Consider the following 56,634-nt stretch of genomic DNA (forward strand, 5'->3'; position numbering starts at 1 on the left):
GGCAACATCACGCTCTACGAGGCGGTCGGCTCCAGCGTGTACGGCGAGGTGTTCGCCCAGCGGGCCGAGGAACACGCGAGGTGGTGGCACGACTTGCCCGACGACGAACGCGAGCGGCTGTACGCCGAGGGCCGGGAGGCCATCGCGAGGGAGCGGGAGGAGGGGAGCCGATGACCTTCAAGGTGAAGACCGCCGACCTGCGCGGGTACGTCGGCCTGCTCAACCGCAACGCCGAGCACAACGACAAGATCCTTGCCTACCTGCGCCAGTGGTGCGGTCAGGAGATGCAGGCGGTCTCCTCCGAGGGGCTGCTGGCCAAGGCGCTGAACTTCCACGACCGGATTTACGACGACGCGGTGAACCTGGTCACCCAGCTCGGCCAGGCCCTGCGCGCCTCCGCCGCCGAGTTGGACAAGGCCGCCAAGCTCTACGACGGCAGCGACAAGGCGGCCAAGGAGCGCTTCGAGTCGTCCCAGTACGTCGTCAACGGCCACTCGCAGCGAGAGGGCTGGGAGGCGAGCCATTCCGGCTTCGCCGACTACATGAACCCGCTCGACGTGCTCACCGGCACGCCGAGCTACACGGAGTTCAGTGACCCCACCAAGGTCCTCGACAAGATCGCCGAAGTCAGCATGACCGGGATGGTCATGAACTTCATCGAGGAGCTGACCGGCACCAATCCACTTCAGAAGATCGCCGAATTCGTCGCTGGCGACTGGAAGGCCTACAGCCGGACCGCCGGGGCGTGGCGGGCCATCGGTGAGGCGCTGGAGCGGATCGGCAAGAACATCGACCGGGGTCTCGCCTCGCTGGACCGTGCCTGGGAGGGCGGCGCCAGCGAGGTGGCGTACAAGTCGTTCCAGGCGCTCGCCGACCTGTTCAAGAACATGTTGTCCCGGTTCACGGAGGTCCACAAGGCGTACGAGCAATTCGCGCAGTTCGCCATGCACACCGCCTCGGTGCTGGTCGACACTCTCAAACTGGCCATCGATACCGCGATCATCTTCCTCACCAAGAAGAAGGGGGTGTTCGGCGATGCGATGGCGGGCTTCTACACATTCAAAATCGTCAAGTACGTCGGGTACATCGGCTGGACGATGCTCACCGCCCGGGGCACCATCGCCACGATCTTCGGGGCGCTGGCGGGGGGCGGGAGTTCACCGCTGCGCGGAGTGAAGGCGATGGGTTATGACGCTTCTGGGATCTGACGGCGTGATCCGGGCCGGCGGGGAGGTCGCCGCGTACGGCTTCGACGACGAGCAGGACGATCCGTTACGCGACGTCCGGCACATGCTCGACCGGCTGTACACCGCCGAGGACGGATCGGAGAGCGATTACGTCGAGCTGATCAGGCAGATCCTGTACGCCGGGATCGAACGGGACTCATCCGGTAACGGGTGGCCGTGACGCGTTACGAGTCCGCCGACGGCGGCGGGGCCGGGCCGCCGCGGCAACGGCTGGCCGCCCGGCGCCGCTCCAGCAGCCGGTGGTACGCGGCCAGCCCGTCCGGCACCCACGCCCACTCGGTCAGCCGCCCCGCCAACTCCTCGTCGGTGAGGAACGCGTGCCAGGCCACCTCCTCGACCTGCGGGTCGACCGGCGTCGCACAGCACACCTCGTAGACGGCGGACCACCAGGTGTGCTCGGGAGTCTCGTAGAGGAACTTGAACAGCGGGGTCGGCGCGGGCAGGCCGGTGACACCCAACTCCTCCTCGGCCTCGCGCCGGGCCGCCTCGTCGTACGTCTCGCCGGCGCCGACGACCCCGCCGACGAACATGTCGTAGCGGGACGGGAAGACGAGCTTCTGCGCGGTACGCCGGTGCACGAAGATCCGCCCCGACGGGTCGCGGGCCAGCACGAAGACGGCCCGGTGCCGCAGCCGCCGGGCGTACGCCTCGCCGCGCGGGGCCTGCCCGACCACTCGGTCCCGCTCGTCGACGATGTCCAGGATCTCGTCCGCCGACCGCGCCACGGGACTACTCCACCTCCACCGCCTCGTACGTCAGCACCAGCTTCTCGGTCAGCACACTGGTGCCACCAGCTAACCAGGTCCACCCGCTCCCGGTCAGCCCGGCCACTGCCACTGGGCGACCATCGGGTGGTCCTCGCCGTACCGGCGGGTGTGGTCGCGGCACTCCTGCCGGGCGTCGACCATCGCCTGCCGCAGGTGGGCGGCCCGGGTGCCCAGCCCGGGGACCCGGTCGATCACGTCCATGACCAGGTGGAACCGGTCGAGGTCGTTCAGCATCACCATGTCGAACGGCGTCGTGGTGGTGCCCTCCTCCTGATAGCCCCGGACGTGCAGGTTGGCGTGGTTGGTCCGGCGGTAGCTGAGCCGGTGGATCAGCCAGGGATAGCCGTGGTAGGCGAAGATCACCGGCCGGTTCCGGGTGAAGAGGGTGTCGAACTGCGGGTCGGCCAGCCCGTGCGGGTGCAGGCTCGGGGGTTGCAGCCGCATCAGGTCGACGACGTTGACCACCCGGACCTTCAACTCGGGCAGGTGTCGGCGGAGCAGGTCGGCGGCGGCCAGCGTCTCCAGCGTCGGTACGTCGCCGGCACACCCGAGCACCACGTCCGGCTCAGCCCCGGCGTCGGTGCTGGCCCAGTCCCAGATCCCCAGTCCGCGCCGGCAGTGCAGCTCCGCCTGCTCCATCGGCAGCCAGTTCGGGGCGGCCTGCTTGCCGGAGATCACCACGTTGATGTAGTGCCGGCTGCGCAGGCAGTGGTCCATCGTGCAGAGCAGCGTGTTGCCGTCCGGCGGCAGGTAGACCCGGACGATCTCGGCCCTCTTGTTGGTGACGTGGTCGATGAAACCCGGGTCCTGGTGGGAGAAGCCGTTGTGGTCCTGCCGCCAGACGTGGCTGGAGAGCAGGTAGTTGAGCGAGGCGACCGGGCGGCGCCAGGGGATGCCGCGAGTGACCTTGAGCCACTTGGCGTGCTGGTTGAGCATCGAGTCGACGATGTGGACGAACGCCTCGTAGCTGGTGAAGACGCCGTGCCGGCCGGTCAGCAGATAGCCCTCCAGCCAGCCCTGGCAGAGGTGTTCGGAGAGCACCTCCAGCACCCGGCCGCCCGGGGAGAGATGCTCGTCGCCGGGCTCGGTCGGGCCCATGAAGGCCCGGTCGGTGACCTCGAAGACCGGGGCCAGGCCGTTCGACTCCACCTCGTCCGCGCCGAAGAGCCGGAACCGGTCCGGGTTGGCCGCGATGACGTCCCGGAGCCAGCCGCCGAGGACTCCGGTCGCCCCGCTGACCGGACGGCCGGGCCGGTCCACCTCGACGGCGTGGGCCCGGAAGTCGGGCAGCACCAGGTCGCGGAGTACGACGCCGCCGTTGGTGTGCGGGTTCGCGCTCATCCGCCGGTCGCCGCGCGGAGCCAGGTCGGCCAGCGCCGGCAGCGGCGCGCCGGTCGCGTCGAAGAGCTCCTCCGGCCGGTACGACCGCAGCCAGCGCTCCAACTGGGCCAGGTGACCCGGGTTGTCGCGTACCCCCTCCAGCGGGACCTGGTGGGACCGCCACGTCCCGGCGACCTGCTCGCCGTCCACCTCGCCCGGCCCGGTCCAGCCCTTCGGGGTCCGCAGCACCAGCATCGGCCAGCGCGGCCGCTGCACCGGCCCACCCCGGCGGGCACGGCGCTGGATCTCGGTGATCTCGTCCAGCGCCCGGTCCAGGCAGGCCGCCAGCTCCCGGTGCACACGGGCCGGCTCGCCCCCGTCCACCACGTACGGCCGGTAGCCGTAGCCGCGCAGCATGCCGAGCAGGTCCTCCTGGGGCATCCGGGCCAACACCGTCGGGTTGGCGATCTTGTATCCGTTCAGGTGCAGGATCGGCAGCACCGCGCCGTCCCGGGCCGGATCGAGGAACATGGTGGAGAGCCAGCTCCCGGCGAGCGGGCCGGTCTCCGCCTCGCCGTCCCCGACCACGCAGGCGACCAGCAGGTCGGGATTGTCGAACGCGGCTCCGTAGGCGTGCGCGAGCGAGTAGCCCAGCTCGCCGCCCTCGTGGATCGACCCCGGCACCTCCGCCGCGACGTGGCTCGGCAGCCCACCCGGGAAGGAGAACTGCCGGAACAGCCGGGCCATCCCGGCCTCGTCCCGGCCCACCGACGGGTACAGCTCGGTGAAGGTCCCCTCCAGCCAGGTGTTCGCGATGATGGCCGGAGCGCCGTGCCCGGGTCCGGTCACCAGCATCGCGAACAGGTCGCGGGCCACGATCACCCGGTTCAGGTGTGCGTAGACCAGGTTCAGCCCCGGGTCCGTACCCCAGTGGCCCAGCAGGCGCGGCTTGACGTGCTCCGGCCGCAGCGGCTCGCGCAGCAGCGGGTTCGCCAGCAGATAGATCTGCCCGGCGCTGAGATAGTTGGCGGCCCGCCAGTACGCGTCGATCCGGCCCAGTTCCTCGTCGGTCAGCCGAGGCTGCGGGTCCAGCGCGGTCTCCATCACCCGAGCCTGCCCCGAGCCGGGCCGACCCGCGACCGGAACGCCCATCTCGGCACGCTCACTCCTGGATGTACACGCCGTGCGCGCTGCGTACCACGACCACCGGCGAGGCCGAGTGGTAGAGCATCGCCTGGCTGACCGAGCCGAGCATGCCGCGCCAGGGCTCGTCGCCGCGCGCACTGACCACCACGAGTTCGGCCCGGAGCGTCTCCTGGGCCAGCGCCGACTCCGGGTCGCCGGTCCGGACCTGCTGTTCCACCCGGACCGAGGGGTACTTCCGCTGCCACGGCGCGACCGCCTCGGCGAGTTGCTCGACGACCTCGGGCGGCGGGGCGCCGTCCGTACCGTCCGGGTCGCAGACCTGCACCACGACCAGGTCGGTCAAGTGCCGCGCGGCGGTGTCGAAGGCGAAGTCGAGGGCGCTCAGCGAGCTGGCCGAGCCGTCCACCCCGACCAGCACCGGTCCGGCCGACGGGACCTGTTCCCGGGCCACCAGCACGCTGCATCCGGCCCGGGCCGCGAGCTGCACGGCGGTGGCGTCGGAGTCGGCCGGCACGTCGGGATCCGCGCCGAGCCCGCCGTCGCCGATCACCAGCAGCGCGGCGGAACCCGACTCGCGGAGCAGGGTGGTGATCACCGGCCCCTCGATCAGCGCGCAGGAGACCTCCACTCCCGGCTGGGCCTCGGCCGCGGTGGCGGTCGCCCGGCGCAGCAGCTCCTCGGCGGGACGGCGGGGCTCCTCCGGCATCGGCTCCGACGGGTCCGCGACCCAGTTGAACGCGTGCACGACACGCAGCGGGCGGGAGTGCAGGACCGCCTCGCGGGCCGCCAGCCGGACCGCCGTCATGCTCAGCCGGGAGTCGTCGACCCCGACCACGACCAGCGCCTCCTGCGGAGCGTTCACCGTCGCCCCGCGATCACTCGGCCACCGGCCCGCCACCAGCTACGTGGCGTGTCCTCTGCACCAGCCGAGAGTATCCGGGCGGTGTGGCGGGCGGCGGCGGATTCGGCCAGTACGGCCGCACAGTGGATGGTTCGGTCAGGGCTCGACCCGCAGTACGGCGATGGTCGCGTTGTCCCGACCGCCCGCGACAAGCGTGTCGGCGAGTACGCCGCGGACGGTGTCGGCGGGGCTGCTGGTCGCGCCGAGCCGGCTGGCCAGCCGCTGGTAGTCGAGCTGTTCGGCGACGCCGTCCGTGCAGAGGCAGTAGACGTCGCCGGGTCGCAACGCGACGTTGAGCAGGTCCGGCTCGGGCATGGCCGGGTGGCCCACGTAGCGGGTGAGCTGGTAGCGGGCGGCGGCCGCCGCCGGGGAGTCCGCCGGATACCAGCCGTAGACGGCGCCGAGCCAGGCGGCCGTGTGGTCGACGGTGAGCAGTTCGAGTAGCCCGTCCCGGAGCCGGTACGCGCGGGAGTCGCCGATCTGCACGATCCAGCCGGAAAGCTCGGTCACTCCGGCCGGGTTCGGTGCCGTACCGCCCAGGGCCGATCGGGCGATCGGCGCGGTACGCCGCGGCCCGACTCCCTGGCCGGCGACGCCCGGTTCGGCCGGGAACGGTGCTTCGGTGACCCCGCCAGCGGGCGGGTGAGTCGAGCCGGCGGCACCCGGTCCGGTGGTCGGCGGCATGACGACCAGGCCGGTGAAGGTGCAGCCGGTCAGCTCGTCCAGTTCGGCGCCGGCCGCCCGGACCCGGGACTGCGCCTGGGCCATCGCGGCGCGGAGCTGGCCGGGGCCGATGTCGGGAGCTGCCGCGCGAACTCCGGCGACCATGGTTTCCATGGTGGTACCGCCGGCGATGGTGCTGCCGCGGCCATCGCCCATCCCGTCGGCGACCGCCAGGAACGGCAGCACCGGATCGACGTGCAGTACGTCGAAGTTCGCCGAGTAGCGCTGACCCACCCGGGTGCCTCCGGCGACGCTGAGCCGGTGGCCGGCGAGCGGGTAGCTGCGGCTCACGTCGCCCTCGGCGGGCATCCGGTCCGGACCCGTCACAGGGCTACGGTGCATGGCGGGGAGGTTAGCAGGATTTGCCAACCAGTCCGGGCGGTATATGCGAATCGTCGCAAATCCCCGCCGCCGTTGGTTCTGTGCGGACTCGGCCCGGTCCCGTTGTGCCGCGCGGGGGCGGGCTCGACTGCGAGGATGGAGCGGTGAACCTGCCCGACGTGCTGCGCCGGCACCGGCTGCTCGCCGTCGTGCGGGGCGACGACCCCGATGCGGCGCTGGCCAGCGTACTGGCGCTGGCGGAGGCCGGGATCGCACTCGTCGAGGTGTCGCTGACCTCCCGGGACGAGGCCGGGGTGCTGGTCCGGGCCCGGGCGGCGTTGGGCCCGGAGGCGCCGCTGGGTGCCGGTACGGTGCTCACCGAGGCCGACGTGGTGCAGGCGGAGCAGGCCGGAGCGTCGTTCGTGGTGACCCCGGGACTGGTGCCGGCGGTCGCCGAGGCGGTCCGGCTCGGGCTGCCCGTCCTGGTCGGCGCGCTGACCCCGACCGAGGTCGTCGCGGCCAGCCTGGCCGGGGCGGCGGCGGTGAAGCTCTTTCCCGCGTCGCTCGGTGGCCCGGCCTACCTTCGCGCGCTCCGGGAGCCGTTTCCGGACGTCCCGTTCGTGCCGTTCGGCGGGGTGGACGTCGAGTCGGCTCCGGAATACCTCTCGGCGGGAGCCGTCGCGGTCGGCGCCTCCGAGTCCCTGCTCGGCACGGCGCCCCAGGGTGGCGACCTGGCCGCACTGCGGCTGCGGGCCACGGCGTTCCGCGCCGCCGTCTCCTGATCGGCTCGATCATCCGGTGTGCCGGCAGGACTCCGGGCCGACTGTGTCAACTGGGGTTGACACACGTGGCCCCGTCAACCTAAGTTGACAGTATGAGTCAGGCAACGGATCTGGCGGCGGCGGCCGGCAGCACCGACCCACGGGTCGGGCTGCGTGCGGTGGTTGCCCTGCGCCGGTTGTTGGAACGCCTGGAGGTCGTCCAGGTCGACAACGCCCGGCGCCAGGGCTGGTCCTGGCAGGAGATCGCCGACGCACTCGAAGTCAGCAGGCAGGGAGTACACAAGAAGCACGCCGGCCGGGCGTCGGCGCGTACCCAGGGAGGGGCATGATGTTCGAGCGGTTCACGGTGCAGGCCCGGGACGTGGTCCGGGGGGCCGTGGCGGCGCGCGAGCGGCTGGGGCACCGCAACGTCGGCACCGAGCACCTGTTGCTCGCGCTGCTCGACGGGGAGAAGAGCTCCGTCGCCGGGCTGCTCAACCAGTCCGGCGTGGACGCCGCGCGGGTGACCGAGGCGATCGAGCGGAAGATCGGCCGCGGCACCGAGGAGTTCGGCGACCGCGACGCGGAGGCGCTCCGCTCGATCGGCATCGACCTGGCGGCGGTGCGCTCCACGATCGAGGAGTCGTTCGGCGAGGGCGCTCTGGAGTCGCCGCCGGCCCGGTCGTCGCGGCGGGGCCTCTTCGGCGGCTGGGACTTCGGCAGCCGGTTCTCCGCCCGGTCGAAGAAGGTGCTGGAGTTGGCCCTGCGCGAGGCGGTCCAGCTCCGGCACCGGGAGATCGGCGCCGAGCACATCCTGCTCGGGCTGCTCCGCGAGGGACACGGGCTGGCGGCGCTGGTGCTGACCGAGGCCGGGGTGGACCTGGCCGAGCTGCGCCGCCGTACCCTCGACTCCCTCCGCGAGGCCGCCTGACCAGCACCGGCCGGATGCGGTCGGAGCCGCCGGGAGCCGGTCGAGGTCGGCGCCGGACCCATCGAGTCCGGCCGAGCCGGCCGGGGCGGTCGCGGGCTCAGGCCGGCGGGCGGCCGGCGTCGAGCTGTTCGCGGAGGATGTCGGCGTGCCCGGCGTGCCGGGCGGTCTCCTCGATCATGTGGGCGTAGATCCAGCGCAACGAGACCCGGCCCAGCCGGGCGTGCGGCGCGGTGTCGTCGAGGGCGAACCGGGCGGCGACCCGACGCGACTCCGCGCACGCCTCGGCGTACTCGGCGAGCAGGCTCTCGACGGTGTCGTCGGGGCCGAGCGTCCAGCTCGGGTCGCCGCCGTCCACCCAACCGGCGATCTCGACCGGCTCCCGTTGGGCCAGCCGGCGCTGGAACCAGCTCCGTTCCACCGCCGACAGGTGCTTGAGCAGCCCGCCGAGCGTGGTCAGCGAGGGTACGAGCCGACGCCGGGCATCCTCGTCCGACACCCCGGTGATCTTCTCCGCGAGCTCCCGCCGCTGGCAGTCGAGGAACGCCTCCCAGACCGCCCGCTCACCGGCGGTGCCGACCTGTTCCTCGGGGGCGAGTGGTGGATCGACCATGTGGGCACTGTAGCGGCCGGCGGCGCTGACCCGACGAAACCCGCCCGGCATGCGCGATTGGTCACGTCCGCCCGGCTCGCTGCCGGCGGCAAGCTGCTGCACACTGGCGGCCGTGAAGGCGCACGAGGAGAGCACGGCCGGCGTGCCGGCGGATTCCCGGGCCGGCGCTGCCGGCGGTCTCCGGTCGGCGGTGGTGGTCAACCCGGTGAAGCAGACCGACCTCGACGGGCTGCGCCGGACCGTCACCGAGACGCTGGCCGCCGCCGGCTGGCCGGAACCGGCCTGGTACACCACCACAGTGGACGACCCGGGCCGGGGCCAGGCCCGGCAGGCTATCGAGAACGGCGCCGAGGTGGTCTTCGTCTGCGGCGGCGACGGCACCGTGATGTCCTGCGTCGGGGCCCTGGTCGGCACCGACGTGGCGATGGCCATCCTGCCGTCGGGCACCGGCAACCTGCTCGCCGCCAACCTCGGGCTCTCCAATGACCTGGCCGCCGGGCTGGAGGTGGCGCTCGAACAGGGCCGGCGGCGGATCGACGTCGGCACCTGCGGCGACCGGTACTTCACCGTGATGGCCGGGATGGGCTTCGACGCCCAGATGCTCGCGGCCACCTCCGAGACCACCAAGGCCCGGGTCGGCTGGCCGGCGTACGTGGTCGGGGCGCTGCGGCACCTGCGGGACCGGCCGATGCGGGTGTCGATCCGGATCGACAACCAGCCTCCCCGACGGCGCCGGGCCCGTACCGTCCTGGTGGCCAACGTCGGGCGGTTGCAGGGCGGGGTACGGCTGCTCGCCGACGCCGAGCCGGACGACGGCTACCTGGACGTGGCCGTGCTCACGCCCCGGACGCTCAACCACTGGGTCTCGCTCGGCTGGGCGGTGCTGCGGCGGCGCCGCCGGGTGCCCCGGATGGAGGTGCTGCGCGGCCGGCGGGTCACCATCACCAGCAACCGGGCCCAACCGCGCGAGCTGGACGGGGACGTCATCCCCGCCGGCCGCGCGCTGAAGGTGTCGGTCCGCCCCCAGGCGCTCTGGCTCTGCGTACCGAGGCCGGAGACCGAGCCGGACCTGGCGGTGGACGCCGACGCGGTCGCCGAGCGCGGGGAGCGGCGGGTGGAGGAGGTGCGGTGAGCAGTACCCGGCTGGTCCCCGAGACCCGGTGCATGGCAGACGAGGAACTCTCCGCCGACGACGCCTGGCACACCCTGCGCCGGTACGGTGGCTGGCACCTGATCCGGGACGCCTTCATCCGGTTCCGGTACGGCGACGCGTTCAGCCACTCCCGGGCCCTCGCCCTGCAACTCTGCCTCGCCGTGGTGCCGTTCCTGATCGCGCTGGCCGGTCTGATCAGCGAGCTCGGAGCGGACGAGGGTGGTCTGGTGGTCGCCGACACGGTGATCGCGCTGACGCCGGGCGCCAGCGACGGGGTGGTCAAGGAGCTGCTGGTCGACTCGGAGCAGGCCGAGGACGCCGGCGAACTTGCCCTGGCCCTCGGCCTGCTCACCGGGCTGGTCGCGTTGACCACCACGATGGCGCAGGTGGAGCGCGGGGCGAACCGGATCTACGGGGTGGAGCGGGACCGGCCGGCGCTGTGGAAGTACCTCCGGGCCGCCGTCCTGGCCCTCACCGCCGGAGCACCCGCGCTGGCCGGCTTCTTCATCCTGGTCGGCGGCGGCGAGCTGGGCCGCTCGATGGGGCGGCACTACGACTGGTGGGGCCCGTCGGTCGGCCTCGCCTGGGACATGCTGCGCTGGCCGCTGAGTCTCGGGCTGACCGTCTTCGCCGTCGCGGTGCTCTTCCGGTACGCGCCGCGCCGCCGGCAGCCGGGACTGTCCTGGCTGCTCTTCGGCGCCGGATTCAGCATCGCGCTGTGGTGGCTGGTCAGTGTCCTGCTCGCCGGCTACGTGTCGTACAGCGACGCGTTCGGCGCCACCTACGGCGCGCTGACCGGGATGATGGCGCTGCTGCTCTGGGCCAACCTGACCGGGATCGCGCTCTTCGGCGGGCTGGCCTTCGCCGCCCAGTTGGAGGCGCTGCGGATCGGCGAGCAGGAGCCGGCCGAGCCGGACCGCTGGGATCCCGACCGGACCGACCCGGGGCACGCCGACATGATGGAGATCGATCCGGCGGAGACGCTCGGCCGGGGCGTACCCGGGCCACGGGCCACCGAGGAGCGGGCGGCCGGCTCGGTCGGCCCCGGCGCGGAGCCGCGCGACGGCTGACGGGTGTACGCCGCCCGCAGCGCGGGTACCGGGCAGGCCAGAGACGAGAAGGGAGCTCTGGCGTGGCCACGGTCAGCGAGGTGTTGCGGCGACCGCTCGGGCATTTCGCCGAACGTAGCCTGCTCGGCTTCGCCCTGGTCGCCGGCACCGGCGTCGGGTTCGGCGTGCTGTTGCTGCTGGTCCGGTTCCACTGGGACCCGCTGCACCGGGCCGACCACGAGACGGCGGCCTGGTTCAACGGGGTGGTCTCGGCCAACGAGGGCCTGGTCACCGTGCTCCGGGCGGTCACCTCGCTGGGCGGCCGGCCGATCATGCTCTGGCTGGTCACCATCGCGGTGGTGGGCCTGCTGATCCGCCGGCAGGGCCGGCTCGCCGTCTATCTGATCGTCACCGGTCTCGGCGCGCTGATGCTCGACCCGTCGCTGAAGGAGCTGGTGGGCCGGCTCCGCCCGGTGGTCGACATCCCGGTGGCCTCGGCGCCGGGCAACAGCTTCCCGAGCGGGCATGCCCTCGGGTCGATGGTCGCCTACGGCGCCCTGCTGCTGGTCTTCTTGCCGGCGATGCGGCCCGGGTGGCGCCGGCTGGCGACCGGGGTCGTGATCGCGGTGGTGGCGGCGGTCGGGGTGACCCGGGTCGCGCTCGGCGTGCACTACGTCTCCGACGTCCTCGCCGGCTGGCTGCTCGGCCTCGCCTGGCTGGGCGTCACCGCGTATGCCTTCCGGTTGTGGCGCCGCGAGCGGGGCCGCCCGGTCCGGCCGCTGGCCGAGGGGCTGGAGCCGGAGGCGGGCCGGGAGATCACGCCGGCACCGGCCGAGGAGCACCTGCTGCCGCATCCCCGGGCGGCCGTCGCCGAGGTGCTCACCGGCTGGGTACTGGTCTTCGGCCTGCTGTACGCCTTCGGCATGCTGGTCAGCTACTACGTCGAGGGCACCTTCGTCGAGAAGCTCGACCGCGAGGTGCCGCAGTGGTTCGCCGCGCACCGGACCGACACGCTCAACGACCTCAGCTATCTGGCGAGCAAGGCCGGCGACACCCACGCCATCCTGCTGGTCTCGCTGGTCTTCTGCCCGCTGGCGCTGGCCTTCTGGCGGCGCTGGCGGCCGGTGCTCTTCCTCGCGCTGACCATGTTCGGCGAGCTGACCCTCTTTCTCGCGTCGGCCCGCGCGGTGAGCCGGCCCCGCCCGCAGGTCGAGCACCTGGACGGGCACCTGCCGACCGCGTCCTTCCCGTCCGGGCACATCGCGGCGACGATGTGCCTGTGGGTGGCGATCGCCCTGCTGGTGATGCCGCGCACCGACCGGTGGTGGCGCTGGCTGACCGTGCTGGCCGCGGTCGTGATGCCGTTGCTGGTGGCCGGCTCCCGGATGTACCGGGGGATGCACCATCCGAGCGACTTCGTCGGGGCCATGCTGCTCACCACGCTCTGGATCGGCCTGCTCTGGCTGGTGGTACGCCCCAACGAGGAACTCTCCGGGGGCGGCCGGCGGGTCGGCGGCGGTGCCGACGCGGAGCCGCCGTACTCGGCACGGCCGACGGAGACCGCGCGAAGCGCCCCGGCCGAACTGTCGAGTCTCGACGACGAACTGGCCCGGGCGGCCCGGCCGGACTGAGGTTGCGGACGTCCGGCAGGCTGGCTGGCCTGAGGTCGCAGACGTCTGACGGGCGGGGACGGGGGTGGATGCCGGGTGCGGGCGATGACGTACAACATCAAGAACGGCGGGCGCGACGGTGCCGACCCGAGCCGGCTGGACCGGGTGCTCCAGGTCGTCACCGAGCAGCGGCCGGACGTGCTGGCGCTGCAGGAGCTCCGGGGCCTGCGCCGGGACCGCGACCGGCTCGACACGATGGCCCGGCGGCTCGGAATGCGGGCGTACCTGGTCGGGGGATGGTTCGGGCAACCGGTGGCGGTACTCGTCCGGCGACCGGTCGAGGCGGTGCTGGTGGCGCCGGTCCGCCGGCCGTTCCACCACGGGGCGCAGCGGGTCGTGCTGGACACCGACCGGGGCCCGCTGACCGTGCTCAGCACGCACCTGCATCCGTACTCCGGGCGGCGCCGGCTGCGTGAGGCCGGCTGGCTGGTCGGCGCGGCCGGCCGGGGCGGGTCGGACCGGAGGCCGTTACCGGACCGGCTGGTGCTGCTGATGGGTGACCTGAACACGCTCGATCCGGGCGGCCGGCACGAGGAGCGGATCGGCAGGCTGCCGCCGGAGTACCGGGGGCGGCACCTGATGCCGGATGGGGTGACCGTGGACACCCGGGCGGTCGCCGCGCTGTACCGGTCGGGTTTCGTGGACCTGTTCCAGCCGGAGGGGGCCGACCCGTCGGCGGACCGGGCGGAGCCGCCGCACACCGTACCGACCAGCGCCGGTGGTGGGGTGGAGTTCACCGAGATGCGACTCGACTATCTGCTCGGCACGCCGCCGCTGGCCCGGTGGGCCCAGCCGCCCCGGGTGGTCACCGGTGGGGCGGCGGAGTCCGCGTCGGACCACTATCCGCTGGTCGTCGACGTCGACCTGCGGCTCCGCTGAGCACCGGGACGACACCAAGGCACCGGGACGGCTCCGGCACCGGACCCGATGCACCGGGACGACGACGCAGAGTCAGGCACCGAGCCCGACGTCGCGGGCGAGCAGGGCCGCCTGCACCCGGTCCGCGACACCCAGCTTCGCGAAGATCGCGGAGAGCTGGTTGCGTACGGTCTTCTCGCTGAGCCCGAAGTGCCGCGCGATCTTGGCGTTGGTGTCGCCGAAGGCGAGCCGGCCGAGGATGTCCCGCTCCCTGGCGGTGAGCTGGTTGAACGGGGCGGGCAGCTCGACCGGCCCCCGGTTGAGCGTGGTGAGCACGGACGGCCCGATTCCCGGGCCGAGCACGACACCGCCCTGGGCGACCGTACGCAGTGCGTCGATGACGGCGTCCGGATCGGTGTCCTTGAGCACGTACCCCCGGGCACCGGCCCGCAGCGCCCGGGCCACGATCTCCTCGTCGTTGGCCATGGTCAGCATCAGCACCTTGGTCTCCGGGCGGGACTGGATGATCCGCGCGGTGGCGTCGACGCCGTCACCGTCCGGCAGCGTCACGTCCATCGCGATCACCTCCACCCGCTCGGTGACCGCAGTGCTGATCGCCTCGGCGGTGGTCGCCGCCTCGAATACCTCGCTCACCCACGACTCGCCCTCGAGCATGGTGCGCAGCCCTCGGCGCACCACCGGGTGGTCGTCGACGATGAGGATCCGTCCACCGTGCACCATGCTCGTCGCCGCCTCTGCCCGCACATCGCGTCCTGTGCGCTGCCACCGGCCGGCAGAAAGGCACCGCGGCGCCGGGCTGCGCATCGCGGGTTCAGCGTAGCGGGCTAGCCGATCCGGCCCGCGTCGCTGTCCGGACTCTGGCTACCGGCGGCCGGCGGGGCTGTGGCGGCGGGCTGTGCCGCACCGCTCCGTGGCTGTGGCACCTCCGACTCCGGGCCGACGTCAACGGATCGGTGGGCGGCCCCCCAGCGGCCGTCCGGGTCGCCGGAGCCCGGATCGGTTCCGGTGTCGCCGCCCGTACGGCCGGCGACGGAGGAGGCATCTCCGGCCGGTGCGCCGGTGGCCGCTCGGCCGAGAGTGGCTGGGCCGTCCTGCGTGGCCGTACCGGTCGCCTGGTCGGGTACGGCAGGCTGGAACGGCAGACGCACCCGGATGGACGTACCGTGTGGACTCGCCGGGGTGATGTCGAAGTCGCCGCCGAGTTCGGTGGCCCGTTCCCGCATCGAGTCGAGGCCGACCCCGCCGGGTCGGCGTGGCCCGAGGCCCACCCCGTCGTCCACGATCTCCACCGTCAGCGCCCGGTCCCGGTGCACGTTCACCCAGCAGGTGCTGGCCTGGGAGTGCCGGGTCACGTTGTTCAGCGCCTCCGCGACGATCCGGTACGCGGCCACCTCGATCGCCGCCGGCAGCCCCTGGAGGTTTCCCTCGACCTGCAACCGGACCGAGAGAGCCGGGCTGTCGAACCGGGCGCACTCGTTGCGCAACGCGGCGGCGAGCCCCCGGTCCAGCGCCGGCGGCCGGAGCTGGTCGACGAGTTGACGTACCTCGGCGGTGCAGGTCTGCAGATCTGCCGTGAGCGCGTCGAGGATCCGACCGGTGCGGGGCTGCCCGGCCACGAGCTTGTGCGCCGCCCGGACCTGCATGGCCATCCCGGCCAGGGTCGGGCCGAGCCCGTCGTGCAGGTCGCGGCGGAGTCGACGGCGCTCCTCCTCACGAGCGGTGATCAGCCGTTCCCGGGACTCCTGGAGGTCGTGGATGAGCCGGACGGCCTCGGCCGCCACCGCCGCGTGCACCGCCAGGTCGCCCAGCAGCCGCCGTTCGACCGGGGTGAACCGGCTCGCCGCACTCCGGTTCGCGACGAGCAGCCGGCCGACCCGTTCCCCCCGGGTCACCATCTCGAACGACTCGACCGGAGTGTTCGCGGTGCCGTGCGCGGCGAGGACGCGAGGCCCCTCCCGCCCCTCGACCTCGACCGCGACGTGCGGCACCCGCAGCGACCGCGCGATGGTGTCGGTCAGCAGGGGCAACACCGCGCCCGGTTCGACGGTACGGCCGAGCAGGTCGCCGAGCCGCGCCATCACCTGGTAGGGATCGTCCCGGTCGCCGTAGAGCAGCCGGTTGACCCCCCGCTGCACCCGGCCCCGGGCCGGTTCGAAGGCGACCGCGATCAAGCCGGTCGCGACCAGGGAGGCGTTCGAGGTGCTGCCCGCCATCAGCAGGTCACGGAGCAGGGTGATCAGCCCGACGAACGCGGCGATCACCAGCAGGCTCATCACCAGCCAGACGATGGTCCGGTTGATGACCTGGTCGAGGCCGTACAACCGGTATCGCAGCACCGCGACGGCCAGCCCGATCGGTAGCGCCACCACCATGATCACCCAGGCTCCGGGCAGGTTGATGGCCTCCAGTACGAGCCCGAGCAGCAGCAGGATCGCCGACGCCAGCAGGCAGGCGAGCTGGGCCCGGATCTCACCGTCGGCCCGCCGCCAGCGCAGCACCAGCGAGACTAGTACCGCGATCAGCCCGAGGATTGTCACCCCGATGGCGAGCAGGGCGACCAGTACGAGCGTCCGGGCCCGCTGCGTCGGCGCCGGCTCCGGGTCGCTGACCAGGCTGTAGGGATCGTCCAGGGCGGCGGTCGCGTAGGCGAGGGCGGCGACGACCGTCCCGGTTATGATCACCACGGCGACCGGGCGCCACCGCTGCGAGGGCAGCCGCCCGTCCGGAAAGACCAGCAGGGTGAGGAAGATCAGCCCGTACGGGATCCACCACGCCCACTGGCTCAGCCAGGCCAGCGGCAGCCAGGTTCCCCAACTCTCCGCGAGCACGGCCACGCTCGCCGCCCCCCCGGCGGCGAGCATGAGCCGGCCCACGAGATGCCCGGGTATCCCGATCAGGACCAGCACGCCCATCGCGGTGAACGCGACTGCGATCACCGCGATCTCACCGGTCTGTTCGACCCAGATGCCACGGGCGCTGGCGTACTGCCCGGCCACCACGAGCGCGACGACGATGGCTGCCCCGACCAGTGCGAAGACCCTGCCTGTGGGCCATCGCCTGGTGTCCTCGGTGGACGTCACCCCTGCTACCCCTGTCCGATCAAGTTCTCAGTGTGTCCAGCCGGCGGCGTGCAGCGAGTTGTGGAACCATCCGCCACGATCCATCAGCCGCATGCCCCCCGACGGGGAGTCGCCGCCCGGGAAGTGCGCGGCATCTTCAGCCAGCGTGCCGCCGCCGAGCTGCGGCAGGGCGTCGATCGCCTCGTCCACGGTCAGCCCGGAATCCGCGACCAGCTCCGGGTGCCGGCGGATGTAGTCCCCGACGTGCTGGACGACGGCCTGCAACCGGCCCTGGATCAGCTCCGGGTCGGGATCCTCCAGCGTCGGCACCAGGCCCTCCAACTCCCAGGAGTGGCTGAGCACCGGCGCGAGTCGACGGCCCGCCTTGTCGAAGAACTCCAGGCCGCCCTGGGCCTTGGCGCCGATGTCCTTCTCGCTCAGCATCTCCGCGACGCTGCCGTAGGCGTGCGCGAAGCTGTTGTCGCTGGCGATGACGATCGGTTCGATCTCCGTAGGGCGAACCGGGCGAATCGGCTTAGCGGTCATGACACTCCCCTCGTAATCCAACCTCGACGGTGTAGGCGCTGGTGGGCGACGGTTTCCTCCGGCAGCCTAGGCCCGGTGTCCAACGGGGCGCGTAAGGTCCGTCGGCTGAGCATCATGTCCCGTCCGACGTCCCGCGGGCCCGGGACCGGTGTCCCAGTCCACTCGGGAAAATCCGGCGTGTCTCCGTACGGTCCGGTACCCGACCGGATCTTCGACGGCTACCCGACCCGGAGCGAGGCTCCCGGCCCGGCCGGGCGTACCCGATATCGGGTCGATGCCCGGACGATACGCCGGACCGGCACTCTCGTCGGCGGTGCCAGCCGCCACTCACCACGGCCGGCGCTTCGCCAATCGCTAGCTGGGGAGACCTATGACGCCCGAGTCGTCGGCAACCGCGAGCCGGAGTTCCGGCCTCGCCATGCCGGTGCGCGGGCGGACCCGGGTTCCGGCCCGCCCCGCGGGGTGGTCCGGGCGGCGTGAGCCGGCCGACCTCGTCGTCGAACTGCTGGACCGGATCAGCCTCGCTGGCTGGACCGTGCAGCATCGGGCCGGGCGGACCCTGGTCGCTCCGGCGCTGCCGGCCAACCGGTTGCAGGGCTGGAAGCTGCACGTCTCGGCGACGCCGTCGAACGCGCCGGAGGTGCTCGCCGCCTGCATGCCGGTGCTGGTCGAGACCGGTACCGCGTTCGGCTTCGTCGGCACCGCGGCGGGGCTTGCCGAACTCAACGGTCCCCGGGCGTCACGGGCCGGAGCCGGAAAGTTCCTCACCGTCCACCCGGCGACCGACGAGCTCTTCCGGGAACTGGCGAAACGTCTGGACGAGGCGACGGTCGGCTACGTGGGGCCGGCGGTCCTCTCCGACCAGCCGTACCGGTCGGGCGGGGTGGTGCACTACCGGTACGGCGCCTTCGGCGGGGTCGGCGTGCTGGACAACGACGGCCGGTACCGCCGCTGTCTGGTCGACCCGGACGGCAACCTGGTCGAGGACCGGTGCGAGCCGGTCTTCCGGCCACCGGCCTGGGTCGAGCTGCCGTTCGACTCGTCGCCGGAACGACCGGCCCCGGCGCTGCCCGGGTCGCCGGTGTGGCCGACCGGCCCGACCGGGCCGGGCTGGTCGGTCGCGTCGATGCAGGTCTTGGGGACGTCTACCGCCGATCCGGTCATCGGCTCGGCGGGGACGGCCGGGTCCGTGGGGGGCGGACCGGGGGGCCCGGCCGGGCCCGGGGTGCCGGCTCGGTCGGGGGGCTCGACCGAGGCGGAGGGCCCGGCCGGGTCGGGGGGACCTGGGCGGTCGGGGGAATCCGCGCGGTGGAGGGGACCTGTGCGGCCGGGGGGATCCGCGCGGTCCGGGGGAGCCGCGCGGCCGGGGGGACCTGCCGGGTCGGGGGACCCGGTCGGGCCGGCGGGGGCGGCCGGGTCAACGGGGGCGGTCGGGTCGACGGGGACGTGGGGGCCCGTCGACCCGACCGGACCGGCCGAGGTGCTGATCGGCGGCAGGTACGCGGTCACCGGGGCGATCCGGCAGGCGAACAAGGGCGGCGTCTACCGGGCCCGGGACCTGCGTACCGGTGCCACGGTCCTGATAAAGGAGGCCCGGCCGTACGTCGGCACCGACGCGTACGACCGGGACGTCCGGGACCTGCTCGGGCACGAGGCGCGGGTGTTGCGACACCTGCTCCCGCTCGGCGTGACGCCCCGGCCACTGCGCGAGTTCGTGCAGGGTAATCACCGGTTCCTCGTCGAGGAACTGCTGCCGGGGCGGCCACTGAGCGCCGACGTGCCGGACCTTCCAGTGGTCGGTCCGGACCGGCGCGCCTGGCCGCACCTGCTCGGTCGGCTGGCCCGGCTGGTCGGGGCGGTGCACCCGGTCGGGGTGGTGCTCCGGGACCTGGCGCCGGAGAACGTGCTGCTGTTGCCGGACGGGGAACTCCGGCTGGTCGACCTGGAATTGGCCGCGTTACGCACCGGGGGAGCGGACGACTGGTCGTACCTCGACCTGCGGTACTCCGGCGCGGCCGGGTTCGTCGCGCCGGAGCAGTGGCGGGACGCGGCACCGGACCCGGCGGCCGACCTGTTCAGCCTCGGCGTGCTGGCGCTGTGGCTGGCCGGGCGGGTCTCCCCGGCCGGCATCGACGTGGCAGGCGTCGGGCTCGCCGCGACCGGGACCGCCGGGTACGACGTGGCGGGCGCCGACGTGACAGGCGCCCGCTCGCCCGCCGGGTCCGCCGGGCCGCCGGTGCGGTCGGTGGAGGAGTGGGTGGCGGCGCTGCTGGAGCCGTCCTTCGGCGGGCCACCGGTTCCGGTACCGTTGCGCCGGATCACCACCGGCCTGCTGCGCACGGAGCCCGCCGAGCGGATCGGGCTGGACGAGGTGGTCGGGCTCTGCGCCGAGGCGTCCGACGAGTGCGGTGGACGGCGGAGCACCGCAGCGGGGACCGCCGCCCGCCGACCGGACGGGCCCGCCAGCTCGGGCACCGGCTCCAGCCCCAGGTTCCACCACAGCGCCGGTCCCAGTTCCGGCCTCGGCTCCGGCCCAGGAGCCGGACCCGACACCGGGACCGGCCCCCGACTCGGCCCGAGGACCGGCCCCGACCTCGGGACCGGCACCGATCCTGGGATCGGCACCGGTGCTGGGGGCGGCACTGGTCTCGGTGCGGAGGCCGTGACCCCGCCCGGGGAGTTGCTGCCGGAGGCGGTGGCCACGCTGCCGGAGCCGGCCTGGTGGGGCCTGGTCGAGGAGAGCGTCCTCCGACTACACCCGGCACCGGATCCACTGTCCAGTCTCGACTTCGGGGTCCGGCCGGGCGCCCGGTCGACCCCGCATGCCCGGCTGGCTGGTGTCGGCTGGCCCGGCTGGAGGCCGGGGCCGAGCCGGGCGGGTCCCGGGTCCGACCGACAGCTCGCCCCGAACCAGGGATGTGCCGGCCTCGCCCGGTCGGTCGCGGCGCTGACCCGGCTGGTTGCCGACGGGCAGGCGGCCGGCGAATCCGCTCGACCGGCCGGCGCGGCACCGGTGCTGGACCTCCTGCTGGACCGGCTGCTGCACTCGCTCGACGGCGAACCGCACCGGCTGCCCGGACTCTCCGCCGGATCCGCCGCGGCCGTCTGGGCGCTCTGTGACGCCGGGCGGCTGCTCGGCCGGCCGTACCTGGTGGACCGGGCCGTGGAGCTGGCGCTCCGGTTACCGGTGCGCTGGCCGGAGCCGGGGCTCGGGTACGGTCTCGCCGGGCTCGGCACCGGCCTGCTACACCTCTGGCGGCACACCTATCTGCCCGCGCTGCGGGACCGGATCACGGCGGTTGCCGGGCACCTGCTCGACGCCGTCGAGCCGGGCGGCGCGATGGTGTGGACGGTCGACCCGTCCTTCGACTCGGTACGCGCCGGACTGCGGTCGTACGGCCTTGAGCACGGCACCGCCGGAATCGGAGCGTTCCTGCTCGCCACCGGAGAGTTGCTCGGTCGGCGGGACCTGACCGCCGCCGCGATCCGCTGCGCGGAGACCCTGCTGGATGCCGCCGAGTCTGTCGGCGGGACGGTGCGCTGGTCGAGCCCGTCCGTCGGCACCTGGCCCGAGTGGCCGGGCTGCCCCGACGACCCGGCCGGGATCGGCTCCTTCCTGTGCCGCACGTACCTCCACACTGGCGATGCCCGTCACCGGGACGCGGCGGTGGCCGCTGCCCGGGTGGTCGTCACGAGCCGATGGACCCGGCATCGTGGCGGCGGGATCGGCGCGTACCCGGCCGGGGGCGGTGTGCTCGTGCCCGGGGTCGGCTCGTCGGGGCCGGCCGGTGACGGGGAGTTCCTGCTCGACCTGGCCCGGGCCACCGGCGACGCCCGGTACGCCGGCTGGGCCGAGACCCTCGCCGCGAGGTGGTGGGCGACCGGCGCCGGCCCGGCCGGGGAGGCCGGTCGGCCGGAGCGGCCGGGTTGCACCGATCCCGATCCGGCCGGCCGACTCGCCTTCCTGCTCCGGCTCCGCCTCGGCGGTTCGCGGCTGTTCCACCCTGACCCGTCCGTGCAGTCGGGGTACCACCGGACGGACCGGCCCGTCGTCACCCCGGCCGCAATGGCCGGGATCGGAGCCTCGCGGACCCGAGCAGGTCGACCCGTCGCGCCCTGCGCCGGCGGCCCCGCCTGCCGGTGTTCCCGATGGCCTCAGCGGTGACCGCCGGAGCCTTGGCGGTCATACGACCGGTCGAGGTGTGTCCGGTCACTCGCCCCGGGACAGGGCGGGATCCGGCGGACGGACCACCTGGCCCGGGAACACCACTACGACTTCTGGCGGTCGCTGGGCTGACGCCCGGCGCGGTGCCGGAAGGCCACCGGCTGGCCGGCGTGGCGGCGGCTCGGGCTGGTCGGCGGGGCAGAGGATCGGGATCGCCCGGGGTGCGACCCCGATCCGTCGGATCACCCCGCGCAGCGTTCCCGTCCTCCGGAGCGGAGCCGGCTCGTCGGTGCCGTACCGGGCCCCGACGCGCTCGCGCTCGCCGGCCGGGTGCGCCGCCGGACCGGGGCGCTGCCCGGCCAGCCACTGGACGGTCGCACAGGCGGCCGCCCGGTCCGGATCACCCAGCTCGTCGAAGAGCCGCCGGGCGGTCCGGGCCGCCGTCCAGGCCGCGGCGGATTCGGCCCGGGAGAGCAGCAGCAGGGCGGTGCCGAGCGACAGCAGGGCCTGCGCACGGTCGGCAGCACCGCGACCGCGCAGCGCGGCGCGCCCGTGCTCGACGGCGCGCTGCCACAGCTCGGTGAGTCCGCGCTGGTGCAGGAAGTTGGTCGGTGCCACGGCGAGCCGCCAGGCCAGCTCGGTGTCGCCGAGTGCGGTGGCGTGCTCGGCCCCGCCGACCACCAGGTGCCGTTCGGCGCCGAGCCAGCCGAGCGGGTCGGCGTCGACGGCACGCAGAAGTTCGTCGTCCGGGCCGAAGCCCTCCGGCAGGCCGAGCGCGCCGGCCGGGAAGACCTGGTCGGGCACCTGCCGGTCGGCGCGCAGCGCCAGGTCCAGCAGGCACCAGTACGCCCGGCGGTGCGCCGTCGCCCGGGTCGGCGGTGGATCGTCGAGGCCGACCCGCTCCCCGGCGTACAGCCGGACCAGTTCGGGTATCCGGTAGCGGGGCAGCCCGGTGCGGCGGTCCGGTACGGGATGCACCAGCCCGGCGTCGGTCAGGTCGGCGAGAGCCTGCTCGGCCGTGCTCCGATCGGTGTCCAGCAGCGGGACGGCGAGCCAGCCGGGGAACTCCGCCACCGGAAGTGTGCCGAGGCGCCGGAGCAGGGTCGCCGGGTACGCCGCCAGCCGCTGGTACGCCCCGGCCAGCCCTTGCCGTATGTCCCGGTCGCCGTCAGCGAGCCGGTCGAGCCGGCGCGTACCGTCGGCGAGCCGTTCGACGGCCTGGGCCAGCGACCGGTCGGCCCGGACCGCGAGTCGGCTTCCGGTGACCCGGATCGCCGACGGCAGCCGGTCACAGAGGTGGACCAGCCGGTGCGCGGCCGGTAGCTCGCCGGCCAGCCGTTCCGGCAGCATGCCGGTGAGCAGCCGGACCGCCGGCTCGACCGGCAGCGCGTCGAGGGCGACCGGGTGGGCGCCGTCCAGCCCGGCCAGCGGGCGCCGGGCGGTGACCAGCGTCGCCGAGGCCGGCCCGGTGGGCAGCAGCGGGCGTACCTGGGCCTCGTCGACGGCACCGTCGAGCAGGACCAGGATCCGCCGTCGCGCCACCACCGACCGGTAGCGGTCACGCCGCTCGGTACGCCCGACCGGAACCGAGCCCTCGGGTACGCCCAGCGCGCGCAGGAACGCGCCGAGCACCTCGTACGGGTCCACCGGTACGCCCTGGTCGTCGACGAGTTCGGCGTACAGGCAGCCGTCCGGGTGAGCGGGGCCGACGTCCCAGCCGGCCCGGACCGCCAGTGCCGTCTTGCCGACGCCGGGCAGGCCGGAGAGGACCACCACGGCCGGTCCGGTCCGGCCGGTGCCGTCACCGAGGGCGCGTCGGATCCGCGTCAGCTCCGCCTCCCGCCCGACGAAGTCGGCCACCGCGGGCGGCAGTTGCCATGGTGTGGCCGGCAGCTCCCCGTCCGGCTGGCCGACCGCCGCCGCACCGCGCGGGTACGCCCCGGTGACGGATGACCCGGGGATCGGCGGCGCGGTGCCGGGGCGGGTGGCGGCGACGATTGCGGCGGCCACGGGTGGTACGGGCCGGGGTGGGAGGGTACCGGGCGGGCCGGATGTGTCGCCGGTGCAGCCGGCGGGCTGGCCGGTCGTACCGTCCCGGCCGCTGGGCCGACGACGGGCCGGGCCACCCGGTTGCCCGCCAGGCCGTCGACCAGGCATCCCGCCCGGCCGGCGGCTCGGTCGTCCGGCCAGCCGACGCCGGGCCGGTGGCCCGCCCGGTCGCCGGCCCGGCCGGTTCGGCTCGGCGCCGACCGGGTCGACGACGGTAGCTGACGGATCTCCCGGGGCCGCCTGCGCACCGACCGGCACCGTTGCCGGCGCCGGCTCGCTGCTCGGGCCGGCCTGCGACACCGCCCGGGTGGACGCGTCGGGGGCCGTGGCCGGGAGGTCGAGCGCGGGATCGCGGTTGAGGATCCGGCGGTGCAGCGCCGCCAGCCGCGGGCAGGGCTCGATGCCGACCTCGTCGGCGAGCCGCTGCCGGAATTCCTGGTAGGCCGCCAGCGCCTCGGTCACCCGGCCGGAGCGGTAGAGCGCGAGCACCAGATTCTCCCGGAAGCGCTCGTTGAACGGATCGGTGGCGGCCAGCCCGACCAGCTCGGTGACCAGGTCGGCATGCCGGCCGAGGGCGAGTTCGAGTTCGATGCAGCGGGCCCGGACCGCGGCCCGCCGCTCGGCGAGCAGGGTGCCCGCCGTCCCGACCAGGTGGCCGGGCACGCCGGCCAGCGCGGGCCCACGCCACAGGTCCAGCGCGGACCTGAACCACCCGACGGCCTCGGCGGGCCGGCCGGTCGAGGCCGCCCGCTCCGCCTCGGCGACATGCTGCTCGAACAGCAGCACGTCGACCTCGTGGCTCGTCGCGGCGAGGCGGTAGCCGGCGGTCTCGGTGAACACCACCGGTCGCTCCACACCGGCCCGGGCGAGCAGCCGGCGCAGTTGGGACACCACGATGCGCAGTTGGGCGCGGGCCGTCGGCGGCGCGTGCCAGCCCCACACCGCCTCGACCAGCCGCTCGGTCGGCACCGTCCGGTTGGCCTCCAGCAGCAGTGTCGCGAGCAGGGTCGAGACCCGGGCGCTCCGGATCCGGAGTGGAGCACCGGCAACCTCGACCGACAGGGGACCCAGGATTCTGAACCGCATACTTTGTCTCCGCCGCGTCGCCGCGCGACAGCCGTACGGCTGCCTGGGGCCGAGCCTTGTGCAATGCCCGGGGCCGAACCAGGGACAGCTGACCCGGCGGCTCGGGAGGATCGCCCGACACGCCGGGCCATGCCCGGGCCGCCGGCCGACGGGTGAACCCCGCAACCTGGCCAGCGCGGCGGGTCCGCCCGCCGCTCACCTCCGGGACGACGGACCGCGAGAGGGAGGTGGCGAGGTTCAGTTGAGGATCAGATTGACCAGTACGGTCAGCGCGATCGAGCCGAGTACGGAGATCAGGATCATCAGCAGGCAGCCCAGTCCACCGCCGAGCGGGCGGACCTCGACGCGGCCGAATCGCATCCGATCAGAGCTCCCGGAGCCGGGGCAGCAGCTCGCGCTCGGCCCAGTCCAGGAACATCGGCTGGCTGTCGACGCCGACCTGTACGAACGCCACGTCGGTGAAACCGGCGTCGACGTACTTCCGGAACGCCTCGACGTGCGAGTCCAGCTCCGGTCCGCAGGGTACGAGTTCCGCGATGTCCTCGGGGCGGATGGCCTCGCTGGCGCTGACGAAGGACTCCGGCCCGGGCAGCTCGGCCTTGACCGTCCAGTTCAGGGCGGCCCACCGCCACTGGTCGTGCACCGTCTTCCGGCAGTCGTCGGCGTCCGGCCCGTAGCAGACCGCCGCCTGCCCGTAACGGGGTTTGCCGGCGCCGCCGCGTTCGTCGTACATCCTGACCACGGCCGCGTCCGGATTGTCGCAGACCAGCGCGTCGGCGTACTCGGCTGCCAGTTCGACCGAGTGCGGCCCGGAGGCCGCGAGGGCGATCGGGATGGGATTGGCGGGCCGGTCCCAGAGGTACGCCTCGGGCACCTCGAAGTGGTTGCCGGAATAGGAGAGGTTGTCGCCGTCGAGCAGCGGCCGGATGATCTGCAACGCCTCCTCCAGCATCTCGTGCCGCTGGTGCACGTACGGCCAGGCGCCCGCCACGTGCTCGTTGAGGTTCTCCCCGGCGCCGAGCGAGAGGGTGAACCGGCCGTCCGACATCACCCCGATCGTCGCCGCCTTCTGCGCGACCACCGCCGGGTGGTAGCGCCGGATCGGGCAGGTGATGTAGGTCATCAGCCTGACCCGGGAGGTGGCATGCGCGACCGCGCCGAGCACCGCCCAGGCGTAGGGGGAGTGGCCCTGCGAGGCGAGCCAGGGATAGTAGTGGTCGGAGATGACCAGGTAGTCGAAGCCGGCCTGTTCCGCCCGGACCGCCTGGTCGACGAGTTCCTTCGGTCCGGTCTGTTCACACATCAGCGTGTAGCCCACCCCGACCATGCCGGCCTCCTCCGTCGTCCGATTCTGGTTGTCTACCCCGCCTGGCGCCGGTAAACCCCCGTCGTCCAGGACGAAGGGGCAGTGACGTCCTTGACTATCTGTCACGCGCGGAGGTAAGTTTCCTTAACCGGTTAAGAATTGCCGGTGCATCATCCTTGTGGTGGGGATGACGGCGCCCGTGGCGGTCGGTCACCGCACCGCCCGGGCGCCGCCCGTCCGTTCGGTCCTTCCGCGGGGTCAACGCCCGTATTAACGTGTCCGACCATGGTGATCTCTCGACGGGTCGGTGCCGTGCTGGTGGCGGCGACCGTCACGCTCTCGCTCGGTGCCACCCCCGCGTCGGCCACCGGGCGCGGTCACGGCGGCGCCGGGACGCCGGGCGCTCCGGGTGCCGGCGACGGCTACTTCCCGAGCGCCGGCAACGGCGGGTACGACGTCCTCCACTACGGACTCGAGATCCGCTACGAGCCGACCAGCCGGGCTTTCGCCGGGATCGCCACGATCAGCGCCCGGGCCATCGAGCGGCTCTCCCGGTTCAACCTGGACCTGCGTGGCTTCGAGGTGCGTTCGGTGACCGTCGACGGCCGGTCGGCCCGGTACGACCGGGACGGCCAGGAGCTGCGGATCTCGCCGAAGTACGGCCTGTCCCGGGGCGAGCGGTTCACCGTGCGGGTCCGGTACGACGGCACCACCGGCCGGCCGACCGACATCGAGGGCGCGCTCTACGGCTGGGTCTCCACCCCGGACGGCTCCTTCGTGGCGAACGAGCCCGACGGCGCCCCCACCTGGTATCCGGTCAACGACCACCCGACCGACAAGGCCAGCTACGACTTCCGGATCACGGTACCGGCCGGCAAGACCGCGGTCGCCAACGGCGAACTTGTCGGGCAGCGGACCAGGAACGGCTGGACGACCTTCGTCTGGCGGGCCCGCGACCCGATGGCCAGCTACCTCTCCACCGCCTCGGTCGGCGACTACGACCTGCGCCGCAGCACCGGCCCGGGTGGACTGCCGATCATCGACGCGGTCGACCGGGACCTCGGCCCGGACGCCGCCGACGGGCTGGCCCGGACCAGGGAGATGATCGAGTACTTTTCCGGCCTGTTCGGCCGGTACCCGTTCACGTCCTATGGGGCGATCGTCGACGACGATGAGGATGCCGGGTACGCACTGGAGACGCAGACCCGGCCGATCTACTCCGGACCGCCCGGCGAGGGTACGGTGGCGCACGAACTGGCCCACCAGTGGTACGGCAACAGCGTCAGCCCGGCCCGCTGGCAGGAGATCTGGCTGAACGAGGGGTTCGCCAGCTACGCCGAGTGGCTCTGGGAGGAGCACACCGGCGGGCGTACCGCGCAGGCCCGGTTCGACACCAACTACGCCCGGCCGGAGACGGCGAGTTTCTGGAACCCGCCGCCCGGTGATCCGGGCGCCACGAACCTCTTCGCCGGCTCGGTCTACACCAAGGGCGCGATGACGCTGCACGCGCTGCGTACGAAGATCGGCGACCGGGCCTTCTTCACCCTGCTCCGCACCTGGTACGCGGCGAACCGCGACGACACGGCGACCACCGCCGATCTCGTCCGGCTCGCCGAGAAGGTGAGCGGGCGGCAGCTCGACGCCTTCTTCCAGACCTGGCTCTACACCCCGGGCAAGCCCACCGCCTGGTGACCGGCTGTGCCGACCCCTCCGTCCGGCACCGGGCGGAGGGTTACTTAACCGGTTGCGTTAACCGGTTCATCGGCCTACCCTGATCCGTGCCGCCGCAGGGAGTCGGGCGGTAACTGTCGGGCTGCAGTTACCGATCCCCTCACTTCTGTCCCCGTCCCGGGGCCCTCCCTGAGGTAGGTCATGAAAAGACGAATCTTCGCCGTCGGATCGGCGCTGCTCGCGCTCGTCGCCGCCGCGGCCGTCTCGCTGTTCGTGGTGGCCCCGCCGGCACAGGCGGCGGCCGGCTTCACGGTCAGCGGCGGCCGGCTCATCGACGCCCGCGGCAACGAGTTCATCATGCGCGGCGTCAGCCACGCGCACACCTGGTACGCCAGCCAAACCGGTTCATTCGCCAACATCAAATCCCTGGGTGCGAACACCGTACGGGTGGTGCTGAGTAGCGGTGCCCGGTGGACCCAGAACGGCGCCGGCGACGTCGCCAACGTCATCTCGCTGTGCAAGGCCAACCGGCTGATCTGCGTACTGGAGGTGCACGACACCACCGGGTACGGCGAGGAGGGCGCGGCGATCACCCTCGACCAGGCGGTCAGCTACTGGATCAGCGTCCAGAGCGCGCTGGCCGGCCAGGAGAACTACGTCATCCTCAACATCGGCAACGAGCCGTTCGGCAACAACGAGAGCGTCAGCGCCACCTGGCCGACCGCCACCCGCAACGCGATCACCCGGCTGCGCAACGCCGGCTTCGACCACACCATCATGGTCGACGCGCCGATGTGGGGTCAGGACTGGCGCTTCATCATGCGGGACAACGCCCAGAGCGTCTTCAACTCCGACCCGGACCGCAACACCGTCTTCTCGATCCACATGTACGGCGTCTTCGACACCGCCGCCGAGATCACCGACTACCTCGGCCGGTTCCGCAGCGCCAACCTGCCGATCGTGGTGGGGGAGTTCGGGCACAACCATTCGGACGGCAACCCGGACGAGGACACCATCATGTCGTACGCCCAGCAGAACGGGATCGGCTACATCGGCTGGTCGTGGAGCGGCAACGGGGGCGGCGTCGAATACCTCGACATGGTGACCAACTTCAACCCGAGCCAGTTGACCTCGTGGGGGCAGCGGATCTTCAACGGGGCGAACGGGATCCGGCAGACCGCCCGGGAAGCGACCGTCTACAGCGGCGGCAACCCGACGACCCCGCCGACGACCCGGCCGCCGACGAGCACCCCGACCACCCGCCCGCCGACGACCACCCCGCCGGCCGGTACCCGGGGCTGCACCGCCACGTACGCCATCACCGGGCAGTGGCAGGGCGGCTTCCAGGGCGACGTCCGGGTCACCGCCGGCACCGCGGCGATCAGCGGCTGGACCGTCACCTGGACCTTCGCCAACGGGCAGCAGGTCAACCAGTCGTGGAACGCGACCGTCACCAGCAGCGGGGCGACGGTGACCGCGCGGAACGTCTCGCACAACGGCAGCCTCGCCGCCGGGGCCAGTACCTCGTTCGGGTTCATCGGGACCTGGAACGGCACCAACAGTGCACCGGCGCTGAGCTGCACCGCCAGCTAGCCGCTCGGCTCCGGCGGTGGCCGGGTCCGCACCGCGGGCCCGGCCACCGCCGGTGCGGGCGTGCCCGGGTCACACCGACACGCGCTGGAGCCGTTCGCAGACGATCGTCACGGTCTCCATCAGCACCTCGCTGGCGCCCGCCTTCACCGCGCCGATCTCCAGCTTCGACGGCCAGGCGTGCTCCAGGTGGTAGCGGGCCACCGGCGTGCCGTCGGTGGCGTACATGACCAGGGAGCCGTTCCGGGCGGCCCCGGGGTCGCCGGAGATCGCCAGCGCCTGCCAGTTCCACAATTCCAGCGAGCTGTTCTTGCCGCGTTTCAGGACCAGGGTCGCCGGCTTCGCCTTGCCGGGAAGTCTCCTCGTCCCAGCCTCCCGGCCGGTCGGCTCCGGCTCGACCGGGGGCACCTCGCTGCTGATCCCGGAGAGTTCCGAGAAGGCCGCGATCTCGACGCCGTCGATCTGGATCGAGTACCGTGCGGCGCTCAGCGCCTTCTCGGGCTGTGCGGATTTCGGGGTGATCGACATCGGCCTCTCCCGTCGGATGGTGGCACCGATGCCGGGTGACCGGCCGGGCTGGCGCGGTCACCGGCGGATGCAGGATACGCCGCAATCACGCGCCGGCGAGTCGGCAACTACTCAGCGCATCCGGTGTGCCCGGTCCGGGACGGTCAGCTCCGGCCGGGCAGCCGGGGCAACACCTCGGTGGCCACCTCGGCGAGGATCGCCTCGTCCCCGGCGTACCAGCTCGACTCGCGGGGCCAGTGCGTGACGACGTCGGTGAAGCCCAGCTCGGCGGCCCGGCCGACGGCCTCGGTGAAGTGTCCGACACTGGACAGCGAGAAGACCGGCGCGGAGTCCAGCGAGAGATAGCGGTCCAGACTGCCGGGATCACGGCCGGCGGCGGCGAGGATGTCGTCCATCCGGCCGGCGAGGGCGGCGACGGATCGCCACCACGCCGCCAGGTCGTCGCCGTCCCGGACGCCGGTGGTCACCCAGCCCTGGCCGTACCGGGCGGCGAGCCGCAGCGAGCGTGGCCCGTTCGCGGCGACGACGAACGGCACCCGGGGCTGCTGGACGCAGCCGGGATTGCTCCGCGCCTCGACCGCCGCGTAGTAGTCGCCCCGCCAGCTCACCCCGTCCTCCCGGAGCAGCAGGTCGAGCAGTTCGGTGAACTCGGTGAACCGGTCGACCCGGAGCCGTGGCGAGAGCGTCTCCGCACCGAGTACGGCGGAGTCGAACCCGATCCCGCCGGCGCCGAGCCCGAGCAGCAGCCGGCCGTCCGAGACGTCGTCCAGCGCGGTGATCTGGCGGGTGAAGTGCACCGGGTGCCGGAAGTTGGGCGAGGCGACCAGGGTGCCCAACCGGATCCGGGAGGTCACCATCGCGGCCGAGGTCAGCGTGCCCATCGCGTCGAACCACGGCCCGTCGACCAGATCACGCCAGCCGAGGTGGTCGTACGTCCAGGCGTGGTCGAAGCCCCACTCCTCGGCCTGGCGCCACCGGCGCTCGGCCACGGACCACCGCTGGTCGGGAAGGATCACGATGCCCACGCGCATGATCCCAGAGCTTACGTCCCCGCGCCGCCGCCCGGCCGCCCGCGTGGTGCGGCGGCACATCGGCGTGAACGGCAGGCGTCGGCGAGTCGAATTCGTGTCCGGGCAGGTCACCCGAACTGATGACGGGCGAACGCTCCCAGCCACCTCACAGCTACGGTGAATACTGTCACCGGAGTGGCGTGTTGATCCATCGTGGAAAATGCGCGCTGACACACCCGCGGCACCTATCCGCCGTAAACAGGAGTATCTCTATGGTCTTCAAGAAGATGTTGAGCGCCCTCGGCGTCGGCGGTCCGAGCGTGGACACCGTGCTGACGAACCCGAACACCCGGCCCGGCCTGGTGCTCGAGGGGCAGGTGAACCTGCGCGGCGGGGATTCCGCGGCTGACATCGAGCAGGTCACCGTCGCACTGGTCACCCGGGTCGAGATGGAGGCCGGGGACAGCGAGTACGCCGGCACCATGGAGTTCTACCGGCTCCCGGTCAGCGGTGCGATGCGCCTGGAAGCCAAGCAGGAAGTCGCGATCCCGTTCCAGCTTCCGGTGCCCTGGGAGACCCCGATCACCGACGTCTACGGTCAACGGCTGCGCGGTATGACCATGGGGCTGCGTACCGAGCTGGCGGTCGCCCGGGCGGTGGACAAGGGCGACCTGGACGCCCTCGCGGTGCACCCGCTGCCGGTGCACGAGAAGATCCTGGAGGCGTTCGCCCAGCTCGGCTTCCAATTCAAGAGCGCGGACCTGGAGCGCGGGCACATCTACGGCGTACAGCAGACGCTGCCGTTCTACCAGGAGATCGAGTTCTTCGCCGCCCCGCAGTACGCGCACGCGATTCGTGAGGTCGAGCTGACCTTCGTCACCAGCCAGCACGGCGTGGACGTCATCATCGAGTGCGACAAGCGCGGCGGGATGTTCAGCGGGGGGCGCGACACCGTCGGCCGCTACACCGCCGAGCATGCCGGGGTCGACCAGGTCGACTGGCGGCAGCGGGTCGAGGGCTGGCTGGCGCAGACGGTGCAGAGCTACGGCCGGCACGGCGGGATGGGACACCACGGACATCCCGGCAAGCAGGGGCACCACGGCGGGCATGGCATGGGCGGCATGGTCGCCGGTGCCGCGCTCGGCCTGGCCGGCGGCATGGTGGCCGGCGAGATGCTGGAGGACGCCTTCGAGGGCGACTTCGGCGACTTCGGCGAGTAGCAGGGAAGGCCGCGGTCCCCGCCGTGTCGGCGGGGACCGCGACCCCCCGTGGCAAGGTCTGCCACCGCTCGGGACACTCCGGCTACGCCGCGCGTTCGCAGGGCTGCGCCCTACCGCTGCGCCGGTGCCGGAGCATCGTTACCGTTTACCGTGTCGCCAGGCGTTACCCAGCTTCGCCAGACCACGGCTACCCAGGTAGGCGATGGTCATCAGGGTGATGAAGAACCAGGCCTGCTGCGCCCGGAACGGGTCGGTTCCGGTAGCGTCCGTGCCGACCAGGTCCGCCGCCAGCAAGGTGAAGCCGACCGCCGCCAGATAGATGTAGAACTCGGTACTCAACCAGGCGGGCTTGGTCTCGTTGCCAGGCCGCCGTACCGGCTCGTCCATCCGGCGCTGCATCTCCGACAGGGTCTGCTGTATCTGCTGGTTGGAGATGTTCTGGGCACCCATCTCCCGGGTCGGTGCCGACTGCATGTCCGTCACCTGCTGGCCCATCGGCTGCCTGGACGGGGTCTGCGTGCTCATCTTTTCCTCCTCGGATTCGATGAGATCTCTTCCGACCGCCCCCGGTTCACGGCGCGGCCGCGCCGGTGGCACCCGTTGGCTACCCGACCGGCCCTGCCACAAACAGCCGCTGACCAGCCACCTACCGGCCCAGAGCCGCTCCGGGGCGGCCGGTGGCGTTTGCCGACCCGGGCACCGGGGACACCCCGGACAACGACAACTCGGCGAGGTGGTGGACGTGCGCGGCGAGGACGAACGGCGGGAGTCGGCACGGCGGACCGAAGACCGGATGGGGCGCGGCAGGTACGGGCCCGGCGCGATGGAGGAGGTCACCCTCCCGGTCGACGAGGGGCGCGAGGCGCACGAACGCGACATCGAGGACCCGGCGGACCGGGCGCGGGATCCGGACGTACTGCGCAACGGCGGCCCGACCCGGAACCGGGGGGTGAGCACCACCACCGGTACCGACCGGCGGGCCGGACCGGCGAACGTACGCCGTCAACCCCGCCGACCGGGCGGAAAGGTGGCACCCACCACCACCGGGGACGCGACGACCGGCGGGACCAACCCGTCGGCGGCCGGGTCGACCAGCGACGCCTCCGGACAGGCGCGGCAGATCGGCAACTTCACCGACAAGTGAACCTTTTCAACCTCCCGTTGCGGTGCGGTGGACCGCGAGGTCGGGCGCGCTGCGTGCGCGCCGTGCGGTCCAGGTTGAAAAAGGTTCACTGACCCGGCCGCCGCGCCCGGCTCAATCGACCCGGAGGATGCCCAGCCGCTGGGTCGCCCGGGTGAGCGCGACGTAGAGGTCGCTGCGCCCACGGGGAGACTCGGCGACGATCCGGTCCGGGTCGACCACCAGGACCGAGTCGAACTCCAGCCCCTTGGCCTGGGCGACGGTCAGCAGTACCACCTGGCTGGTCAGCTCCGGATCGTCGCCGAGCGCCACCCCGGGCTCCGCCTCGGTGGCCGCCCGACCCAACTCGTCGACCAGCCCGGCCGGCACGATCACCCCGACCCGGCCCGTACCCACACCGGCCGCCTCGGCCCGGATCGCCTCGACCAGCCGCCCGGCCAGCTCGGCGGCACGCACCCGGGAGTCCCAGGGCTGCTCGCCGGTGTCGCGTACCGCCCGGGGAGGGGTCAGCGTCGGGTCGATCTCGGCGAGCACCTTGGCGGCGACCGCCAGGATCTCGGACGGCGTGCGGTAGCTGACCGTCAACTCCTCCAGCCGCCACCGGTCGCCGACGTACGGCGCCAGCACCGGCCACCAGGACGACGCGCCGGCCAGCGCCCCGGTCTGGGCGACATCGCCGACCAGGGTCATCGAGCGGCTCGGGCAGCGGCGCATCAGCACCCGCCAGGCCATCGGGGAGAGCTCCTGCGCCTCGTCCACGATCACGTGCCCGAAGGCCCAGCTCCGGTCCGCCGCCGCCCGCTCGGCGGTGCTCAACTGGTCCCCGTCGGTCTGCCGCTCGGCCAGCCGGTCGGCGACGAGCAGGTCGGTGACGTCCAGCATCCCGTCCTCGGCTTCGGGCTCGTCCTCGAAGTCGATCGACTTGGAACCCGCGGCGATCTCCAGCACGCCCTCGGCGTACTCGATCTCGGCCTGCCGCTGTCGGGCGGCGCGGGCCCGGGCCGCCCGGTCGTCCTCACCCAGCAGCTCCGCCGCCTCGTCCAGCAGCGGTACGTCGGCCGGGCTCCAGCCACCCCACGGCTCGCGCCGCAGCGCCGCCCGCTCGGCCTCGTCGAGGTTCCCCGCGGCGACCGAGAGCCGCTGCTCCGAGGCGAACAGCCCGGCCACCACCTGCTGCGGGGTGAGCACCGGCCAGAGCCAGTCCAGCACCGCCTGCACCTCGGGCTCGGCCTTCAGCTCGCGCCGGAACTCGGCGAGGTCGGCCTCGTCGAGCAGGTTCTCCCCGCCCAGCGGGTCGGCGCCGATCCGCTCGGCGAGCTGGTCGGCGAGGGCGTGGATGATCTCGATGTCGAAGAGCGGCCGGGCCAGGTTGTGCGGCCGGTCGGTGCGGCGGACCCGCTCCCGGGCGGCGGCGACGGTGGCCGGATCCAGCACCAGGCTGTCCCGCTCGATGTTGATCTCGATCGGCTCGTCCGGTACCCGTTGCCGGTCCCGGATCGCGGCGGCCAGCACCTCGACCATGTCGAGCCGGCCCTTGAGTTCGGCCACCTCCGCCGGCTCGGCGCGGGTCGCGGTGATCCCGGGGAAGAGTTCGCCGACGGTACGCAGCAGCACCCCGGTCTCGGCGAGCGTCGGCAGCACCTGCGAGATGTAGCGCAGGAAGGTCGGGTTCGGGCCGACCAGCAGCACGCCCCGGGTGGAGAGGATCTGCCGGTGCGTGTAGAGCAGGTACGCCGCCCGGTGCAGCGCCACCGCCGTCTTCCCGGTGCCGGGGCCGCCCTGCACCACGAGCACCCCGTCGAGGTCGGCCCGGATCACCCGGTCCTGCTCGGCCTGGATGGTCCGGACGATGTCGGTCATCCGGCCGGTACGGCTGGCGTTGACCGCCGCCAGCAGCGCCGCCTCGCCGGTCAACCCGCCCCGGTCGCCGGCCTGCCCGGCGCTGTTCAGGTCCAGCACCTCGTCGTCGAGGCCGACCACGTCGCGGTCCCGGGTCCGGATGTGCCGGCGCCGGCGTACCCCGTCCGGGGCGGCCGCGGTGGCGAGATAGAACGGTCGGGCCGCCGGAGCGCGCCAGTCCAGTAGCACCGGTTCGTAATCGCCGTCGCCGTCGAATATGCCGATCCGGCCGATGTAGCGGCGGGTACCGTCGTCGAGGTCCAGCCGACCGAAACAGAGGCCCTGCTCGACCGCGCCGAGCCGGTCGATCTGCTCGGCGTACATCCGCACCGTGCCGTCACGCTGTGAGCGCTCCTGCTGGGTACCGCCCGCGTTGCGCAGCGCGGTGCGCAGTCGCCGGGTGGCCTGGGTACGCAGTTGGTCGAGGCGCCCGTAGAGCATGGAGACGTACCGCTGCTCGCCGGGAAGGTCGTCCTCGGCCGGCTCGGTGGGCCGGGGCAGGCTGCCCGGCACCGACCCGTCGGCGCGGGAGGGTGCGGCAGGTCCGATCGACTCGTCGACCGGCTCGTCGAGACGCTGGTCGGCCGAAACACCGGATTGCTTTGACAAACCGTCTCCCCATTGTTAGGCTTTGCGCAGGACGGCATTATGCCGTTCTTTTTTATTTCTGAACTGAGAAACGATAGCGCGTTTCTTCGCCGGCATCCATCAGCCGCACGATCCCGCGGTTACACCGGTCTTCGGCGGCGTCGTTCAGGCCGACGGGAGCCGATCGGGCGGCCCGAGGAGGCTGGCCGGGCGCCGGGCGCTCACGTGCTTGCGCTGGTCCGCGTCAACGCACACGGCGCTGGTCCGGCGTCAGCCGCTCACGGCGCTGGTCCGGCGTCAGCCGCTCACGTCGCGTCCGCCGAACCGCGCCCAGGCTGCGGTGAGGAACACCACCGCGTACCCGGCCGCCGAGAGCAGGCCGGGGCGGAGCGCCTCGACCGCGACCGGATCCCGGAGCAGCTCGACGAAGGCCGGCCAGTGGTGGGTCAGCAGGTACGGGTGCAGCCAGTCGAGCTGCGGGATGCTGTCCAGGACGAAGCTGGTCACCGCGAGCATCGTGGTGGCGATCGTGGCACCCATCGGCTGCTCGGTGAGGGTGGAGACGAAGAGCCCGACCGCGCCCAGTGCGCAGAGCCCGACCGTCAGATAGGCACAGACGCCGAGCAGCCGCAGCAGCCCCTCGGCCAGGCTCACCTGGCTGCCGGAGAGCAGCGTCACCGGCCCGCCGCCGAACAGCGCCAGCCCGGCGGCCAGGCCGACCGCCGCGACCAGCAGGGTCACCGTGGCCGCGAAGACGACGACGGCGCCGTACTTGACGGCGAGCAGCCGGGTACGCCCGACCGGTACGGTCAGCAGATAGCGCAGGGTGCCGAGGTTGGCCTCGCCGGCCACGCTGTCCCCGGAGATCGCCGCCACCGCGATCGGCAGGAACAGCCCGAGTTCCGCGCCGAGGGCGGCCAGCGCCACGAAGAACCCGTTCCCGCTGATCGCCGAGAAGAAGCCCGGATCGTGTCCGGCCTCGGTGGGACCGTCGGTGACCCGCATCGCGATCGCGATGATCAATGGTACGGCGGCCAGCGCCGCCATCCCGGCCTGGTTGCGCCGACGACCGAAGACCAGCCGCAGCTCGGAGCGGAAGAACCTGGCCCGGCCCGCGCGGCCGGAACGCCGGCCGCGTCGCCTCGTCCCGGCCGGGTCCGGCACCGTCGCGCCCTGCGCCGGGCGCGGGACGGCACCCGGGGCGGGCACCGGTCCGCCGCCCGCCCCGGATGGTGCGTCAACCGCTGACATCGAAGCCCTCCCCGGTCAGCGAGACGAAGAGTTCCTCCAGGTCCGGGGCGTCCACCGCGAAGCCGCGTACCGGTACGGCGGCGTGCACCAGGGCGGCCACCACCTTCTCTGGCGGCACCGGCCCGAGCACGGCGCTGACCTCCCGGGACGCCTCGGTGATCTCGGTGAGGCCCAGTTCCCGCAGCACCTGGGCGGCCGCGACCGGGCGGTCGGTCGTCACCCGGGCCCGGGGCGTGGCCGCTGCCCGCAGTTCGGCCAGCGGTGCCTGGGCGACCAGCCGCCCCCGGTGCATCACACCGACGTCGGTGCAGACCTGCTCCACCTCGGCGAGCAGGTGGGTGGAGAGCAGCACGGTCGCGCCCTCGGCGGCCAGCGTGCCGACCAGCGCCCGGACCTCCCGGGTGCCCTGCGGGTCGAGTCCGTTGGTCGGTTCGTCCAGGATCAACAGGTCCCGCGGGACCAGCAGCGTCGCGGCCAGCGCCAACCGCTGCCGCATGCCCAGCGAGTACGCGCGGTAGCGCTTGCCGGCCGCCGCCGTCAGCCCCACCCGGTCCAGTGCGGCGCCGATCCGCGCGGTGGAGGTGTCCGGATCGGCGGTCCGGTCCGCCGCGTCCAGCCGGCGCAGGTTCTCGGTGCCCGACAGGTACGGGTGGAAGGCCGGTCCCTCCACCAGCGCGCCGATCCGGGGCAGTACCTCTGCCACCCCGTCGGGCATCGGCCGGCCGAGCAGCGTGTGCCCGCCCGAGGTCGGCCGGACCAGACCGAGCAGCATCCGGATGGTGGTGGTCTTGCCGGAGCCGTTCGGGCCGAGGAAGCCGTAGACGGCGCCGCGCGGAACCGCCAGGTCGACGGCGTCCACCGCGACCTGGCGGCCGAACCGCTTGGTCAGTCCCGCGCTCTGGACCGCTAACTCCGGCACCGGCCGGCCCCTCCGCTCCGGATCACCACGGTGCCGGAGGGGTGCCCTCGCCGCACGGCGCCGGACGGGCGCCCTCCCGCCGTCACCGCGCCGGACGAGGGTGCCGTCCGGTAGCCGCTCACCTGGTGCTCTGCGCGACTTCGTAGAGCCGTTCCGGCTTCACCGCACCGACGAACACCCGGCCGTCGTCGGTGAGCAGGGCGGTGAAGAGCTTGCCGGTGACGAGCCGGCCGCTGCCCCACTCACCGCTCACCTCGGGCAGCCCGCCCAGCAGGCCCCGGAGCAGGTCGGCCTCCGTGCCGCCGGTCTCCGACTCCGCGGTCCCGGCGAGCTGCGGAACCTTCGCGACCAGTACGCTGGTCCACCCGCTGCCGACCACCGTCGGCCGCTCCAGCCCGGCCGGTCGGCCCTCCGGCCGGCCCTCCGGACGGGTCGCCTCGGTCACCACCGCGCCGGGCGGCGGGTTGAAGACGAACTGGGCCGGGTCCGGGCGCTCGAAGTCGACCTGGGTGAATGCCACCTCGAAGGCCGGCTTGCTGGTGCCCTGCGGCACGACCTGGAAGCGCAGCGGCACGTGCTCGGCGGCGTCGATCGCGATCGTGATCTGGCCCACCAGCGAGGTGGCGTCACGGGGTTCGAGTACCAGTTCGTACGCGTCCCGCCCGGCGATCGAGGCTGACCGTCCGACGCTGACCCGGGTACTCGGATCCACGGCCGCCAACGCCTGCTCGGCGGCCTCCTGCGGGGTGGTCGGCAGGTGGTCGGGCCGGGCGGTCGGGCCGGAGCCGTCCAGGGTGGTGTGCTCGGCCTTGTTGGCCTGGCTGTCCCAGATCCAGACGTCCTTGCCGTTACGGATCACATCGGTCTCGCCGAGCGTGCCGAGCAGCGCGACCCGGGCCTGGTCCGGGCCGGCGTGCCAGACCCGCAGGGTGTGCGTACCGGAGACCAGCGAGGTCAGCGCGGCGCTGCCTCGCCCGCCGATGCCGGGCAGGCTCGGCAGTCCGAGGTCGGCGCGCTTGATCACCGTGCCGGAGAGACCGTCCAGGCGGGCGGTCTGCAGGTCGACGAGGAGCTGGGCGGCACTGCGCTCGGGCAGGTTCGGCTCGGCGGCCGAGGCGAAGGTGCCGACCGCCGCACCTCCGCCGAGAATCGCCAGGGCCGCCCCGGTCGGGACCAGCCACCGCAGCGCGGGCCGGGATTGTAAAACCGACATGTTCGTACCTCCTGGTGTCCATCCTGCGCCCTCGGCGCTGTGAAACCACTGAGAACCGGTGTCGTCGTACCCGGCCGGGTGTGGTTGCCCGCGGTCGGGGATGGCACGCTTGTCCGGTGCGGTTGCTGGTGGTGGAGGACGAGGCCCGACTGGCCACGGCGTTGCAGCGCGGCCTCCAGGCCGAGGGCTTCGTCGTCGACGTGGCCGCTAGCGGGCCGGAAGGGCTCGACCTGGCCCGGCACGGCGGATACGACGCCATGATCCTGGACGTGATGCTGCCCGGGCTCTCCGGCTACCGGGTGGTGCGCCAGTTGCGGGCGGAGAGGCACTGGCTGCCCGTGCTCATGCTCTCCGCCAAGGACGGCGAGTACGACCAGGCCGACGGGCTGGACTGCGGGGCCGACGACTACCTGACCAAGCCCTTCTCCTACGTGGTGCTGCTGGCCCGGCTGCGTGCCCTGCTCCGCCGGGGCGCGCCGCGCCGCCCGGTGGTGCTGGTCGCCGGTGACCTGAGTCTGGACCCGGCCCGTCGCCGGGTCACCCGGGACGGGGTCGAGGTGGAACTGACCGCCCGGGAGTACGCCCTGCTGGAATACCTGCTCCGCCGAGCCGGCGAGGTGGTCTCCAAGACGGAACTGCTGGACCACGTATGGGACGCGAGTCTGCGTACCGCGCCGAACGCCGTCGAGGTCTACGTCGGCTACCTGCGCCGCAAGATCGGCCGGGACCGGTTGGAGACGATCCGGGGGGCCGGCTACCGGCTGGTGACATGAACCGGGCGGAGCGAGGTCACCGGAGGGCCGGGACCGGCGGGCCGCCATGATCCGGCTCCGGGGGCGGTTCGGGCGGCGTGGCTGGCGGCGGCCGTGGCTGACGCTGAGCCTGCGGGCCCGACTCACCATCATCAGCGCGGCGGGTCTCGCCGCCGGTCTTGCCGTCGGCGGGCTGGTCCTGCTCGGCGCGCTCGGCTACGCGCTCCAGCGCACCGTCGACACCGAGGCGCTGAAGACCGCCGAGGCGGTGGCCCGGCTCGCCGGCCAGAACGCGCTGCCGGACCCGCTTCCGGTCGCCGGCGGCCAGGTACGCGTACAGGTGCTCGACAGGCAGGGCCGGATCCGGGCCGCGTCGATCGACGCCGACCGGCTGGTCCCGATGCTCTACCCCGACGAGCTGCGGCGGTTCCAGGCCGGGGAGCGGGACCGGTTCTACCTGCCCGGCCGCCGGCTCGGCCTGGACGGCCCGATCCGGGTGGTGGCGGTACCCGCCGGGCCGGCAGCCGACCCGCAGACGGTACTGGTGGCCAAGTCCACCGCGGACGTGCGGCACAGCGTGACCGTGGTCCGTACCATCCTGCTGATCAGCTTTCCGCTGCTCCTGGTCGCGCTGGCCGCGGTCGCCTGGCGGGTGATCGGCGCCACCCTGCGCCCGGTCGAGACGCTGCGGGCCGGCGCCGAGGAGATCACCGGCGGGGCCCGGCCGGGCAGGTTGCCGCTGCCCGCCTCGCACGACGAGATCCACCGGCTGGCGGTGACCCTGAACGGGATGCTGGGCCGGCTGGAGTCGGCCCGGGCCCGGCAGCGTGCCTTCGTGGCCGACGCCGCGCACGAGCTGCGCAGCCCGCTGGCCAACATGCGGACCCAGCTCGAGGTCGCGCAGCGGCTCGGCCCGGCGACGGAGTGGCCGGCGGTCGCCGACGACCTGCTCGCCGACACCCAGCGGCTCAGTCGGCTCGTCGACGACCTGCTGCTGCTCGCCCGCTTCGACGAGCCGGCCGCCCGGCCACCCCGGGCCGCCGAGCCGGTCGAGCTGGGGGAGTTGCTGACCGAGGTCGCGGAGCGGTATCCGGCGCCGCCGCTGCGGGTGGTGGCACCGAGATTTCCGCTCTGGGTACTCGCCGAGCCGGACGCGCTGACCCGGATCCTGGGCAACCTGCTGGACAACGCGCTCCGGCACACCGCCAGCGAGGTGGTGCTGGAGGCCGGACCCGGCGGCTGGACCGGTCCGGCGTACCACCTGGTGACCGTGACCGACGACGGGCCGGGCATCCCGGCCGGGGACCGGGACCGGGTCTTCGACCGGTTCACCCGGCTGGACGACGCCCGGGCCCGGGACGCGGGCGGCGCCGGCCTCGGCCTGGCCATCGTCCGGGAACTGGTACGCCGCCAGGGCGGCACGGTGACCCTCGGCGACACCGGGCCCGGACTGCGGGTCGAGGTACGCCTGCCGGCCGAGCGCCCGGTCCGGGACGGCCACGACGAGCGGGTACCGCCGCAGCCGGTGACCGCGGCTCAGCGCGCCGACGGCGACCTGCCGGGACGGTCGGTGCAGACCGGATCGGCCTCGCCGACGACGCTCTCGGAATAGACGACCGCGACCGAGAAGCAGTAGTTGCCCTGCGTCTCGAGGCCGTAGACCACGTAGCCGGTGGAGCCGGCCGGCAGTTCCTGGAACGGCCGGAGTTCCTGACCGGCCCGCCCGCCGGCCAGCACCACCGGACCCTTGGCACCGTTCGGATAGCTCCAGCCCAGCGTCACGCTGCTCCGGTTGTCGGCCAGGGTCACCGCGCCGGGCGGGGTGCCGGGGGAGGCGGGCGGCGGTGTGCGCGGCGGCGCGGCCGGAGCGCTGGTCGCCGGCCCGGGCGCCGGTGACTCCGGCTCGTCGTCCCCGGTCAGCCCGAACCCCAGCACCACGGCGGCGGTGCCGAGCAGGACCAGCACCACCAGGCCGGCGACGACCGCCGTCGGCAGCCGCCGGCCAGCCGGTGGCGGCCGGTGGATCCGCACCGGCAACCGGGACGACCGCCGCTCCGGCAGGTGCCGGACCTCGGGTACGCCCCCGGTGTCGCCGAGGTCGACGGCGTGACCGGCCGGGAGTTCCCGGTGCGGCCGCTCGGCGACCGGCGTGGAGCCGGAGCGGCTCTCCGGCCGCCACGGCTGGGCGGCGGCTGGTGCGGGGTGCCGCCCCGCCTCCGGGTCGTCGTCGCCGTCCGGCGTGCGGCGGGCCACGTCCGGCGGCCACCAGCCGTGCTCCGGATCACCGTCCGCGTCGCCGGCCGACCCGGCACCGGTGGCGAATCCGGATCCGGACCGGTTCGCCGCGTTCCGGGGCGGCGGGACCGGCGGCCCGGCCGGCGGCGGGGTGCCCCACCGGGGCGGTGGTTCGACGAGCGGTGCGGGCGGCAGCCGGGGCGGCGGCACCTGCGGGGTGTCGCTGCCGGCTCCGGCGGACGGGGGTGGCGGCGGGGGCGGAAAGCGCAGCGGTGGCAACTCGTCGCGGGGTGGCAGCTCGGCGTCCGGCGGGTGCTCCCCGCCGTCCGGAAACCCGGCAGACCCGTCCTGGTACGGCTGGTCGTGGTGCCCGGGCCGCTGACCGGGCGCGGCCGGGTACGGCGACGCCGCTCCGAACGGCGGCGACGCCGGTCCGGCCGGCTGCGCCGGTGCGGCGGCGGGTGGCGGCGGTACCGCCGGGTACGCCGGTGCCGCGTGCTGCGCGGCGCCGTGCTGCGGATATTCGCCGTGCTGCGGACGGTGCGCGTGCTGTCCGTACCCGGCGTGCTCCGAGTGCTCGGCGTACGGTGCCGGCTCGGCGTGCCGGGGCTCGGGGCGCCACGGCTCGGTGTACTCCGGCACGCCCGTCCGGCCGGTCGGCGCGTGCGGGTCGTCCTCGGGCTCCGGCCCGGAATCGGCGCAGACGTGGTCGGGATCGGCCGCCGCCCGGGCGAGCGCCGCGACCTGGGCCGCCAGCGGATGGTCGGCCGGCAGGTGCTCCCGGCACAGCTCCCGGGCCAGGGCCAGGTGCTCGTGCGCCCGGGTGAAGAGTCCACAGTCGCGCTGCATGGCGCCCAGCCGGGCGAGCATCCGGATCCCGCCCGGGTGCCCGTCGCCGTAGACCTCCCGGTGCAGTTCCCAGGCGTCCTCCAGCCGGTTCCGGGCCAGCGTGCACTCGCCCTGGGCGTACTCGACGGTGGCCAGGTCGGCGTGTGCGGCGAGTACCCGCAACGACTCCGGGCCGTCGTTCGCGGTGAGTTCGATGATCACGTCCCGGTACAGCCGGGCGGCCCGGGCATGGCTGCCGACCCGGTGCAGTACGGCGGCGAGAGTGGCCGCGGTCGCCACGGTCCGTTGGTCGGCGGCGCCGTAGAGCCGGGTGGTCGCGGAGTAGGCGAACGCGGCCCAGCCCCGGGCGGCGTGCGGGTCGCCGAGCGCCACCAGCACCCGGGCCTGGAGGCTGGCCGCCTCGGCCAACTCGGCGGAGGCGTGTCCGGGGCTCGGGTCGGCGGCGTCCAGCGGCGGGCCGAGCAGGTTCCGGGCCCCGGCCAGGTCACCGGCTGCCACGAGCGCGTTCGCCTGCTGGGTGAGTTCACCGAAGCCGGAAGCCACGCCCCATCGTGCTCGCCCGGCGACGTTCAGTACAAGAGGGCAGGTGGAGGCAGTTTCGTCGTCATGTCGGGCATCCGCCGCCAGCGACTACCGTGGAGCCATGGCGATCCACCGGCTCAACCACGCCGTACTCTTCGTTCGCGACCTCGCCCGCAGCGTCGCCTTCTACCGGGACGTCCTCGGCTTCCGGCAGGTGCCGATGACCCCGGAGGGCTTCGACGGCGCCGCCTTCCTCCAGGCGCCCGGTTCCACCAACGACCACGACCTCGGCCTGTTCGAGGTGGGTGCCGCGGCCGGCCCGTCCGGTGCCGGCCGGACCACGGTCGGGCTCTACCACCTCGCCTGGGAGGTGGACACCCTCGACGAGCTGTCGGCGATCGCCGGCCGGCTCTCCGAGGCGGGCGCGTTGGCCGGCAGCTCCGACCACGGCAGTACCAAGAGCCTCTACGGCAAGGACCCGGACGGGCTGGAGTTCGAGGTGGTCTGGCTGGTCCCGGCCGACCGGCTCGACGAGCAGACCCTCGCCGCGCGCCGCCGGATCTCGCGGCTCGACCTCGACCGGGAGAAGCAGCGGTACGGCGGGCAGACCCGGGGCGGCGTCGGCGTATCCGTCCCATCCTGATCGGCATCGGTCGACGGCGGCCAGGGTGGAACGACGGCCGAGGTGACACGGGCGGGCCGGGCAGGGTACAACCGCAGCATGTCCACCGACCCGATCGGCGCCGTCAAGCGGGAACTGCTGGTACGCCAGCTCGACTCCTGGGTGCCGGCCGCGCTGCACCGGGCCCGGCGGGCCACCTTCGCGCAGGCGTACCCCGGAGCGGACGGTGGTGCCGCGGACGCCGCGCTGCGGGTCTTCGGCGAGTTCGCCGACCTGCTGCGCGGGCGGCGGATGACGGCGCTGACGCTCGGCCGGGCCGGTGACCAGGACCTCGCGGCTCGGCACGCGGCGGCCCAGTCGGAGCTGCCCGCCGGGCTGGCCGCGCACCTGATGCCGGGCGGTGTCGACCGGTTGCCGGTGGCGCTGCGGGCGGCCGCCGCGAACGGCGCTCCGGTCTTCGCCTACCTGGACGGCACCGGCGGTCCGGAGCCCGGCGCGGAGGTCCTCACAGCGGTCGCCGGTGGCCGTCCCGCCGAGCTGCTGCTGGTACTCGATCCGCCGGTCTGGTCCGGCGCGGACCACCGGCGCCGGCTGGCCGGGGCCGGGCTGCCGCTGGTGACCGAGGTGGAGCTGGTCGCCGACGCCCGGGCCGAGGTGCTGGTCTTCGCCACCGCCGCCGGCAAGCGGCTGGACGCCTTCAAGAACGCGCTCTGGGCGGTCGACGAGTACGCCGGGGTGCGCTACCGGGATCCCGGCGACCCGGAGGGGCACCTGCTGGACATCTCGCTGAGCCCGCATCCGGGGCCGCTGCGGCGGGAACTCCTGGCCCGGCTTGCGTCGGTCGGCGCCGCGTCCGTCACCGAGCTGCGCCAGTTCACCGCCGAGCGGACCGTCTACCGTGCGGCGGACACCAACCGGGTGCTCACCGCGTTACTGGCCGCCGGGCTGGTGAGCCGGGAGCCCGAGGCGGGCCGGCTCGGCGGCGACGTGACCATCACCGCCACACCGCCAGGCTGACAACGCAACAGGGACGCCGACGGCCTCGCCGGCATCCCTGTCCGTCACCGCTTCCTCAGGACCGTGACTTGTCCTGCTTCCAGGACAGCGGGCCGGGCAGGTCGACCCGGTGCGCGCGGGCCCGGGAGTTCCACGACCAGCGACCGATCCTGATACTCCAGGACGAGAAACCGTTCTCGGTGAAATTGAGGATCAACGGACCGATCTTCTTGCGCTTACGGAACATCAGACCCACGGCCATGCTCCCTTCGGGACAACTGCTCTCTTCCGGGGGTTGCCAGGAAGTTCCCTTCACGGGTGTCCGGCAAACGTGCGCCGGCACCGGTGGCGGCCGCCGACGTTCCGCAAGGGACGGCCCGGGACGGCCGGTGCCGCCCGGCCCTCAGCGCGGCTGCCAGGCGTCCGGCCGGGTGGTCAGCTTGCGTACGTGCGCCGGCATCCGGCCGCTGATCAGCTCGGCGAGACTCACCTCGTCGACCACGTCCCGTACCGCCGCCCGGACGGCCACCCAGAGCCGGGGCAGGTTCTCGGCCGCGCCGTCGTACCGGGTCTGCTCGGGGCGCAGCCCGCGGATGCCGGCGAGGGGACCGTCCACGGCACGCAGGATCATGCCGACGGTCACCTCCCGGGGCGACCGGGCCAGGGTGTAGCCGCCCTCCGCACCCCGCTGGGCCTTGACGACCCCGGCCCGGCGCAGGTCGGCGAGGACCGCCTCCAGGAACTTCCGGGGCAGGTCCTGCTCGGCGGCGAGCGCCTGGGCGGACACCAGCGCCGGGTACGCCGCCGCGAGACCGAGTCCGGCCCGTACCGCGTAGTCACCGCGCGCCGAGATCTGCACGCCTCCATCATCCACCGTCGCGGTGGCCGGCCGGCGGCGGGCCGATGGCGGGTGGCGAGGCCGGTGCGGGTGGCGATGGCGGGTGGCGGGTCAGCCCTGGACGGCGGGGCTCCGGCCGGGCAGGCCGGCCCGGAAGGCGCCGGGACTGCGTCCGACCTCCCGCTGGAAGAACCGGCCGAAGTTGGTCGGCTCCGGAAAGCCGAGCCGGCGGCCGACCTCGGCCACCGACAGGTCGGTCGCGGCGAGCAGCCGCCGGGCCTCCAGCGCCACCCGCTCGTCGATCACCTGCTTGGCGCTGCGGCCGGTGGCGGCCAGACAGGCCCGGGTCAGGGTACGCACCGAGCAGTCCAGCCGGCCGGCGTAGTCCTCGACCCGCCGGGTCTGCCCGTACGAGCGCTCGACCTCGTGCCGCAGCCGCCAGAAGGTGCCGGTCGGGTCCGTACCGTCCGGGGCGCCGCCGTTGCGGGTGTGTGGAGGGGCCGGCGCCGCAGCGGGGTCGGCCGGGTCGCGCGGCAGCAGGGCCAGCCGCAGCAGCAGTACGGCGAGCTGGTGCCGCAGCAGGTCGGTGGCGAGGGCGCCGCCCCGGTGCCGCTGGCAGTCCACCACCAGTTGACTGACCTCGTTGATCACCGCGTCCTCGTCCTCACCAGCGAGCTGCCAGAAGCCGGCGGCGAACGGCGGGCCGATCGGCGAGACGTCCAGGTCGCGCATGGTCTGCGGGGTCCAGCAGACCAGCACCGCGTCGAGTCCGCCCTGCCCGCCGTGCTGGACGACCTGCCCGGGCCGCACCCAGAGCAGCGATCCCGGCCGGCACGGGTACGTCCGGAAGTCGATTTCCTGCGTGCCGTGTCCGACGGTGACCAGGATGAGCAGGTGCCGATCGACCAGCAGCGGTCCTTGCCGGGACGGATCGACGAAGTAGTCGCGCAGGGTGAGGGTGCGGATACCGGCCCAGCCGGGCTGGGCCGGCACCGCGCCCGGATCACCGGGGAGCTGACCGAATCGGACCATCACCTGCGACGTTAGCCGCCGCCGGCCCGCCGCGCACCCCTCGGGCAGCCCGGGTCCGGAACCCGACCGCGCCGCCAACCGGGCAGGTGGCGGCGGTGGCCAAGCCGACGGATGAGGCCGGGGGCGGACAGCCAGACATCGACGTACGACGTTGACCGTGGAGTCGGCCGATCGGTAGCCTGTCCCCGGTCCGGGCTACGACCACCGCGCGGGTCAGCGACGGGTGCACGCGAGACATACCGAACCCCGCCACGTCCGTCCCGTCGGGCCGGACAGCCGAGCAGTTCCGGAGATCCCGCATGCGTCGTAGATCCCTCCTGCCCATCGCCGTCAGCGCGACGCTCGTCGCCGCCGGTGCGGCCGTCGTCGTCGCCCCGCCCCCGGCGCTCGCCGAGCCCGGCCCGGCCCTCGAGGTCGACGTCGCCGCCGATCGGCACCCGATCAGCCCGCACATCTACGGGATGAACTTCGCCGACGAGGCGCTGGCCGCGGAGCTGGCCCTGCCGGTACGCCGCTGGGGCGGCAACGCCACCACCCGGTACCACTACCGCTACGACACCACCAACCGCGCCTCGGACTGGTTCTTCGAGAACATCGCCGAGGAGAACGCCGACCCCGAGGCGCTGCCGGACGGTTCGTCCACGGACCGCTTCGTCGAGCAGGACCGGCGTACCGGCACCGACAGTGTGCTGACGGTGCCGCTGATCGGGTGGGCGCCGAAGGCCCGGGACGGCTCGTGCGGCTTCTCGGTCGCCAAGTACGGGCCGCAGGAGCGTACCGACGAGTGGCGTCCGGACTGCGGCAACGGCGTGCGGCCGGACGGCTCCCTGGTGACCGGGAACGACCCGCACGACACCAGTGTGCAGGTCGGCCCGGAGTACGTCCGGGACTGGCTGCGGCACCTCACCGCCAAGTACGGCACGGCCGCCGAGGGCGGGGTGAAGTTCTACAACCTCGACAACGAGCCGGACATCTGGCACTCCACCCACCGGGACGTGCACCCGACCGGGGCGAACTCGGCGGAGCTGCGCGACCAGGCGTACGCGATCGGTGCGGCGGTCAAGGAGGTGGACCCGTCGGCGGCGACGCTCGGCCCGGTGGGCTGGGGCTGGACCTCCTGGGACTACTCCGGACTCGACCAGGAGGTGTGCGGGCGCACCGGGTGCTGGGCGGACCCGCCGGACCGGCCGGCCCGGGACGGGCTGCCCTTCGCCACCTGGTACCTCCAGCAGATGCGCGACTACGAGGAGCGGCACGGGCAGCGGGTGCTGGACTACTTCGACATGCACTTCTATCCGCAGGCCGCCGGGGTGGCGTTCGGCAACGGCAACGACCCGGCCACCAACGCGCTGCGGCTGCGTTCCACCCGGGCGCTCTGGGACCCGACCTACACCGACGAGAGCTGGATCAACACCCCGGTCCGGCTGGTGCCCCGGATGAAGGAGCTGGTGGCGGCGAACTATCCGGGGACGAGGACGGCGGTCACCGAGTACAACTGGGGGGCGCTGGACCACGTCAACGGGGCGCTGGCCCAGGCCGACGTACTCGGGATCTTCGGTCGGGAGGGGTTGGACCTGGCCACCCTCTGGGCGCCGCCGGCCGCGACCCAGCCGGGCGCGTACGCCTTCCGGATGTACCGCAACTACGACGGCGCCGGCGGCCGGTTCGGTGACCTCGGGGTCCGGGCGACCTCCGCGGACTCCGAGCAGCTCTCGGTGTACGCGGCCGAGCGCGGCTCGGACGGCGCGCTGACCGTGATGGTGGTGAACAAGAGCGGGGTGGAGCGGAGCAGCTCGCTGTCGCTGCGCGGCCGGACCGCCCCGAGCACCCAGGTCTACCGGTACGGCGCCGGCAACCTCGGCGCGATCGTTCGGGAGGCGGACCAGCGGATCCTGGTGCCGCCGCCGGTGGCCGGCGCGCCGAACGGCATCCTGTCGCACACCTTCCCGGCCGACTCGGTGACTCTCTTCGTGATCGGCGCACCGAGCACCCCGCCGCCGCTGACGGTGCGGCACCGCAACCTGGACCGGTCGTTCACGAACGCCCGGATCCACCCGGCGATCGAGCTGGACAACCCCGGCTCGGTACCGGTCGACCTGTCCCGGGTGACCGTGCGGTACTGGTTCACCCGGGACGGCGGTCGCGGCGCGGTGCAGGCGGCCTGCGTGCGGGCCACCACCGGGTGCGCCAACCTCACCCAGTGGCTGGTGGCGCTGCCGAGACCCCGGCGCGGCGCGGACGGCTACCTGGAGGTCGGGTTCACCCGCGGTGCGGGGACGTTGCCGGCGGCCGGGCAGAGTGGCCCGATCGAGGTGCGGCTGACCAAGGCGGACGGGTCCCGGTTCGTCGAGACCGACGACCACAGTTGGCGTCCGGCGGCACCGGGCTACGCGGCCAGCACCCGGATCACCGTCTACCTGGACGGGTTACGGATCGCCGGGACCGAGCCGTGATCGCCGAGACCGAGCCGTAGTGGAGTCGTACCGGCCGGAGTTGTCCGGCCGGTACGGTCAGGACTAACTTACCGCACAGTAAGCCAAGCCGGTCGGTCCGTATCCCGGCGCCGATCGACCTACAACCTTCAGAGGTGTGCATGCCAGGTCTGTTCTCGGTCGAGGGCAAGGCGGTGCTGGTCACCGGTGGCACCCGGGGGATCGGTCTGATGATCGCCCGGGGATTTGTCGAGGCGGGCGCCCAGGTGATCATCTCGTCCCGCAAGGCGGACGTCTGTGCCGAGGTCGCCGAGCAGCTTTCCGGATTCGGTCGCTGCGAGGCGATCCCGGCGGACATTTCCAGCGCGGCCGGGGCGGCTCGGCTCGCCGAGCAGATCCTGCAACGGGTGCCGGCCCTGGACGTACTGGTCAACAACGCCGGTGCGACCTGGGGGGCACCGCTGGAGGCGTACCCGGAGAGCGCCTTCGACAAGCTCTGGGCGGTGAACGTCAAGGCGGTCTTCCAGTTGACCACCGCCCTGCTGCCCGCCTTGCGCGCCTCGGCCAGCGCCGACGACCCGGCCCGGGTGATCAACATCGGCTCGATCGACGGGATCCGGGTGCCGTGGATGGAGGTGTACGCCTACTCGGCCACCAAGGCGGCGGTGCACATGCTGACCCGGAGCCTGGCCCATCAGCTCGCCCCGGAGCACATCACCGTGAACGCGATCGCCCCCGGCCCGTTCGAGAGCAAGATGATGGCGTTCGCGCTGGACGACCCGGCGACCCGGGCGACGATCGAGCACCAGGTGCCGCTCGGCCGGATCGGCCGGCCCGACGACATGGCCGGGGCGGCGATCTACCTCGCCTCGCGGGCCGGCGCATACCTCACCGGAGCGGTCATACCGGTCGACGGCGGAATCACCACGCACGGCTGACCAGACCCGACGTCGGGCATCCCAGACCCGATCTCGGGCATCGCGAACGGCGCAGACGCCGCGCGGACCTCGGCAGGGTCCGCGCGGCGTGGCGTTCCAGCGGCGTGACGTGCCCCGCGCTCGCAGTCGCGGGAAACGCTCAGCGACCGGCCAGCAGCCGGTTGACCGCCGTATCGACGTCGAGGTGGTCTCCTTCCCGGCCCCGGGGGACCACCACGTACGTCCGGCGCAGGAACCTGACCAGGACGCTACGTGGCACCTCGAACAGTGCGTTACCGTCCGGTGATGAGAGCGCGAGCGCGACGAAGTCGCCCCGGGGTGTGGCCCAGGGCCAGACCCGGACGTCGCCGATCCCGGCCGGCTCGTCGAGGCCGGTGACGAGCAGCTCCCGGGCGAAGGACCAGCTGACCGCTTCGCCACCGGCGGATTCCGCATGGAACAGGACATGGACCGCATACGGGTCGGCTGGGTCGTAGCGCAGGCTGGCACGCACGGGCAGAGCCGTGGCGTCAGGTGCAACGAGCCTTAACGACGTCTCGACCTCGACCGTGGTCGGTCGGATGACACTCATGGACGTTCTCCCCCCGGCACCGCTGCGGGACGTATGTGTCCCGCCTTTCCCATCCTCAGGTGCTACTCATGGTTACGCTCCGCCATACGCTGATATCACCCAGTAGTGGGAAGAGGCTTCCTAGCCGCCGATCGAAATCGAATCTTTATGTAGGATGTCCAGTTCTGCCCAGGTACTCGATCCCACCCGACGCCGGATGGTTCAGCCGTCGACTCACTCCGGTAACGTCCAGTCGTCCTGTTGAGTGACGGGCCGGGCCACACTGGGGGTTGAAATGGCTACGAATCCATCCTCAATGGAGAAAGCGGCTCTGCCGAGCGCGGCGAGCGTGAACGGGGCTGGCGCCGGGGTCCGCTCCGGCGTCGCGGGGGCGGTCGAAGAGCGGAGGTACGACGTGCCCGACGACGAGCGCGTCCCACGGGGGGACCGGTCCGGACCTGCGACGGAGTCACCCACGGGTGCCGGCGCGGAAGTGCCGCTCGAGCCGTTCGTGACGCAGAACCGGCGGCAACGGGTACGCCGGACGCTGGAGATCATCCGAGCCAATCCGACCGGTCGGATCGCGTTGAAGGTGTTCGTGGCGGTCGCCGGTGCGATCGTCGTCACACTCGGTCTCGCGTTGATTCCGCTCCCGGGGCCCGGTTGGCTGATCGTCATCGGCGGGCTGGGTATCTGGGCGGTGGAGTTCCACTGGGCCAAACGGCTGCTCAACTTCACCCGCCGGCACGTACAGAGCTGGGCGCGTTGGGTACGTGAACAGTCCCTCCTGGTCCGGATCGTCCTCGGTTCGGTCGGGCTGGTGTTCGTGGCGGTGGTGGTCTGGCTGTCGGTACGGGCCAGTCTCGGCATCGACCTGATCGCCAGGTTCATGCACTACATCGCGACGCACTGACCCCGAAGTCGCGCGGACTCCGGTCGATCAGGTACAGTCGTCCGCGCTGAGGGCGATTAGCTCAGCGGGAGAGCGCTTCGTTCACACCGAAGAGGTCACTGGTTCGATCCCAGTATCGCCCACCGCAGTTGGCAGCGCGCGAACCGCGTTTCTGCTGTCCAGAAGGGCTGGTCCGTCGAGGACCAGCCCTTCTGTGTTGCCAGCGAGGGGCAGCTTGAAGATCGGGCGGACGGCGTCGTCGGCGATGATCATGATTTCCTTGATGCGGGCTTCGCGCATGGCCTTGCGGGCGGTGGGGACGCCGTCCGCGATGATCTCTCTGATCTGCTCGCGGATCTTGGTCTGGTCGGCCGGTGTGAGGGTCTGAGGTGGCTCGTCGAGCTCGAATTTCAGTTGTGCCTTTCGGTGGCCGCGCTGTTTGGACTGGTCTTTGAGCGTGGTCAGTCGGTCGCGGACGTGGGTGTCCTCGTCGTCGAGGGTGCCTTTCTCGAAGGCGACGAGGTACCGGTCGATGGTGGCGCTGTGTCTTTCTGTGCTCGGGTGATGGCGGTCAGTTCGTTGCGTTGGCGTGAGTTGTCGGCGGCGTGCTGGGCCTGAAACTCGGTGATGGCTTGTTCGATGAGGTCGCCACGGTGGGTGTAGAAATCCAGCAGCGCGGTGATGATCGCGTCGTGGGCGTCGGGGACGGTGATGTCTCGGAAGTTCTTTTCGCCGAGGTAGATCCGGTTCGTCAGGAGCAGGGTGACGGTGTGATGTGACCATGGCTTATCGGTGTGGGTTCGCAGGCCCTGCTCGGTGAGGATGCCGGCGATGGCGTTCGTGCCGCGCCGGTCCCGCGGGTAGAGGTCGAAGATGCGCCGGACGGTGCCGGCCTCGACCCCACTGTCCTCGTGGACGGCAGCACGCTGCACGTGTTCATCGCGGCACCAACGGCGGTCTTTACCTGAAGACCTACGCACCGGACGGCTGGCAAGGCTGGGACAACCTCGGCGGCAGCATCCGCTAGGTGTACTGACCAGGCACCTTGGTTGAGATTGTGTGACGACACGACGTAGCTGAACTGGACGAGGGCTGGCCAGTCGCCCGGGCGGCCGTGAAGAGGCTCCGAGCCCCGGCGCAATCTTTGGGTGGGGTTTTGAGGTCCGGGCGGCGGACCGCGCCCGGCCGTCGGCGCCCCCGCTTCCGCTCGTGGCTCGGCCGCGTGCGCGGGGTGGCAGGTCGTGGAGTGTCGGCGTAGCGGCCATCACCGCGCGGGCTGTGCGGAAAATGTGCGGTTCCGTACTCATCCTGGTGCTGCACGCACATGCGACTCGCGCTCGGCGGGGGCGCGAACGGTGGAACGCGGATGAGGAGCGGAGGCCGCGATGACGCCTCGATTCGGTGCCGCCGGTTGGTCGGCGGCTCTCTTGGCGGTGCTCGTTCTGGGGTCGGCCGCGCCGGCCGGCTCGGCAGCCTGGCTCGGGTCGGCACACGCTGCTCTGTCCCCGGCGTCGGCCGCGCAGGTGGTACCCGGCCGGGTGGGCGGGACCGAGGCGGTCCGGGCGGCCGAGGCCGCGCGGCGGACTGGTGTTCCCGTCGAGATCGTGGGCGAACGGACTGAGACAGCGAGGGTGTTCGCGAACCCGTCCGGGACCCGCACCCTCGAGCAATACGTCATGCCGGTACGGGCCCAGCGCGACGGCAAATGGGTCCCGATCGACACCCGGCTGGTCCGCGACGCGGTCGGCGGGGTGTCGCCGGGAGCGACCCCCATCGGGCTGCGACTGTCCGGTGGCGGCTCCGGCCCGCTGGTGACCGCCGAGCAGGACGGTGCCGAGCTGGCGTTGACCTGGCCGGCGCCGTTGCCGGCGCCGGTCCTCGACGGCGACACGGCGACCTACCCCGGCGTGCTGCCGGGGGTGGACTTGCAGGTCCGGGTCAGCGCGGTGGGCTTCTCCCAGTTCCTCGTCGTCAAGAACGCGGCCGCGGCGGCGAATCCGGCGCTGCGCCGGGTCCGCTTCGGCACCAGCACCCGGAAGCTGACCCTGCGGGCGGGGGCGGACGGCAGCAGCGTGGCCGTGGACGCCACCGGCCGTGCCGTGTTCGCCGCCGGCCCGCCGCTGATGTGGGACAGCACTCCGAAGCCGCCTGCGGCGGCCGGCGCTCCCCGGAGCGCGTCGGCGGATGCGCAGAGCGGCCAGGGTGACGAGGGTGGGCCGGCGCCGGGGCGGCAGCGGGTGATGGACCTGGAGGTCAACCCCGGTGAACTGGTGGTGATCCCGGACCAGGAGATGCTTACCGACCCGGATACCCGGTACCCGGTCTACATCGACCCGTCGTACAGCGCGGCCCAGTACCGGTGGACCCTGGTCAACGCCGACGATGCGGGCGAGTCGTACTGGACCGACCCCCATTACCGCGAGGACGTCCGGGTCGGTACGGTGTGGAACACCACCGATGGCCCGTGGCGGACGCTCTTCCAGGTGAACGTCGCCAGGGTGGCCAGGGCGACGGTTAACCGCGCTTGGTTCTCGATCTCCATGACGCACACCGGGGTCTGCGCCGAAACCGCGGTCGAGCTGTGGCACACCAAGCTGATCGACCCGGCCACGCCGGTGACCTGGAACAACAGCGCGGGGCACTGGCTCGGCGGGGCGGCGCTGGACACCCGCAAGGGCAAGGCCAACAAATCGGCCTGCGCCCAGCCGCCGATGCTGATGGAGTTCGGCCTGAACCCCGACACGGTCACCCCGGTCGTGCAGGAGGCGGTGCGGGGGGTGAACGGCCCGCAGGAGGCGATCGGCTTCGGGCTGAAGATCAACAAGGATGTCGAGGGCAAGGGAGATTACTGGAAGCGGTTCAACCAGTCCACCGCGCGCCTCAACATCGAGTACAACACTCCGCCGGAGAGTCCGACGAGTGTCTCCACCGTGCCGCCGACGCCGTGTGGCACCGCCGCGGCGCCGACCGCGCTTAGTACCACGACCCCGACCTTCACCGCGGTCGGCTACGACCCGAACAGCGACAACGTCACCAACGAGCTGGAGATCCTCTCCGGCGAGACGGTCCTGACCAGCCTCTCCTCGGGCACGGTCGGCTCGGGCAGCGTGGTGCGCTGGCCGCCGGTCCCGTTCGGAGCGCTCCCGACCGATCAGCCCGGTGCCGTCTTCAGCTACCGAGCCCGTACCACCGACTCCGGGCTGACCGGCCCGTACAGTGCGCGCTGCTGGTTCACAGTGGACACGAGTCGGCCATCGCCGCCGGCGCTGACCTCGACGGACTATCCCGGCCCGACCCCGGTGAGGTCGGTCGGCGAGGTCGGCACGATCACCTTCGCCCCGAGCGGCGGGGAGACGGACGTCGCCGGCTACCGGTACGGGTTCAGCCAGGACGTCACGACCATGTGGGTGGCCGCCGGGCCGGACGGCCGGGCCACCGTACCGGTGACGCTCTGGCCGCAGCTCGCCACCGACACCGGTGACGTCCGCCGGACTCTCTACGCGCGGGCGGTCGACCGGGCCGGAAACAGCAGTGGGCTCAACTCCGGATACCAACTTGTGGCCCGGGGCCGTACGGTAAGCGATCCGGCGATCTCCGCGGACGTCAACGGGGACCGGCGCGCCGACGTGACCACGCTGGTGGACCACGGCCACGGACAGACTGCGGTGTGGAACCTGGTTTCCGCCCCGGCCGGCTTCCATCCCGGGTACGTCGCCTGGGACACCGGTGTTTCCGGCGGGTTCCCGGCCGACCTGGTGCGGAGCGTGGTCGGCGACTTCGACGGGAACGGGCGCACCGACGTGGCCATCTTCCGCGAGGACGCCGACCGGATCGTGCGGCTGTTTCTGCTGCCCGCCGACGGGAACCGGTTTTCCGCGGTGAGCGAGCCGGTGTGGACCGGCGACATGTTCCGGCTCAGCCACCTGAAGGTGGCCGCCGGGGACTTCGACGCGGACGGCGACGACGACATCGCCGCGCTCCAGGGCCTGGCCAACGGCCAGCTCAAGCTCTGGGCGTTTCTCTCCACCGGGACCGGTTTCGCCGCCCCCGCGTTGAGCTGGGACAGCGGCGCCACCGGTGCCGGGGTCGCCGGTGCCAACCTGGTCGCCGCCGACGTCGACGCGGACGGCGACGACGACGTCGTGGACATGCACGACATGGGGACGGCCCAGACACACATGCGGATCCACCACGCCGCCGCCGGGGTGTTCGGCGGTCCGGTGACGCGCTGGGACAGCGGGGCCGGTGGGTTCGACGCCCGGCGGGCCCGGTTCGTCGCGGGGGACGTCGACGGTGACGCCGCCCGCCGTGCCGAGGTGGTCGCGCTCTACGACGACGGCAACGCCACCGCACGGCTGGTGACCTTCAAGGGCGACGGTGCCGTCTGGACGCCGACCACCCGGTGGAGCAGCGGCGCGGGCGGGTTCGACGCCAGCCGCGGCACCCTGGCCGCCGGCGACTTCGACGCCGACGGCCGCACCGACATCGCCTCGCTGTACGACACCGGTGCCGGCAAGCGCCGTCTCTACACTTTTGTCTCGACCGGCAGCGGGTTCGCCGACAAGCGCGCCGACTGGGAGGGATACGTCAGCGAGGCCAGGCCGACCGTGCACGTCGACCCGAACCGGCGATACCGGATCCATCCAGTGCACAGCAACAAGTGCTTCGACGTACCGGGCGGGAGCACCGCGAACGACGTGGTCCTGGACCAGTGGGACTGCGTGGCCACGGCGACCTGGGAGACGTTCCGGTTCGAACGGGTCGGCGGCTCGCCGTATTTCCACATCCGGACCGCGGCCGACAAGTGCCTCGATATCGGCCTGTACAGCCTGCTGGACAACGCGAAGACGCTCCAGTACGTGTGCCATGACGTCGGTGCGGCAAAACCCAACCAGCAGTTCCGGCTCGACCTGGTGGCGGGCGGCGGGTACGAGCCGGTGGTGCAGTTGCGGGTCGTGCACAGCGACAAGTGCCTCAAGGTCAGCGGTGCGAGCCTCGCCAACGGCGCGCAAGTTGTGCAGGCCCCGTGCGCGGCCGTACCGCCGGACGACCAACGGTTCGCGCTCCGCTTGGAGCCGTGACGACGGATACCTCGGCCGGCAGCTCCCTGTGCGTTTTCTGTGCTGCCGAAACGACATGATGACGGCTAGCTAGGCATCGAGGCGGACCGATCGATGTGCCGCTGACCAGGGGAGGAATCGTGGACCACGTGGTGCGTCGCCCGGTAGGGCTGACCTTGGCGGCGGTGATGGCGGCG

The 56,634-nt window shown here is 72.8% G+C and carries 47 protein-coding genes, 1 tRNA gene and 1 pseudogene (2 of these 49 running past the window's edge); 25 read left to right on the forward strand and 24 right to left on the reverse strand.

Annotated features, from left to right (window positions below):
* The 3 genes in view from ACSMXO_RS14380 to ACSMXO_RS14390 are tightly spaced (each overlapping or abutting the next) and all read left to right on the forward strand, a layout consistent with a single transcriptional unit that may run on beyond the window.
* A protein-coding gene (locus ACSMXO_RS14380) for a hypothetical protein (RefSeq protein ID WP_455418123.1) crosses the window boundary here: on the forward strand, window positions 1-174 show its 3' portion. It extends 129 nt beyond the left edge of the window; 174 of the gene's 303 nt are visible here — the last part of the coding sequence; the start codon falls outside the window, past its left edge; the stop codon is at window positions 172-174.
* Window positions 171-1,208 (forward strand): hypothetical protein, encoded by a 1,038-nt coding sequence (locus ACSMXO_RS14385; RefSeq protein WP_455418124.1) that lies wholly within the window; start codon window positions 171-173, stop codon window positions 1,206-1,208. Before ACSMXO_RS14380 ends, ACSMXO_RS14385 begins: the two co-directional genes overlap by 4 nt.
* Window positions 1,189-1,407: a hypothetical protein gene (locus ACSMXO_RS14390; protein ID WP_455418125.1), complete on the forward strand. Its 219-nt coding sequence runs from the start codon at window positions 1,189-1,191 to the stop codon at window positions 1,405-1,407. Before ACSMXO_RS14385 ends, ACSMXO_RS14390 begins: the two co-directional genes overlap by 20 nt.
* A 4-nt stretch (window positions 1,408-1,411) precedes the next feature.
* Here the strand turns inward: ACSMXO_RS14390 and ACSMXO_RS14395 are convergent, their stop codons facing one another.
* From ACSMXO_RS14395 to ACSMXO_RS14410, 4 genes are all read right to left on the reverse strand, one after another.
* Entirely contained in the window at window positions 1,412-1,972 is a 561-nt protein-coding gene (locus ACSMXO_RS14395; protein ID WP_455418126.1) for an NUDIX hydrolase, read from the reverse strand.
* A 93-nt stretch (window positions 1,973-2,065) separates the two neighbouring features.
* A complete protein-coding gene (locus ACSMXO_RS14400) occupies window positions 2,066-4,438 on the reverse strand; it encodes a phosphoketolase family protein (protein WP_455419236.1) in 2,373 nt (790 codons plus the stop codon).
* A 58-nt stretch (window positions 4,439-4,496) separates the two neighbouring features.
* On the reverse strand, window positions 4,497-5,342 hold the full coding sequence (locus ACSMXO_RS14405; protein WP_346261431.1) for a universal stress protein: 846 nt from the start codon (window positions 5,340-5,342) through the stop codon (window positions 4,497-4,499).
* Between the two features lie 135 nt (window positions 5,343-5,477).
* Complete coding sequence (locus tag ACSMXO_RS14410; protein ID WP_455418127.1) at window positions 5,478-6,446, reverse strand: PP2C family protein-serine/threonine phosphatase; 969 nt, start codon at window positions 6,444-6,446, stop codon at window positions 5,478-5,480.
* 143 nt (window positions 6,447-6,589) lie between these two features.
* On the opposite strand from ACSMXO_RS14410, the gene ACSMXO_RS14415 reads away from it, so the two are divergent.
* From ACSMXO_RS14415 to ACSMXO_RS14425, 3 genes are all read left to right on the forward strand, one after another.
* A complete protein-coding gene (locus tag ACSMXO_RS14415; protein ID WP_318402199.1) occupies window positions 6,590-7,207 on the forward strand; it encodes a bifunctional 4-hydroxy-2-oxoglutarate aldolase/2-dehydro-3-deoxy-phosphogluconate aldolase in 618 nt (205 codons plus the stop codon).
* 92 nt (window positions 7,208-7,299) lie between these two features.
* The gene (locus ACSMXO_RS14420) at window positions 7,300-7,536 is read left to right on the forward strand and encodes a helix-turn-helix domain-containing protein (RefSeq protein ID WP_130463859.1); all 237 of its coding nucleotides are present in this window, start codon (window positions 7,300-7,302) and stop codon (window positions 7,534-7,536) included.
* On the forward strand, window positions 7,533-8,117 hold the full coding sequence (locus tag ACSMXO_RS14425; protein WP_455418128.1) for a Clp protease N-terminal domain-containing protein: 585 nt from the start codon (window positions 7,533-7,535) through the stop codon (window positions 8,115-8,117). Before ACSMXO_RS14420 ends, ACSMXO_RS14425 begins: the two co-directional genes overlap by 4 nt.
* 97 nt (window positions 8,118-8,214) lie before the next feature.
* Here the strand turns inward: ACSMXO_RS14425 and ACSMXO_RS14430 are convergent, their stop codons facing one another.
* Window positions 8,215-8,727 (reverse strand): DinB family protein, encoded by a 513-nt coding sequence (locus ACSMXO_RS14430; RefSeq protein ID WP_346261428.1) that lies wholly within the window; start codon window positions 8,725-8,727, stop codon window positions 8,215-8,217.
* 142 nt (window positions 8,728-8,869) lie between these two features.
* Between ACSMXO_RS14430 and ACSMXO_RS14435 the strand changes: the two genes are divergently transcribed.
* The 4 genes from ACSMXO_RS14435 (at window position 8,870) to ACSMXO_RS14450 (ending at window position 13,478) form a co-directional block, all read left to right on the forward strand.
* Window positions 8,870-9,859: a diacylglycerol/lipid kinase family protein gene (locus ACSMXO_RS14435; protein WP_455419237.1), complete on the forward strand. Its 990-nt coding sequence runs from the start codon at window positions 8,870-8,872 to the stop codon at window positions 9,857-9,859.
* Window positions 9,856-10,950 (forward strand): YihY/virulence factor BrkB family protein, encoded by a 1,095-nt coding sequence (locus ACSMXO_RS14440; protein WP_455418129.1) that lies wholly within the window; start codon window positions 9,856-9,858, stop codon window positions 10,948-10,950. The genes ACSMXO_RS14435 and ACSMXO_RS14440 overlap by 4 nt, the downstream gene beginning before the upstream one ends.
* Window positions 10,951-11,012: 62 nt before the next feature.
* The gene (locus ACSMXO_RS14445; protein ID WP_455418130.1) at window positions 11,013-12,560 is read left to right on the forward strand and encodes a phosphatase PAP2 family protein; all 1,548 of its coding nucleotides are present in this window, start codon (window positions 11,013-11,015) and stop codon (window positions 12,558-12,560) included.
* An 84-nt stretch (window positions 12,561-12,644) separates the two neighbouring features.
* A complete protein-coding gene (locus ACSMXO_RS14450) occupies window positions 12,645-13,478 on the forward strand; it encodes an endonuclease/exonuclease/phosphatase family protein (protein WP_455418131.1) in 834 nt (277 codons plus the stop codon).
* 72 nt (window positions 13,479-13,550) lie between these two features.
* Here the strand turns inward: ACSMXO_RS14450 and ACSMXO_RS14455 are convergent, their stop codons facing one another.
* From ACSMXO_RS14455 to ACSMXO_RS14465, 3 genes are all read right to left on the reverse strand, one after another.
* The gene (locus ACSMXO_RS14455) at window positions 13,551-14,222 is read right to left on the reverse strand and encodes a response regulator transcription factor (protein WP_346261424.1); all 672 of its coding nucleotides are present in this window, start codon (window positions 14,220-14,222) and stop codon (window positions 13,551-13,553) included.
* A gap of 80 nt (window positions 14,223-14,302) precedes the next feature.
* The gene (locus tag ACSMXO_RS14460) at window positions 14,303-16,558 is read right to left on the reverse strand and encodes a sensor histidine kinase (protein WP_455418132.1); all 2,256 of its coding nucleotides are present in this window, start codon (window positions 16,556-16,558) and stop codon (window positions 14,303-14,305) included.
* Window positions 16,559-16,585: 27 nt separating this feature from the next.
* A complete protein-coding gene (locus ACSMXO_RS14465; protein WP_346261422.1) occupies window positions 16,586-17,083 on the reverse strand; it encodes a hypothetical protein in 498 nt (165 codons plus the stop codon).
* 370 nt (window positions 17,084-17,453) lie between these two features.
* Between ACSMXO_RS14465 and ACSMXO_RS14470 the strand changes: the two genes are divergently transcribed.
* Complete coding sequence (locus tag ACSMXO_RS14470) at window positions 17,454-21,248, forward strand: class III lanthionine synthetase LanKC N-terminal domain-containing protein (protein ID WP_455418133.1); 3,795 nt, start codon at window positions 17,454-17,456, stop codon at window positions 21,246-21,248.
* Window positions 21,249-21,293: 45 nt separating this feature from the next.
* Here ACSMXO_RS14470 and ACSMXO_RS14475 read toward each other — a convergent pair whose 3' ends face one another.
* The 3 genes from ACSMXO_RS14475 to ACSMXO_RS14485 form a co-directional block, all read right to left on the reverse strand.
* Complete coding sequence (locus ACSMXO_RS14475; protein ID WP_455418134.1) at window positions 21,294-24,383, reverse strand: BTAD domain-containing putative transcriptional regulator; 3,090 nt, start codon at window positions 24,381-24,383, stop codon at window positions 21,294-21,296.
* A gap of 237 nt (window positions 24,384-24,620) precedes the next feature.
* Window positions 24,621-24,743 (reverse strand): hypothetical protein, encoded by a 123-nt coding sequence (locus tag ACSMXO_RS14480; RefSeq protein ID WP_346261419.1) that lies wholly within the window; start codon window positions 24,741-24,743, stop codon window positions 24,621-24,623.
* 4 nt (window positions 24,744-24,747) lie between these two features.
* On the reverse strand, window positions 24,748-25,710 hold the full coding sequence (locus ACSMXO_RS14485) for a TIGR03557 family F420-dependent LLM class oxidoreductase (protein WP_455418135.1): 963 nt from the start codon (window positions 25,708-25,710) through the stop codon (window positions 24,748-24,750).
* 264 nt (window positions 25,711-25,974) lie between these two features.
* On the opposite strand from ACSMXO_RS14485, the gene ACSMXO_RS14490 reads away from it, so the two are divergent.
* Together ACSMXO_RS14490 and ACSMXO_RS14495 are read left to right on the forward strand one after the other, a co-directional pair.
* Window positions 25,975-27,381 (forward strand): M1 family metallopeptidase, encoded by a 1,407-nt coding sequence (locus tag ACSMXO_RS14490; RefSeq protein ID WP_455418136.1) that lies wholly within the window; start codon window positions 25,975-25,977, stop codon window positions 27,379-27,381.
* Window positions 27,382-27,561: 180 nt separating this feature from the next.
* Entirely contained in the window at window positions 27,562-28,953 is a 1,392-nt protein-coding gene (locus tag ACSMXO_RS14495) for a cellulase family glycosylhydrolase (RefSeq protein WP_455418137.1), read from the forward strand.
* A 69-nt stretch (window positions 28,954-29,022) separates the two neighbouring features.
* Here ACSMXO_RS14495 and ACSMXO_RS14500 read toward each other — a convergent pair whose 3' ends face one another.
* Together ACSMXO_RS14500 and ACSMXO_RS14505 are read right to left on the reverse strand one after the other, a co-directional pair.
* A complete protein-coding gene (locus tag ACSMXO_RS14500; protein WP_455418138.1) occupies window positions 29,023-29,478 on the reverse strand; it encodes a phage tail protein in 456 nt (151 codons plus the stop codon).
* A 143-nt stretch (window positions 29,479-29,621) separates the two neighbouring features.
* Entirely contained in the window at window positions 29,622-30,509 is an 888-nt protein-coding gene (locus ACSMXO_RS14505; RefSeq protein ID WP_455418139.1) for an LLM class flavin-dependent oxidoreductase, read from the reverse strand.
* Window positions 30,510-30,760: 251 nt separating this feature from the next.
* On the opposite strand from ACSMXO_RS14505, the gene ACSMXO_RS14510 reads away from it, so the two are divergent.
* On the forward strand, window positions 30,761-31,708 hold the full coding sequence (locus ACSMXO_RS14510) for a sporulation protein (protein ID WP_455418140.1): 948 nt from the start codon (window positions 30,761-30,763) through the stop codon (window positions 31,706-31,708).
* Between the two features lie 138 nt (window positions 31,709-31,846).
* Here the strand turns inward: ACSMXO_RS14510 and ACSMXO_RS14515 are convergent, their stop codons facing one another.
* Window positions 31,847-32,233: a hypothetical protein gene (locus ACSMXO_RS14515; protein ID WP_346261412.1), complete on the reverse strand. Its 387-nt coding sequence runs from the start codon at window positions 32,231-32,233 to the stop codon at window positions 31,847-31,849.
* Between the two features lie 217 nt (window positions 32,234-32,450).
* Between ACSMXO_RS14515 and ACSMXO_RS14520 the strand changes: the two genes are divergently transcribed.
* Window positions 32,451-32,852 (forward strand): hypothetical protein, encoded by a 402-nt coding sequence (locus ACSMXO_RS14520; protein WP_346261411.1) that lies wholly within the window; start codon window positions 32,451-32,453, stop codon window positions 32,850-32,852.
* A gap of 111 nt (window positions 32,853-32,963) precedes the next feature.
* On the opposite strand, the gene ACSMXO_RS14525 is transcribed toward ACSMXO_RS14520, so the two are convergent.
* The 4 genes from ACSMXO_RS14525 to ACSMXO_RS14540 all read right to left on the reverse strand — a co-directional run bounded on the left by ACSMXO_RS14525 (window position 32,964) and on the right by ACSMXO_RS14540 (window position 38,719).
* Complete coding sequence (locus ACSMXO_RS14525; RefSeq protein WP_455419238.1) at window positions 32,964-35,189, reverse strand: HelD family protein; 2,226 nt, start codon at window positions 35,187-35,189, stop codon at window positions 32,964-32,966.
* A gap of 444 nt (window positions 35,190-35,633) precedes the next feature.
* The gene (locus ACSMXO_RS14530) at window positions 35,634-36,587 is read right to left on the reverse strand and encodes an ABC transporter permease (RefSeq protein WP_455418141.1); all 954 of its coding nucleotides are present in this window, start codon (window positions 36,585-36,587) and stop codon (window positions 35,634-35,636) included.
* Window positions 36,574-37,506 carry an ABC transporter ATP-binding protein gene (locus ACSMXO_RS14535; protein WP_455418142.1) on the reverse strand — a complete coding sequence of 311 codons (933 nt, stop codon included), beginning with the start codon at window positions 37,504-37,506 and terminating at the stop codon, window positions 36,574-36,576. Before ACSMXO_RS14535 ends, ACSMXO_RS14530 begins: the two co-directional genes overlap by 14 nt.
* A 118-nt stretch (window positions 37,507-37,624) precedes the next feature.
* Entirely contained in the window at window positions 37,625-38,719 is a 1,095-nt protein-coding gene (locus ACSMXO_RS14540) for a LolA family protein (protein WP_455418143.1), read from the reverse strand.
* A gap of 116 nt (window positions 38,720-38,835) precedes the next feature.
* Here ACSMXO_RS14540 and ACSMXO_RS14545 point away from each other — a divergent pair, with 116 nt between their 5' ends.
* Together ACSMXO_RS14545 and ACSMXO_RS14550 are read left to right on the forward strand one after the other, a co-directional pair.
* A complete protein-coding gene (locus tag ACSMXO_RS14545; protein ID WP_346261407.1) occupies window positions 38,836-39,492 on the forward strand; it encodes a response regulator transcription factor in 657 nt (218 codons plus the stop codon).
* 46 nt (window positions 39,493-39,538) lie between these two features.
* Window positions 39,539-41,083, forward strand: a complete 1,545-nt coding sequence (locus ACSMXO_RS14550) for a HAMP domain-containing sensor histidine kinase (RefSeq protein ID WP_455418144.1) — start codon at window positions 39,539-39,541, stop codon at window positions 41,081-41,083.
* Here ACSMXO_RS14550 and ACSMXO_RS14555 read toward each other — a convergent pair.
* Entirely contained in the window at window positions 41,008-43,098 is a 2,091-nt protein-coding gene (locus tag ACSMXO_RS14555) for a tetratricopeptide repeat protein (RefSeq protein WP_455418145.1), read from the reverse strand. The two genes, ACSMXO_RS14550 and ACSMXO_RS14555, sit on opposite strands and share 76 nt — an antisense overlap.
* A 100-nt stretch (window positions 43,099-43,198) precedes the next feature.
* Here ACSMXO_RS14555 and ACSMXO_RS14560 point away from each other — a divergent pair, with 100 nt between their 5' ends.
* Window positions 43,199-43,720 carry a VOC family protein gene (locus ACSMXO_RS14560; RefSeq protein WP_346261405.1) on the forward strand — a complete coding sequence of 174 codons (522 nt, stop codon included), beginning with the start codon at window positions 43,199-43,201 and terminating at the stop codon, window positions 43,718-43,720.
* Between the two features lie 78 nt (window positions 43,721-43,798).
* Complete coding sequence (locus ACSMXO_RS14565; protein ID WP_455418146.1) at window positions 43,799-44,716, forward strand: hypothetical protein; 918 nt, start codon at window positions 43,799-43,801, stop codon at window positions 44,714-44,716.
* Between the two features lie 55 nt (window positions 44,717-44,771).
* Here ACSMXO_RS14565 and ACSMXO_RS14570 read toward each other — a convergent pair whose 3' ends face one another.
* From ACSMXO_RS14570 to ACSMXO_RS14580, 3 genes and pseudogenes are all read right to left on the reverse strand, one after another.
* Window positions 44,772-44,951 (reverse strand): DUF4236 domain-containing protein, encoded by a 180-nt coding sequence (locus ACSMXO_RS14570; protein WP_346261403.1) that lies wholly within the window; start codon window positions 44,949-44,951, stop codon window positions 44,772-44,774.
* 147 nt (window positions 44,952-45,098) lie between these two features.
* Window positions 45,099-45,554: an RrF2 family transcriptional regulator gene (locus ACSMXO_RS14575; RefSeq protein WP_346261402.1), complete on the reverse strand. Its 456-nt coding sequence runs from the start codon at window positions 45,552-45,554 to the stop codon at window positions 45,099-45,101.
* 7 nt (window positions 45,555-45,561) lie between these two features.
* A pseudogene (locus ACSMXO_RS14580) lies at window positions 45,562-46,565 on the reverse strand (AraC family transcriptional regulator).
* Window positions 46,566-46,864: 299 nt separating this feature from the next.
* Here ACSMXO_RS14580 and ACSMXO_RS14585 point away from each other — a divergent pair.
* Together ACSMXO_RS14585 and ACSMXO_RS14590 are read left to right on the forward strand one after the other, a co-directional pair.
* Window positions 46,865-49,018: a glycoside hydrolase family 44 protein gene (locus ACSMXO_RS14585; RefSeq protein ID WP_455418147.1), complete on the forward strand. Its 2,154-nt coding sequence runs from the start codon at window positions 46,865-46,867 to the stop codon at window positions 49,016-49,018.
* 140 nt (window positions 49,019-49,158) lie between these two features.
* Entirely contained in the window at window positions 49,159-49,935 is a 777-nt protein-coding gene (locus ACSMXO_RS14590; protein ID WP_346261466.1) for a glucose 1-dehydrogenase, read from the forward strand.
* A gap of 139 nt (window positions 49,936-50,074) precedes the next feature.
* Here the strand turns inward: ACSMXO_RS14590 and ACSMXO_RS14595 are convergent, their stop codons facing one another.
* Window positions 50,075-50,506, reverse strand: coding sequence for an SsgA family sporulation/cell division regulator (locus ACSMXO_RS14595; protein WP_101365276.1), 432 nt, complete (start codon window positions 50,504-50,506; stop codon window positions 50,075-50,077).
* 274 nt (window positions 50,507-50,780) lie between these two features.
* Here ACSMXO_RS14595 and ACSMXO_RS14600 point away from each other — a divergent pair, with 274 nt between their 5' ends.
* On the forward strand, window positions 50,781-51,398 hold the full coding sequence (locus ACSMXO_RS14600; RefSeq protein ID WP_455418148.1) for a TIGR02611 family protein: 618 nt from the start codon (window positions 50,781-50,783) through the stop codon (window positions 51,396-51,398).
* 50 nt (window positions 51,399-51,448) lie between these two features.
* Window positions 51,449-51,520: transfer RNA gene (locus tag ACSMXO_RS14605), tRNA-Val, on the forward strand.
* 318 nt (window positions 51,521-51,838) lie between these two features.
* Here the strand turns inward: ACSMXO_RS14605 and ACSMXO_RS14610 are convergent.
* On the reverse strand, window positions 51,839-52,309 hold the full coding sequence (locus ACSMXO_RS14610; protein WP_455418149.1) for a recombinase family protein: 471 nt from the start codon (window positions 52,307-52,309) through the stop codon (window positions 51,839-51,841).
* Window positions 52,310-52,981: 672 nt separating this feature from the next.
* Here ACSMXO_RS14610 and ACSMXO_RS14615 point away from each other — a divergent pair.
* Entirely contained in the window at window positions 52,982-56,458 is a 3,477-nt protein-coding gene (locus tag ACSMXO_RS14615; protein WP_455418150.1) for an RICIN domain-containing protein, read from the forward strand.
* A gap of 119 nt (window positions 56,459-56,577) precedes the next feature.
* A protein-coding gene (locus tag ACSMXO_RS14620) for an RHS repeat-associated core domain-containing protein (protein ID WP_455418151.1) crosses the window boundary here: on the forward strand, window positions 56,578-56,634 show its 5' end (the start). 6,249 nt of this gene lie beyond the right edge of the window; 57 of the gene's 6,306 nt are visible here — the first part of the coding sequence; it begins with the start codon at window positions 56,578-56,580; its stop codon lies beyond the right edge, outside the window.

This window comes from Plantactinospora sp. DSM 117369, from assembly GCF_053764795.1.

What these genes read in the sequence shown, in the direction of transcription:
- ACSMXO_RS14465 (WP_346261422.1), bottom strand. Translation starts at nt 17,083, where the DNA reads ATGACCGCTAAGCCGATTCGCCCGGTTCGCCCTACGGAGATCGAACCG.
- ACSMXO_RS14490 (WP_455418136.1), top strand. Translation starts at nt 25,975, where the DNA reads ATGGTGATCTCTCGACGGGTCGGTGCCGTGCTGGTGGCGGCGACCGTC.
- ACSMXO_RS14600 (WP_455418148.1), top strand. Translation starts at nt 50,781, where the DNA reads ATGGCTACGAATCCATCCTCAATGGAGAAAGCGGCTCTGCCGAGCGCG.
- ACSMXO_RS14510 (WP_455418140.1), top strand. Translation starts at nt 30,761, where the DNA reads ATGGTCTTCAAGAAGATGTTGAGCGCCCTCGGCGTCGGCGGTCCGAGC.
- ACSMXO_RS14420 (WP_130463859.1), top strand. Translation starts at nt 7,300, where the DNA reads ATGAGTCAGGCAACGGATCTGGCGGCGGCGGCCGGCAGCACCGACCCA.
- ACSMXO_RS14585 (WP_455418147.1), top strand. Translation starts at nt 46,865, where the DNA reads ATGCGTCGTAGATCCCTCCTGCCCATCGCCGTCAGCGCGACGCTCGTC.
- ACSMXO_RS14530 (WP_455418141.1), bottom strand. Translation starts at nt 36,587, where the DNA reads ATGTCAGCGGTTGACGCACCATCCGGGGCGGGCGGCGGACCGGTGCCC.
- ACSMXO_RS14540 (WP_455418143.1), bottom strand. Translation starts at nt 38,719, where the DNA reads ATGTCGGTTTTACAATCCCGGCCCGCGCTGCGGTGGCTGGTCCCGACC.
- ACSMXO_RS14560 (WP_346261405.1), top strand. Translation starts at nt 43,199, where the DNA reads ATGGCGATCCACCGGCTCAACCACGCCGTACTCTTCGTTCGCGACCTC.
- ACSMXO_RS14385 (WP_455418124.1), top strand. Translation starts at nt 171, where the DNA reads ATGACCTTCAAGGTGAAGACCGCCGACCTGCGCGGGTACGTCGGCCTG.
- ACSMXO_RS14390 (WP_455418125.1), top strand. Translation starts at nt 1,189, where the DNA reads ATGACGCTTCTGGGATCTGACGGCGTGATCCGGGCCGGCGGGGAGGTC.
- ACSMXO_RS14475 (WP_455418134.1), bottom strand. Translation starts at nt 24,383, where the DNA reads ATGCGGTTCAGAATCCTGGGTCCCCTGTCGGTCGAGGTTGCCGGTGCT.
- ACSMXO_RS14500 (WP_455418138.1), bottom strand. Translation starts at nt 29,478, where the DNA reads ATGTCGATCACCCCGAAATCCGCACAGCCCGAGAAGGCGCTGAGCGCC.
- ACSMXO_RS14425 (WP_455418128.1), top strand. Translation starts at nt 7,533, where the DNA reads ATGATGTTCGAGCGGTTCACGGTGCAGGCCCGGGACGTGGTCCGGGGG.
- ACSMXO_RS14525 (WP_455419238.1), bottom strand. Translation starts at nt 35,189, where the DNA reads ATGCTCTACGGGCGCCTCGACCAACTGCGTACCCAGGCCACCCGGCGA.
- ACSMXO_RS14505 (WP_455418139.1), bottom strand. Translation starts at nt 30,509, where the DNA reads ATGCGCGTGGGCATCGTGATCCTTCCCGACCAGCGGTGGTCCGTGGCC.
- ACSMXO_RS14470 (WP_455418133.1), top strand. Translation starts at nt 17,454, where the DNA reads ATGACGCCCGAGTCGTCGGCAACCGCGAGCCGGAGTTCCGGCCTCGCC.
- ACSMXO_RS14515 (WP_346261412.1), bottom strand. Translation starts at nt 32,233, where the DNA reads ATGAGCACGCAGACCCCGTCCAGGCAGCCGATGGGCCAGCAGGTGACG.
- ACSMXO_RS14495 (WP_455418137.1), top strand. Translation starts at nt 27,562, where the DNA reads ATGAAAAGACGAATCTTCGCCGTCGGATCGGCGCTGCTCGCGCTCGTC.
- ACSMXO_RS14480 (WP_346261419.1), bottom strand. Translation starts at nt 24,743, where the DNA reads ATGCGATTCGGCCGCGTCGAGGTCCGCCCGCTCGGCGGTGGACTGGGC.
- ACSMXO_RS14410 (WP_455418127.1), bottom strand. Translation starts at nt 6,446, where the DNA reads ATGCACCGTAGCCCTGTGACGGGTCCGGACCGGATGCCCGCCGAGGGC.
- ACSMXO_RS14595 (WP_101365276.1), bottom strand. Translation starts at nt 50,506, where the DNA reads ATGAGTGTCATCCGACCGACCACGGTCGAGGTCGAGACGTCGTTAAGG.
- ACSMXO_RS14430 (WP_346261428.1), bottom strand. Translation starts at nt 8,727, where the DNA reads ATGGTCGATCCACCACTCGCCCCCGAGGAACAGGTCGGCACCGCCGGT.
- ACSMXO_RS14565 (WP_455418146.1), top strand. Translation starts at nt 43,799, where the DNA reads ATGTCCACCGACCCGATCGGCGCCGTCAAGCGGGAACTGCTGGTACGC.
- ACSMXO_RS14550 (WP_455418144.1), top strand. Translation starts at nt 39,539, where the DNA reads ATGATCCGGCTCCGGGGGCGGTTCGGGCGGCGTGGCTGGCGGCGGCCG.
- ACSMXO_RS14400 (WP_455419236.1), bottom strand. Translation starts at nt 4,438, where the DNA reads ATGGAGACCGCGCTGGACCCGCAGCCTCGGCTGACCGACGAGGAACTG.
- ACSMXO_RS14450 (WP_455418131.1), top strand. Translation starts at nt 12,645, where the DNA reads ATGACGTACAACATCAAGAACGGCGGGCGCGACGGTGCCGACCCGAGC.
- ACSMXO_RS14485 (WP_455418135.1), bottom strand. Translation starts at nt 25,710, where the DNA reads ATGGTCGGGGTGGGCTACACGCTGATGTGTGAACAGACCGGACCGAAG.
- ACSMXO_RS14590 (WP_346261466.1), top strand. Translation starts at nt 49,159, where the DNA reads ATGCCAGGTCTGTTCTCGGTCGAGGGCAAGGCGGTGCTGGTCACCGGT.